The sequence below is a fragment of the Rhizobium sp. L51/94 genome (genome assembly GCF_019355555.1).
In the GTDB taxonomy this organism is placed as follows: domain Bacteria; phylum Pseudomonadota; class Alphaproteobacteria; order Rhizobiales; family Rhizobiaceae; genus Rhizobium; species Rhizobium rhododendri.
In genome coordinates, this window is sequence record NZ_CP072141.1 from 1 (window position 1) to 56,732 (window position 56,732).

Genomic DNA, 56,732 nt, shown 5'->3' on the forward strand with positions numbered 1-56,732 from the left:
GACACACTTACCGTTACGGTCGGTGACTGGGATCGACAGGTTGGCGGGGTTCAATCGAACCGGGAAACGGTGTTCCCGTGCAGGCATTTGTCAGCGACATCCCGGCTTCCCAACACTTACGCCCCCTATACCCGCAGCGCGCCGGGGGTCAGGCCATCTTCCCGGCGCATGATGGCCGTGAGATGGCTTTGGCTGGAGAAGCCGCAGTTGAGCGCGATCTCGGCCAGCGGCAGCCGTCCATTGACGATCAGTGCGCGGGCCTGATCGAGGCGTAGGCGGGTGAAATACTGGTGCGGGCTCGTCCCCGTCCGGCGCCGGAAAGAGCGCAGCATCTGGCTTGACGAGAGCTCGACCAGCGCGGCCAGCGCGTCGAGCCGGACACCGTCTGTAAGATGCGCCTGCATATGGTCGCGCACCTGTCGGAACTGCCGGTCCGACAGGCCGCCCAGATCCTTCTGAGGCCGAGCCACGCCATATTGCCGGATAAGGTGGATGCCGAGCAGGTTGAGGAGCGAATCAAGCTCGAGGCTCGCCATTGTCCCGTGCGTGCCCGAACGCAGCTCGTCGCGCAGCATGCCGCCGAGCAGCCCGACACGGCGGTCGACGACCGGCAATGCGTCCGCGACGACGGTGGCAGCCGGCAGATCGAGGTCGGACTGGGCGAGGTCATCGAGCCACTTCTGCGACAGCGAGAACGCCGCCACCTCCTTGGGCTCATGCCAGCGCGCCCAGTAGTCCGCCCCTGCCGGCACGATCTCGCAGCACCCGCTAGCAGCCGAAGCGGTGCGGATCCGCGTGCCGCCGAGGCGCGACTCGCGGTTGCTGAAGGGCTTGAAGGACAAAAGCACGAGATGATGGGGGATCGACTGGCTGATCTCGCCGGCGTTCCGCCGGTTCCACGCCGCCGTCCCGAAATCCGACCGGACAAGCCTGCCCCAGTTCGGCACCGGTGTGTCGGTAGTGGCAACATGGGGGGCTTCGGGTGGAATGGCATCTGACATGTCTATTCCCCGTCCGGCGTGCGGATTTACTAACAACGATGCGCGTATCCTGAAAGCCGCACCCCTCCATGTCGCCTATTCCTTGCTCATCAACAAGGAGAAAGACAATGACAACGAACGACATGAGCAAAAACATCGATGGCAAGGTAGCGGTTGTGATGGGTGCAACGCGCAATCAGGGCCGGGCCTACGCCGTCATGCTGGCGCGCAACGGCTGCCGCGGGGTGGCCGTCCACTATCACGGCGAGGCATCAAGGGGCGAAGCGGAAGAGACCGCCGCCGAGATCAAGCATTACGGTGCCGAGGCGCTTCTGTTCAGCGCCGACCTGACAAAGGTCGCCGACGTGGTGAAATTGTTTGACGCGGTCGACGAGACGTTCGGCCAACTCGACATCGTGGTGAACACAGTCGGCAAGGTGGTCAAGAAGCCGTTCGTAGAGATCACCGAAGCCGAGTTCGACCAGAGCTTTGCAATCAACAGCAAGGCGGCGTTCTTCTGCATGCAGGAGGCAGCCAAACGGATCGCCGACAACGGCCGGATCATCAACATCGGCACGACGCTGCAAGCGGCAACGACCGGGCTCTACGCAATCTACGCCGGGTCAAAGGCGCCGCTCGAACACTTCACACGCGCCCTTGCCAAGGAAATCGGCCACCGGGGCGTCACGGTCAACACCGTGGCACCTGGCCCACTCAACACCTCGTTCTTCTACCCAGTGGAGACGGACGATTCGAAAGCGTTTCTCTCCGGCATGAGCCCCCAGAACCGCCTCGGCGAGATCGACGAAATCACGCCACTGATCGAGTTCCTTGTCGGCCCGGGCGGCGGCTGGGTGACAGCCCAGACCCTCTTCATCAACGGCGGCTTCATCGCCCGCTAAACCCATGACCAACCGGCGTCCGTCGCAAGCGGGCGCCGATCCCACATCGAAAAGCGCCGATGAACCATTCGAGCGGGCCATCGGCTGCCTCGATTTCGGGCGGCACCGGACAGAGGCACCGCCTCGGCCTTGTCGCTCTTCGGCAACCACGAACCGGCCGCGCTCAGCGGCTCCGACCAGTTCGTCCGGGCGCCCATGTGGCCCCTCATCCTATGACCATATGCGTCCCGCCGATAGAAAGCGGCTTTCGCATCCGTCGTACGAGCTCAGTTGCCTTGACCAGGCCCTGTCCCGGCGCCGAAGCATACGACATAAAGCGGGCATGTCCGTCCCGAGTTATGACGTCCGGCACCTCTCCTTTTTCCCGGCCTCCCCCATCCCCTCATCTAGACTTCCACCCCCCAATCTGCTATCGCCCACGGCCAATTGCCCTGTCTCAGGCTGGGCTAGCCACACAATTTTGCCTTCAGGGTCGGTGACTGGGACCGGCTGGTTGGCGGGGTGCAATCGAACCGGGGAACGGTGTTCTCGTGCAGGTACTTGTCCGCGACAACAAGGTCGACCAGGCGCTCCGCGCGCTCAAGAAGAAGATGCAGCGCGAAGGAAAGATCGGATAGTCGTTATTTCGACGTTTTCGAATGTATCTGTGGCGGGGCGAATCATTCGCCGCCGCCATCTTAGTTTATGAACAAATCTCTCGGCACAGCCCGATCTGACCGCATGGAAAGCGAAATCCGGAATGGCATTTATGACGCATGAACAGTCCCGAACCCCGATCCGGTCCGCTTCTGTTTGCAGGGCCGGCAAGTCAGCATTGCCGCTTCTGGCGCTCGTCGCCGCGATTGGCCTTGCCGGATGCCAGACGAACTCCACGGACGCGGTCATCCGCATCGACAAGGCGCAGGGTTCGCAGGAAAACATTTCCTCGCTTAGCTCCGTCATCGCCGCCAATCCGTCGGATCCGGAAGGCTACAACGTGCGTGGATCGGCCTATGGCCGCGCCGGCGAATTCTCCAAGTCGCTGGCCGACTTCAACCAGGCGATCCAGCTCAATCCGAAATTCTACCAGGCCTATGCCAACCGCGCGCTTGTCTACCGCAACATGGGCAAGCAGGCGGAAGCCGCCGCCGATTACTCCTCGGCGCTGCAGATCAACCCGAACTACGATGTCGCCTATATCGGTCGCGGCAATATCTATCGCCTCGCCGGACAAGACGACCAGGCCTTCAACGACTTCTCCAAGGCGATCCAGCTCGGCACGACGGACGGACGCGCCTATCACGGCCGCGGCTTGATCTTCCAGAAGCGCGGCCAGCAGGAAAAGGCGATCGACGATTTCTCCAAGGCGATCTCGCTGTCGCCGAATTCGCCGGAGCCCTACAACGGCCGCGGCATCTCCTATATCGCCAACAAGGATCTCGACAACGCCTTTGCCGACTTCAACCACGCCATCGACCTCGACAACAAGGTGGCGGAATCATGGTCGAACCAGGCGCTGGTCTATGAACAGCGCGGCGACAAGGCGAAGGCACAGAAGTCCTACCAGCACGCGCTCAATCTCGACCCGCGCTTCCAGCCGGCCAAGGACGGCCTCGCCCGTCTTCGCGGCTGATAGAACGATACCCCGGCGCAACCAGCGCCGGGCATCCCCAGGCATTGCGGAAGGCGTCGTTTCGCAATGCCTCATTGCAAGACCTGCCTGAGTGACACAGTCTTCCCGAAGGCGCCGCAGACTTCCTCAGGACGCCACTGACATGCGAGGCACCGCTTGGCCCAGCTTACATCCGCGTCCCCTAAAATCATCGTCATCGGCGCCGGCATCGTCGGCGCCTCCATCGCTTGGCATCTGGCGATGCGCGGCGCATCCGTAACAGTTGTCGCTACGAAGACCGGCGGCGACGCGACGCCGAATTCCTTTGCATGGATCAATGCCAGCTGGGGCAACCCGGAATTCTATTTTCGGCTGCGGCTGCGCGCCATGCAGGAATGGAAGCGAATGGCCGAAGACCTGCCAACGCTGCCGCTGCAGTGGACCGGCGCCCTGTGCTTCGACTTGTCCGTTGGTCAGCTTGAAGCCTATGCCGTCGAGCATGGTGGCTGGGGCTACGATCTGCGCTCCGTCGCCCGCGACGAGAGCCGCGCTATCGAGCCGCATCTGGCAGACCCGCCGGAATTTGCGCTGTTTGCGGCCGAGGAAGGCTCCGTCGAGCCCGAAATCGCTGCCCGCTGCATGCTCGGCGATGCCTTTCGCCTTGGCACGACATTCCTGCCCAATCTCGTCGTCGAAGCGCTCATCGAGAAAAACGGTCGCATCGTCGGCATCAGGACGGCCGATGGCCCGGTCATGGCCGATCATGTTGTGCTGGCTGCCGGCACGGGGTCGGCCGCCATCGCTGCTTCCGTCGGCATCCATCTGCCGATCACATCGCCGCCTGGCCTCATCGTACATTCGAAGCCGTATCCAAAGCGCCTGAACGGCCTCGTCATCGCCCCGCATCTGCATATGCGCCAGACGACCGAGGGCCGCATCATTGCCGGCGGTGATTTCGGCGGCAGCGATCCCGGCAGCGATGCGCAGGGCGTTGCCGACCGCCTGTTTGCCGAGGTGCGGACGATGCTGGACAATGCTGCGGATCTGGAACTCGAAACATACACCGTTGGATACCGCCCGACGCCCGTCGATGGCTTCCCCATCATCGGCGACACCGGGCAAGCGCCGGGCCTATACCTTGCCATGATGCATTCCGGCGTCACGCTGGCGCCACTGGTCGGACTGCTGGCTGCCAACGAAATCATCGGTGGCACGCCTGACGCCTCCCTGGCGCCGCTGCGTTTCAGCCGGTTCACGTCCGGCACACCTCTGATCAAGCACGGACGCTGATGCGCACCGGCGAAATCGGCGCTCAGCGGGTCATGATATAGCCGACGAAGGCGACAATCACGAAGATAAGCACGCCACCTACCAGTCCCGCATGTCCGAAAAACCCGCCGGCCATGGCAATCAGCAGTGCCGCCACGAACACGCTCAGCAGCTTGGCGCCGTTCAGGAACAGGGAATAGGTCTTCTCGTGCTCGTTATAGTCCATCGGAGCGCCGGTTTCGGATGGACCGGTCGGATGTTCTGCCATGATGATTTCCTCCTCTTGCGCGCCTATCGACCAATGCCCTTGCAACAAGGCGCGGTCGATGGCCCTCCCGCGCAGATGCTCTCATAAAGCGAGACAAGAGGCAATGCGTGACGCCTGGGCAGCAGGAGATCAGGTCAGGCCTGCCGCAGAGTTCCGGCTCGGTTGGCAGCAGCAAAGCGGGCCGTCGGCAGAATGGTCAGCGGCGTCGAGCCCATGGCTTCCGAACGCTGGAACATCATGCGACGCTCGTAGGGCTCGGAGATGAAAAACGGGAAGCGTTCGTAGAGAGCGGTTCGCACTTCCCGCGTGCGCGTCGCCATCAGCGTCAGCGGTATATTGTATTTTCCGACGCCCATTTGCGCCGGAACGACCGTATCGGCGGAAAATACCCGTTTGTAGAACGGCGCATGTTGCGGACTGACGAGTTGCAGCACCCTGTCGGCATCGAAGTAATCGGCTGCCATTGAGGCGATCCGCAGGGTGAGATACGGCAAGGCCGGCATTTCACCGATGATCTCGGGGTCGGCGGCGAAACGGACGGGATCGATCAGCGTCATGCCGCTGTCGAGAAAAGCATCGATTTCCTTCGGGTACATATCGCGGGTGATGCTGATGCGGTGGTCCGGCGTGACGTGGTGAATACGCACCGTACTGATCAGCCGTTCGTCGAAATAGACGCCGAAGACATAGGCATGATCGTCGAAATCGACGGCATCTATAAGCTTGGCGCCATCGAGTGTCAGGATGTTGGCGAGCTTGTAGGCGCGGTATCGCATCCTTGCGACCTCTTCCATGTCTTCCTGTGTCTCGACGCGGCGGTATTCGATGTGATCCAGAACTTCGAGAAGCTTGTTTGAAAAACTGCTTTGAACAACTTCGTTACGCATGACGCCAACGCCCTGAATTCCTAATAGGAGATTAATGCGTGAGCGCGATCCATCTCGCAATGAGCGATTAAAAATTAATTAAGATACATTTTATTAGGGTTAACGTCTTCTAATAACGCGAATAAAATCAATGACATAGAAACTTCAGTGTATGAAAATGTGATTTTTTAGCGAAATTCGATATCTTTTTACGCGACATATTCCACGACCGTGGTGGCACGTTTTGCATCGAGAACGGCCACCATCGACAGCAGCGTGGCGTTCGAAACTGGCTTCGAAAACACGTAGCCCTGCACAAAATCTGCACAGTAATACTGGTTGATGAGGTGGAGCTGGTCCTGCGTTTCGACGCCCTCGACAACGATCTGAAGGCCCAGTTCGCGGCAGAGATTGACAGTACCGCGCAGCAGCTTGAGCCGCCTTTCGTCCTCGGTGATATTGCGCACGAACGAGCGGTCGATCTTGACGACATCGATCGGCAGCGAATCGAGGTAGGACAGGCTGGAAAAACCGGTGCCAAAGTCATCGATGGCAATGGTTATACCCATGCTGCGCAGCTCGGTCAGGATGGCCCCCACCGTCGCAAGCTCATCCATAAGGCAGCTTTCCGTCACCTCGAGATGCAGGCGCGCTGGCGGCAGGCCCGATGCCGCCAGCGCCTTGCGCACCACGGAGACGATAGCATTGCTGCGCAGGTCCTGGACGGAAAGGTTGACGGACACAGAAATCGTTTCGGGCCAGGCCATGCAATCGTGGCAGGCGAGGTTGAGGATGTGGTGGGTTATGCCGGAAACGATACCCATGTCTTCGGCAATCTGCACGAATGTGTCAGGCGGCACCATACCCCGTTCGGGATGGTTCCAGCGGGACAATGCTTCGCAACAATCGATGCGGCTGCCGTCGGGCAGGAACATAGGCTGGTAGACGACCTGCAATTGGCCCTGCTCTATCGCCTCGCGCAGCTCCTCCTTGAGCTTCTGGCGCTCTATGTAGCGCTCGTCCATCTCCTCCTCGAACTCCGAGCAGCTTCCCTTGGCGCGGGATTTCGCCTCGAATAGCGCAAGGTCGGCCTTGATCTGCCATTCTTCCGGGCGGAACTCCTGGCTGCCGATGATCACGTAGCCCGCACTGACAGAGATCCGGAAGGTGGTGTCGTCGACCTCGTAGTTGCCGCCGATGGCCGCATGCAGTGTCCGTATGCGCTGGCCGAGATCTGCGACATCGTCCTCGTTCGGAAAGAAAACCACGAATTGGTCGCCCATCAGCCGCGCCACGAGCGCGACATCTTTCGCCTCCCGTTTTAAACGAGCTGCGATCTCGGCCAGCAGGTGGTCGCCGACGATATGTCCCTTGATATCGTTGACATGCTTGAACTCGTCGATGTCGAGAACGGCAAACCCGATCGTTCCAGGTTTCGCACGCGCGACAAGACTTTCCTTGACGCGATCAATAAAATATTCGCGGTTGGGCAGGCCTGTCAGTGCGTCGTAGCGCACCATATGCAGGATCTTGCGCTCAGCGCGGATGCGGGAGGTCACATCCTCGAAGATCAGGATGACGACGCCATCGCCACGACGGCTGGCAGAAAATTCGAGGAACAGGTTTTCGCTGAACTGGATCAGCGTCCGCGACAGCGAACCGTCGACAAGCTGCGCCAGCTGCCGCTGGATCAAGCTAGGTAGCGAGCCGTCGATGAAGGAATTGCGCACGCCGTAGCGCAGCACGACGTCGAGTTCGCAATCCTTGAGCTGCTCCTGGTTTGTTAGATGCAGCAGTTCGCAGGCTTTGCGGTTGACGACCAGAATGCGATTGTTCGCATCCAGCATGAAGAGGCCGTGCGTCATGTTGTTGAGCGCCGTGTCGAAGCGATCGTTGATCAGCGAGATTTCGCGCGCCGCGATCACGTTCTTGTAGAGAAACTCCCGCACCCCTGTGGCCATCGACCGCGTCGTCAGCACGAAGGGGATGAGGGTCACCGACAACAGCTGCATATAGGGATCGCGCAAAAGCAGGAAGCCGAGGCTGATCGGCAGCGATGCGGAGATCGTCTGAAGGTTGACCGCCTTCGAAGATCCGTAATTGCGTCCGACAACCGCCACCATCGAGGCAAGCGTGACCGCAACGCAGGCGATCTCGGCGAACATGTCCTGCAGGACAAACACGGCAAAGCCGCTGCCGATACCAAGGAGCGTGGTGGTGGAGACGCCCCCGTACAGATAGCGGCGCTCCCACAGCGCAATATCCTCACGGCTCATCGCCGACTTGTCGGCGGTATCGAAGCGATGAAACCAATAGATGCGATAGGCGCAGACGGCGATGAAAACAGCTGTGAGGTAGAGATAGAAGTGCGACCCGGATTTTGAAAAGACGGCAGCATAGGTCATGATCTGCACGATCATGCCCGTGAAAAGCGTGCTGCGATTTCCAAACAGTGAACTTACGAATGACAGGTAGACATCTGTCGGAACGCCGTTCGGGTCTTGAGGCTTCATCCACAGTCCCCCTGATACGCGGCGGACAATAGGTCAAACCCCTTAAAAAATAATTGCCCATTCGCCTGACATTGGACAGGCATTAACGATTGCAACGTCTATCGAACACCGGCGACAGTATTAAAACTTCGCTTTTACCGCGACTTTTTAATGTGCGATCTCGACCTGCCTATAGGCCAGCAACATGGCTCAAAGCTTGCCCGCACGTTGCTGGATCATCATGAACGTGTCGAATGTGTACTCGGAAAGCTGCATCCAGAGATAGGCATCCTTTTTAAAAGCAACCTGATCGTCATAGATCTTCTTGAAATATGGATTTGCCTTTGAAAGATCGGCGTAGATGGCCGCGGCTGCCTGAAAGCAGGCTTCCATGATTTCTTGGCTGAACGGCCGCAGCGTTACGCCTTGGCTGACGACCGCCTTCAGAGCCTGAGGGTTTTTCACATCGTATTTTGCCAGCATGTTGGAGTTGGCAAAGGCGCAGGCGTCGGCAAGGACGGTCTGGTATGACTTCGGAAGCGCATTCCATTTTTCGAGGTTGAAGAGCGCGTGGATGACCGCGCCACCCTCCCACCAGCCTGGATAATAGTAGAACTTTGCAACCTTCTGGAATCCAAGCTTCAGGTCGTCATAGGGACCGACCCACTCGCACGCGTCAATCGTGCCCTTTTCCAGCGCCGAATAGATATCGCCGACAGCAAGCTCCTGCTGCGGGACGACGCCCACTTTCGAAATCACCTTGCCGGCCAGCCCCGAGATGCGCATCTTGAGCCCGCGCAGGTCGTCGAGCGTATTGATCTCCTTGCGGAACCAGCCGCCCATCTGCACGCCGGTATTGCCGGCCGGAAGACCGTAGAGCCCCTGCGTCGCATAAAACTCGTTCATCAGCGCATTGCCGTTTCCCTGGTAGTACCAGGCGTTCGTCAGTCGCGCATTGAGACCGAACGGCAGCGTCGTACCGATGGCGTAAGTCGGATCCTTGTTCCAGAAATAATAGGAGCAGGTGTGGGCGGCGTCGACAGTTCCCGCGCTGACCGCATCGGCAGCCTGCAGGCCCGGAACGATCTCGCCGGCTTCGAACGTCTGGATGGTGAAATTGCCGTCAGTGGCATCCGAAACCCGGCTGGCAATGTCATCGATGCCGCCATAGATCGTGTCGAGGCTTTTCGGAAAGGACGAGGTCATACGCCAGGTGACCTTCGGCGTCTGCTGTGCAAGCGCTGGCGCGGCCAGCGCCGTCGAAGCGGTGGCGGCAGCCCCCATCAAACCCGCTTTCCTGATGAAGGAACGACGATCCATCACAATTCTCCCCCGTGGACAAACCGGCAGGGCGTCCACCCGTGCCGGTCTCGGTACGGCCGGTTCGAACTAAACATTTCAACCCCCGCGTTTCAACCCTCAGTATCCCCGCAGACAGCGCGGAATCTTGACTTCGCTAGCATTCTACGTTCCTAACGATCTTATAAATCGGGCATTTTTACCGGAGCCTTGCATGTCCAAGCCAATCATCGCCATTCCTGCCGACTTCCGGACGATGGAGGGCGGCGGATGGCACGCGGTCCAGCACCAGTATATCCGCGCCGCTCTCAATGCCGCAGGCCTGATGGCGCTGATAGTGCCCGCCATGGAAGAGGGCTACGACACCGACGCCATACTCGACCGCGTCGACGGCGTGCTGGTGTCCGGCGCCGCGAGCAATGTCCACCCGTCGCTCTATGGCACGGAGCCGACCGAGGAACACGGGCCCTTCGACCCGGCCCGTGACGCGACCTCGCTGCCTCTGATCCGCCATGCCATAGATCGCGGCATGCCGCTGCTCGCCATCTGTCGCGGCATCCAGGAACTGAACGTCGCACTCGGGGGCACGCTTGACAGCGAAATCCAGGAGAAGCCCGGCCGCGACGATCATCGTAAACCGCCGGTACCCGAGCGCGACGCCATGTATGCCATCCGCCAGACAGTGCGGATCAGGGAAGGCTCCTGCATCGCCCGCTATCTCGGCAGTGACGATATTCTCGTCAATTCGCTGCATCGCCAGGCCATCGCCACCCCGGCTCCCCGCCTGCAGGTCGAGGCGACGGCGCCGGACGGAACGGTAGAGGCCGTCTCTGTGATCGATGCCAAGGGCTTCGCTGTCGGTGTCCAGTGGCATCCAGAATATTGGGCCGAGACCGATACGCCGTCGCGGCAGTTATTCGAAGCCTATGGGGACGCGGTACGCGCCTACGTGGCAGTCCGCACTCCCCGATAGAACAAGCGTCCGCATCAACGCTTGAGCGGTGTTTCCGGGACGGGCGTGACCGCATGACCGTTTTCCAGCCATGAGATGATATTGCCGGCCACCAGGTCCGCCATCGCATCGCGGGTCTGCACCGTCGCAGAACCGAGATGCGGCAGCAAGGTCGCATTCGGAAGGGCTAGCAGCGCTTCGGGAACATGAGGCTCATTGTAAAAGACATCCAGGCCGGCTGCACCGAGCATACCGTTGCCAAGTGCGGCAGCCAGCGCATCCTCATCCACGGACCAGCCTCGGCCGACATTGATCAGCACGCCATTCGGCCCAAGCGCCGACATGATCTCGGCATCGATAACCTTGTGGGTCGCGGCAGTCTTCGGGACGATGGCAATCAGCGTGTCGACCGCCTCGGCCATCTCCCTGAGCGTCGGATAATAATCGTATTCGACGTCAGGATAGCGGGTGCGCGTATGGTAGCTGATCTTCACCTTGAATGGCGCCAGCCGATGGGCGATCTCCTTACCGATGCGGCCAAGCCCGAAAATACCGACATGACGTCCTGTCAGCGAGAACGGGGCCAGCGGATAGGCGCCGTTTTTCCAGTTCCCCTGGCGAAGCCACTGTTCGGCCGTGGGGAATTGCCGAAGCGTGTTCAGCAGCAGGCCGATCGTGGTATCGGCAACCTCGTCGTTCAGCACATCCGGCGTATTGGTGACGACGACGCGCCGCGCCACGGCATGCGCAACGTCGACGCCGTCATAACCGACCCCGAAACTCGCAATCAGTTGCAGGTTTGGCAGCTGGTCCATCCAGGCGGACTCGAACGTGCCTGACGAGGCGACGGTGTGGATCCGCTCGGCAACCGCCGGCTCGATCGCCAGTCGCTGGCTGCGCCCGACGACCAGGACATCGAAACGCTCCTTGAGTTTTTCGGCAACACGAGGATGAACGTCGGAAAGAACGAGGACGGTGGGACGCGTATCTGGCATGGACTTCTCTCGGTGATGGTTCAGGAGCGCGGGCGATAGGGCTCCGTGGATTGGCGGATGCGCATCTCGGGCTTTATGAGATGGATACCGTCCGGTTCGTGGCTGCCCGCCAGCCTATCCAAAAGCGCGCGCGCTGCAAGCCTGCCGACCTCTGCCTGGCCGTTCCAGACCGTCGTCAGAGCAGGCGTGGCGATGGCCGCTTCCTCCAGATCGTCGTATCCGGTGACGGAAATATCCTTGCCGGGGACCAGTCCGGCACGGGCGATACCGTTCATCAACCCGATTGCCACCAGATCGTTCCAGCATACGGCGGCGGTCGGCTTTTGCGGCAGGGAGAGAAAGTGGACGGCGGCCTCGAAGCCGCCCTGCTTGGAGCGGGGCCCCGGAATGCGCAGGTCCGGATCGACCTCGATGCCGGCCTTTCGCAGCGCGTTGACATAGCCATGATAGCGGTCGCGGCCGGTCGAGGTCTGGTCGGTGCCGCCGATCATGGCGATGGAGCGGTGGCCGAGGCTGATCAGGTGATTGGTCGCCAGCGAAATACCGTAGCTGTCGTCGCCCCGGAACGTCGGCAGACCGAGCGCCTCCATCGAACGAGCCACGAGGATGGCCGGCATGCCGTTTTCCTCGGCGAGCGCCAGATCTTCCGGCGGCGTGCCGATGGCCGGCGACATGATGACGCCGTCGCCGCCGAGCTGCAGCAGCGTCTCGATGAAGGTCCGCTGCTTCTCGACCGAATCGTAGTGGTTGGACAGGATGAAAGTATGGCGGCTGCGGTCGAGTTCGGTCTCGATAGCCTTCAGGATCTCGCCGTAGAATGGGTTCATGATGTCGTGCACGACGACGCCGATGATGCCGGAGCGCGAGGTCCGCAGGCTCGCGGCACGGCGATTGTAGATATAACCGAGAGCCCTCGCCTGGTCCTTGATGCGCTCCCGCGTGGTAGCCGCGACAAGCGGGCTGTCGCGCAATGCCAGAGATACGGTCGCCGTCGAAATTCCCAGCGTTCCGGCAATCGTCGATAGTTTTATTTTTTGTACCACATCATCTCCCCGGCACGCCGTCATTCGCGTCACCGGGATTTAAAATATTTAGTTCGCGATTAAAATCAACGTTATTTTGACGATATATTTGAAATCAGTCCTCGGCTTCGATCTGCTCCTCGCCCTCCCCGGCCAGCAGATTATTGTCTATGGCTTTCAGCAGGCGCACCGCGGTCCTTATTTCCTTTTCGGAAAACCCGCGCGTTGCCAGCGCGTCGCAGGCTTGCGCCGAGGCATTGATCTGCGCCACGGTGTTGCGACCGCTGTCGGTGAGATAGACCTTCGTCAACCGCGCATCGTCAGCATCGGCGCGGCGTTCGACGAAACCCTGCGCCTCCATCCGGCCGATGGTCCGGGTGATCGTCGGCGCCTTGACCCCGAGCTTGTGGGCGAGGCTGCCCGCCGGCAGGCCGTCTTCCTCGGCAAGCGCCAGGATGACACCGTCCTGCCCGGCATAGAGACCGCTATCGCCGAGATTGCGGGTGATGGCCGTGCGCATCGACCGGGCCGCCTGGGTCAGCGCCGGCGACAGATCGGCCAGCGTGTACTCAGCCTGATCCTTTTTCTTGGCCGACTTGGTTTTCTTGCTGTCCTTGTTCTTCTTCGCCATTGTGTGTCCGCCGTCTTTCCGCTCGTGCATCACCGGGATATGACATCGCAAACGACGTTGACATAAACAAGGGGCACATTCGCACATGACGCGACCGTCATTTCGCTTCGCAGACAATAATACCGACCTGCAGCCGCGGGAACGCGCCGGCTGGATCGCCATCCTGCCACTCGGCGCCCACGAACAACACGGCCCGCACCTGCCGCTCGAGACCGATACGCTGATCGCCGCAGGCATCGTCGATCGCCTCGAGCAACGCCTGCCTAGTGACCTGCCCGTCACGGTGCTGCCGGTCGAACCGGTCGGCTACTCCCCGGAGCATCTGCATGTCGCCGGTACCCGGTCCCTCGCCTATCAGGATGCCATCGAACGCTGGCTCGGCATCGCCGCCGACCTCCATCGCCTGGGCATCCGCAAACTCGTCCTGCTCAACGCCCACGGCGGCAACGCGCCGCTGATGACCATCGTCGCCACCGAGGCTCGCATCCGCTTCGACATGCTGGTCGTCGCCACAAGCTGGACGCGCTTCGGCGTGCCCGATGGCGTGATCTCTCCGGAGAACAAGGCGATTGATATCCACGCCGGCGATGTCGAGACGTCGGTCATGCTGGCGCTTCATCCAGACGCCGTAGACATGACCCAGACCGCGGATTTCCCCTCCCGCCAGTCGGGTTTTGCAGGGCGCTTCCGCCACCTTCGCGCCTACGGCCCGCACGCATTCGGCTGGAAGATGTCCGACCTCAACGAACAAGGAGCCGCCGGCAACGCGGCGGCAGCCACAGCGGAAAAAGGCGAGGCGCTGATCGCGCATGCAATTGGCGGACTGATAGAACTGCTGCAGGATGTGGATGCTTTCGAGGTCGCTGAGCTGCGCTAGCCAAAACTTGCGCTACTGCGGTAGATCGCCCATATTGCCTTAGGCTGTATCGCCGAACAGGAGGCGGATATGCGCATTTCCATCGCCGAGGCAGAAGGGCAACTCACCGAGCTGGTGCGTCTTGCGGCACAGGGCGAAGAGGTCGTCCTGACCCAGGCCGGAGGCCCTGCCGTGAAGCTTGAATTGGTGCCGGAGGTGAGGGCATCGATGACGCTCGAGGAAAAATCAGAATTGGTTGCCCGTCTTCAGGCAGAAGTTCGCCGCAAAAATCTTCCGCCGGGACCGGATGCGGCCCGCAGCCAAGACTTTCTCTATGATGAATTCGGTCTGCCGATATGATCGTTATCGACACTTCGGCTCTTGTCGCAATGCTGCTGCTTGAGCCGAAGGCATCGGTATGCAGTGAGGTCTTCAATCGCGAAACCGAGATCTTGATATCTGCAGGAACAGTAGTAGAGGCATTGATTGTCGCCAGACGTCGCAACATCTCTGAACAGATGACAGAATTATTAGCATCGCCTTTCATCACGATCGTGGATGTCGATAGGGATCGCGCGCGACTGGCCGGCGAAGCATTTGACCGCTGGGGGAAGAGCATCAACGCCGCCGCCCTCAACTTCGGCGATTGCTTCTCCTACGCCACGGCCCGGGAATTCGGCTGCCCCCTGCTCTTCATCGGCGATGATTTTGCCCGCACCGATATCGTCCCCGCCATCGCGCCGTGACGGGAATGTGATTCTATTACAATAAAAGCCTTTGAACTGCCGGAACCGTATCCTTATATGGTGACCGACCCCATTTCCGCCCTTGCGGCCCCCTCCAGTTTTCGAGGCTCCCATGACCGAACCTGTTGCTCTCAAGCCAATCCCCGTCACCGTGTTGACCGGCTATCTCGGCGCCGGCAAGACGACGTTGCTGAACCGCATCCTGTCGGAGAGCCATGGCAAGAAATACGCCGTCATCGTCAATGAGTTCGGTGAAATCGGCATCGACAACGATCTGATCGTCGAATCCGACGAAGAAATCTATGAAATGAACAACGGCTGCGTCTGCTGCACGGTGCGCGGCGACCTCATCCGCGTCGTCGAGGGCCTGATGCGGCGCCCCGGCCGCTTCGATGGCATCATCGTCGAGACCACCGGCCTTGCAGACCCCGTCCCGGTTGCCCAGACCTTCTTCATGGACGACGACGTCCGCACCAAGACTGAACTCGATGCCGTCGTCACGTTGGTCGATGCCAAGCACCTGCCGCTGCGCCTCAAGGACAGCCGTGAGGCAGAGGACCAGATCGCCTTCGCCGATGTCGTCATCATCAACAAAACCGATCTCGTCTCGCCGGCCGAGCTTGCCCAGATCGAGGATGTGGTGCGCGCAATCAACCCGGCCGCCCGCGTCTACAAGACCAGCCGCTCCGGAGTCGATCTCGCCCACGTGCTCAACCAAGGTGCCTTCAACCTGGAACGGGCGCTGGAAAACGACCCGCATTTCCTGACTGCCGGTGACGAGCACGTCTGCGGCCCGGATTGCGACCACGACCACAGTCACGATCATCACGATCACGACCACCATGATCACGGGCATCATGACCATGGGCACGACCACCATGGACATGATCATCACGGCCACGACCATCATAACCACGGCCCCTCGCCGATCCACGACGTCACTGTCCAGTCTGTGTCCCTGCGCGGCGGCGAGATGATCGCAGACCGCTTCTTCCCGTGGATCCAGAAGATTACCCAGACCGAAGGCCCGAACATCCTGCGCCTGAAGGGCATCATCGCTTTCAAGGGCGATGCCGAGCGCTATGTCATCCAGGGTGTCCACATGATCATCGAGGGCGACCACCAGCGCCCGTGGAAGGACGGCGAAATCCACGAAAGCCGCCTCGTCTTCATCGGTCGCGAACTTGACCGCGAGAAGCTGGAAGCCAGCTTCAAGGCCTGCCAGGCGGCCGCCTGATGCCGACAGTTGCGCCGATTGATATCGACGGCCATGTCCTGGCCGTCGAGTTCCTGAACGATGTTCCCTATTTCATTGGAGCCGACGGCACAGTTCGCAGGTTCGAGGGCGGCGAGAAGGTGACGGAAGCCCATCAGGGCCTGCTCACCTGCGTCCGCGACACCCATAGCGAAAGCCTGATCGTCGGTGGCGAAAGCGGCAAGGTCCAGCGTATCACCTCCGACGACGACATCACGCAGATTGCCGAAGCCCCGCGAAAGTGGATCACCCAGGTGGCATCAGGTCCCCAGGGCGCCATCGCCTACGCCCACGGCAAGACGACCTATGTCGTGCTGGCCGATGGCAGCACCAAGGAATTCACCGAAGAGCGCACGGTCGAAGGCATCGCGTTTGCACCGAAAGGCCTGAGGATCGCCGTGGCGCGCTACAACGGCGTGACGTTGCACTGGGTCGGCACGTCAGGTGCGTCTGTCAATCTCGATTGGAAAGGCGCCCATAACGGCGTTACCTTCTCGCCGGACGGCCAGTTTGTCGTCACGACAATGCAGGAAAATGCACTGCATGGCTGGAAGCTAGATCCAAAGGCAGGCTCAGACGCCCGCCATATGCGCATGACCGGCTATCCCGCCAAGGTAAAGTCGCTGTCCTGGTCCGCGAAGGGCAAGTGGCTCGCGTCCTCGGGCGCTCCCGCCGCCATCGTATGGCCGTTCCAGGGAAAGGACGGGCCGATGGGCAAGGCGCCTCTGGAGCTCGGCACCCGCGCCAACATCATGGCGACCTGCGTGCGCTTTCATCCCGCCGAAGACATCGTCGCCATCGGCTTTATCGACGGCATGATTCTGGCCGTCCGGATAGCCGACGGCAAGGAGGCGCTTTTGCGCCGCCCGGGCAACGGCGCGATCACCTCGATGAGCTGGAGCAAATCCGGCAAGACGATGGCTTTCGCATCGGCTGCCGGCGATTGCGGTGTCGTCGACATAGCGGCATAGCTGCCAAACGTATCAGTCGGACGCTCCGTCGAGCGTCCAGACTATGGCACGGAAGCCTTATGGTCTTCCTTCGGCAATTCGAAGGTCGTCCCCTTCTTCTCGTAGCCGAAGCCGGCGAGTAGAGCCACGGCGGCAGCCACGATGACGGCCACAAGCAGCAGCGCATAGGCGTAATTGCCGTTCCAGTGGCTGGCCAGGCCCGCCTGCAGCGTGGCGTTGCCGGAGGCGAGCAGGTTGCCGAGCTGATAGGCGAAGCCCGGAAAGGTGCCGCGTACCTCTGACGGCGATAGCTCGTTCAGGTGCGCCGGTACGACACCCCATGCGCCCTGGACGAAAAACTGCATGAGGAAGGCGCCCGCCGCCAGCATCACCGGTGTCTGCGCCAGCGTCCATAGCGGAGCGATCGGAATGGCAATCAATGCAGCGATGACGATGGCCTTGCGACGGCCGATCCGCTGCGAAAGGCTGCCGAAGAACAACCCGCCAAGGATCGCGCCTATATTGTAGACGATGGCGATTGCGCCGACTGTGTGGGTGGAATACCCGCGCTGGGTTTCGAGGAAAGTCGGGTAGAGATCCTGCGTCCCGTGACTGAAGAAATTGAACGCGGTCATCAGCACGACCGACCATATGAACAGGGGAATGTTTTCGCGCAGGACAGTGAGGAAAGGCCGCCGTGCCCGATCCTTGTTCTTAAGGAATGACGGCGATTCCTCGACATTCCGGCGGATATAGAGAACCAGCAGCGCCGGAAATGCGCCGATGATGAACATCCCACGCCAACCGATCACCGGGAACAGGAAGAAGAACACAAGCGACGCAATGAGATAGCCGCATGGGTAACCCGCCTGCAGCACGCCCGAGACGACGCCGCGCGCCTTCTCCGGGATCGTTTCCATGACGAGCGATGCACCGACGCCCCACTCGCCACCCATGGCGATGCCGTAGAAGACGCGAAAGACGATGAGCATCGTGAGGCTGGTCGAAAAGCCCGACGCCAGCTCGAACACGGAATAAAGCAGCACGTCGACCATGAGCGTCGCCCGCCGGCCGAACTTGTCGGCAGCAAAGCCAAAAATCAGTGCGCCGACCGGCCGCATTGCCAAAGTCAGAAAGAGGGCGACGGAGACCGCCGAAATATCCGTCTTGAACTCCTCGGCAATTGATTTCAGGACGAAAACGAGAATGAAGAAATCGAATGCATCGAGCGTCCAGCCGAGAAAGCTGGCGATGACGGTGTTGCGCTGTTGTGGGGTAAGCGAGCGGATATCATCTATGGCGGACATGGGGCCTCCGGTCCGAAGATGGCGGCAAGGCGGGCATTGTCCGGAAGCCGTCTGGTGAATGAACGGGCCCGTATGATATCGGCTGTCGGCGGCTTTTTGGCGCGATCTTTGCTGGGCCAACAGCACGTCGATATCAAACGCGCTACCGGACCTCAAACATCAGGGATAGAAAAAAGGTTCCGCCGAATGCGAGGTTGACGCGATTGTGATACCCCGAGCGAGGCAGGTAGTACACGCAATCACATGCGGGGGAAGCGACGACGCTGTCCATGCAGCGTCGTCACGTCATCTATCCGAAATCAGGCCGCGCGGCGCGATTTGGCCTGCGTGAGCCTGCGGCCGTTGGCGACCAGCATGCCTGCAGCACCTTCCAGCCATGCGTCCTTCAGTTCCAGCGCCAGGAAACGATGACGCTCGAATGGGCCGGGCATGACGAGATGGCACGCTTTTTCGGCAAAGAAGCCAAAGCGTTCGTAATAGGCGGGATCGCCGACCAGCAAGATGGCACCATGGCCGCGCTGCTTCGCCTCGAGAATGGCAGCCCGCATCAGGGCCGCACCAATGCCCTTGCCCTCGTGGTCCGAATCAACAGCGAGAGGCCCGAGCAACAGGGCATCGACGGCCTGTGTTTCGCGGTTCACACCGGCCTCGATGTTCCAGAGACGCACGGTCCCGATGACATGGCCGCTGCGGTCGCGGGCAACAAGTGCCAGGCCTTCGGCCGGAATGCAGCCGCGACGCAGCTTTTCGGAGGATTTCCGTGTGCGACCGGCACCCATGGCGCGGTTCAGCAGGTTCTCGCGGGCAACGACGTCGCCTGCGTTTTCGTGGTCGATTGCGAAAGTGGACGGCGCAAAGAGTGCGCGTACAGAATCAAGAACAGCGGCCATATCGGCCTCCCGTACCCAATACCGTTATGAGCGGCGGTGAATGAAAATTGTGAAGGTGCCGCCCCGGTCTTTCCCGGGGCCGGCGAAGTCGACCTAGATGACGTAGGACTTCAGCGGGTCGAACCCGTTGAAAGCCACAGCCGAATAGGTCGTCGTATAGGCGCCGGTGCCTTCGATGAACACCTCGTCGCCGATCGTCAGAGACAATGGCAGCGGATAGAGGTTCTTCTCATAGAGCACGTCGGCCGAATCGCAGGTCGGGCCGGCAATGATGCAAGGCTCCATTTCGTCGCCGTCGCGCTCGGTGCGGATCGGATAGCGAATGGCTTCGTCCATCGTCTCGGCGAGACCGCCGAACTTGCCGATGTCGAGGAAAACCCAGCGGGCTTCGTCATTGTCCGACTTCTTCGAGATCAGCACGACTTCCGCCTTGATGACGCCGGCGTTGCCGACCATGCCGCGACCTGGCTCGATGATCGTCTTCGGGATCTGGTTGCCGAAGTGATCGCGCAGGCTCTGGTTGATGGCCTTGCCATAGGCTTCGGCAGCAGGAACGTCGCGCAGGTACTTGGTCGGAAATCCACCGCCCATGTTGACCATCTGCAGGTGGATGCCCTGCTTGCCCAGCGAAACGAACACGCGCTTGGCATCGGCAAGAGCCGAGTCCCAGGCATCGACCTTGGTCATCTGCGAGCCGACGTGGAACGACACGCCATAGGATTCAAGGCCGAGCTGATGTGCATAGACGAGGACGTCGACTGCCATCTGCGGAACGCAGCCGAACTTGCGCGACAGAGGCCATTCGGCACCTTCGCCATCCGTCAGCACACGGCAGAATACGCGGGCGCCAGGAGCGGCTCGGGCCATCTTCTCGACTTCTTCATGGCTGTCCACGGCAAAAAGGCTGACACCGAGTGCATGCGCACGGGCGATGTCGCGTTCCTTCTTGATCGTGTTGCCGAAAGAGATGCGAGCAGGCGTTGCGCCAGCGTCGAGCGCCATTTCGACTTCGGCGACAGACGCGCAATCGAAGTTGGAGCCCATGCCGGCCAGAAGCTTCAACACTTCAGGAGCCGGGTTTGCCTTGACGGCATAATAGATCGAGCTGTCCGGCATGGCGTGGCGGAAAGCATGAAAATTGTCGCGGACCACGTCGAGATCCAGCACTAGGCAAGGGCCGTCGGGACGTCGGGTTGCGAGAAAGTCGCGGATGCGCTGAGTGGTCATGGTTAGTCCCTTCAATACAGGCTCCGGCGGTCAGACCGGAGGACAAAGGGCATACGCGAATCCACGCTAGGACCCAGCCGGTGGAGACCCCGGATCCTTGGCGAACGCACGATGCTCGATCAGTGAACCAACGCCACAGGATGGCATAGGTTCGGCTTTGTCTGCCTTGGATTGGAGGTTTCCCTACCGCACTTCCGGCAATGATGGTGTGCCTCTTCAGTAACCCCGGCTGATGGAAAGCCGGAAGAGAACAAAAAGGCCCGCACCGTCGTTGCTTCAGATGTCCTCGCATTTCTCGGAAGGCCGAGATAGCGACTGGAGGGGTTAATTCCAGGTACCTTACCGTATCCTCACCAATTAGAGGACCAGCGGACACCCATGGGCACGTGCGACTTTGGGCTGACCGGGAGATAAGAACATTCGTTGTAACAATCAAGAATTTTCTTGGCTAAAGGCAAAAAAAATGCGCGGCGTCAACTGGATGCCGGAAATCCTTGCTGACGAGGGCGAAAAGCCCTCCGAATGATGGAGCAAAGTGCTGGCTCCAAGACCGCCACGCTTGGCTGAGGGCATATGGTAAAACTTGACACCAACCCGGGATTCGTCATGGGTCTATCCGGTTGAAGAACAGGATTACCACGAAAAATGGACACCCTCACCCGCATACGCGCCTTCATCGATGTCGTCGAAGCCGAGGGTTTTTCGGCCGCCGCCCGCAAGACCGGGCGCTCGAAGGCGTTGCTGTCGAAATATGTGCGGGAACTCGAAGACGAACTCGGCGCGCTGCTGCTGAACCGAACCACCCGGCAATTCTCGATGACGGAAGCTGGCCACACCTATTTTCGCACCGCCTCCGATATCCTGAAAGAGATCGACAATCTCGCCGACCTCGTCCGTGAAAACAACGTCCAGCTCAAAGGGCGGCTGAAGGTCTCGGTGCCGCGCACCTTCATGGATGCGGATGTCGGCCAGTCGCTGATCGACTTTGCCAAGGAAAACCCGGATCTTTCGCTGGAGATCGCTGCAGAGGACCGCTTCGTCGACCTGATCGAGGAGGGCTTCGATGTCGCCGTCCGTGTTACGAAACTCGAGGATTCCGGCATGATCGCCCGGAAAATCTCGGATTTTCGCGTGCATATCTGCGCCACGCAGGAGTTTCTCGACCGCCATCAACCCCTCGATCATCCGAGCGACCTTTCCCGCATCCCCTTCATCATCGACACCAACAACCGTGCGCAGGGCAGCATCCGATTTTGCAACCCCGACAGCACCTGGTTCAATGTCCCCATCACCGGCCCGATGGAGGTCAACAGCCCGCATGCAACATTGCGCGCCGCGCTGGCCGGCATCGGTTTTGCCATCGTACCAGACTTTATCGCCCGCAAGAGCATCGAGAGCGGCGCACTGGTGACATTGTTCAACGACTACATACCGACAGATCGCGGCATCTACGCCGTCTACCCGCATCGGCGCTACCTGCCGGCAAAGGTACGCATCTTCGTCGACTACCTGCACAACTGGTTTCGCAAGAACGGCTAGGCTCCCTGCCACACTTGGACCGGTCCCAATTCCGTCTCATTTTTTCACGAAGTTGCACCATGAACGATGACCTGCGATGCGCCGAGGGCTCATGAATAAAACAACCCTCCTGCTCGCCGCAATGCTGTTGCTGGCGCCCGCCGCAGCATTTGCCCACCCGCATATTTTCGTGCAGGCGCGGCTTGAGGTGGTGGCCGGCGATGACGGCAACGTCAAGGAGCTTCAGAATGTCTGGCGGTTCGACGAGGTATTCTCGTCTTCGGTGCTGATGGATTTCGACAAGAACGCCAACCTGAAGCTCGACCCGGACGAACTGACTGCAGTCGGCGCCACCGTGCGCGATTCGCTTGCCGACTACGATTACTACGTGAACATGTCGTTGAACGGAAAGGCGATTAAGGTGAACAAGCCTGATGTCATTCACGTCGACTACAAGGACGGACAGTTGTTGATGTTCTTCAAGGTCTCGCCGGCAGAGCCGATGCCGATGAAGGGTAACCGACTTTCCTTCGGCATCTACGACCCGACGCTCTACACCTCGATCGACTTCCCGACAGACGGCGACCTCGTGACCATCGGAAGCACCTTCAAATCCTGCACCACGAAGGTCGTGCGCCCCGACCCGGACGAGGTTATCGCCGAGAACAAGTCATCGCTGACCGACGCCTTCTTCAACGACCCCACCGGGACGACCATGTCGAAACTGTTTGCAACACGGATCGATGCCCAATGCTGAACCGCCGCCTTGCCTTTGCGTCGCTTGCAGTTGCGCTCCTCCTCGCCGCAACCGGCCTCGCGCACGCCACCGGGTCGCCTCTCGGCATCGGCACCGCTGAACCGAGCTTCCAACCAATCGGCGGCCCTCTTGCGCCAATCTTCCTTTACGTCAACGACCAGCAACAGGCGTTTTACCGCGCCCTGACCCAATCGATCGGCGCCATGCGCAAGGATCCTTGGCAGCTCTCGACATTGATCGGATTATCCTTCGCCTACGGAATTTTCCACGCGGCCGGTCCCGGCCACGGCAAGGCGGTGATCTCGTCCTACATGGTTGCGAACGAGATCCAGTTGAAACGCGGCATCGCGATTTCCTTCGTGTCCGCCTTCGTCCAGGGCGTGGTTGCCATTGCCGTCGTTGGTGCCGCCTATTTCGTGCTGCGTGGCAGCGGCATCACCATGACCGAGGCGACCAACGCCATGGAGATCTCCTCCTTCGTGATGGTCATATTGTTCGGCTGCTGGCTGCTGTTTCGCAAATTGCGCTCAATGATGCGCGCCATGCCCGAGCGCCGCATGGAAATGGCGACCCCTGCCGGCCCTGTCAGCGTCGCGCTGTTCGACAGCGGTGCCTTCGCCCGCAACGACGCAACCGTGGCGTCTGCCGGCCAGTTTAACTGCGATGCCCCGACCCTTGGAACGGCCGGGGTGGTCTGCGAGGATTGCGGACGTGCGCACCTGCCCGATCCCTTGCTTCTGAAAGCGGAGCATTTCAGCGCGCGTGAAGCCTGGTCGGCCATTGTCGCCGTCGGCCTTCGCCCCTGCTCCGGCGCCCTGCTGGTCATGACCTTCGCAATGCTCAACGGGCTCCTGCTCGGCGGCGTGCTGTCGGTGTTCGCCATGTCGCTCGGCACGGCCATCACCGTGTCGATGCTGGCGATCATGGCAGTCACTGCCAAGGGGCTCGCGATGCGCCTTGCCGGGCCGGGATCGGCAAAGTCCACCTGGGTGGGCAACGGCATAGAGCTTCTCGGCGCCGTCTTCGTGATTGTAACGGGTATCGTCCTGCTGGGCGCGTCGCTGCAGACCTAGAGATCAGGACCGGTTGCGTCGCTGATATCTAGCCCGCAGCCAGAAGATCAGAAAAAAGCAGAGAATGACGGCGGCGCCGAAACCCGTCGCCAGCCAGGGTGAAAATTGACCGATCCACAACACGGCATCCGGCATCAGGTACAGCACCGTACCAGCGCCGAGCAGGATGATCGCTGCAGCGATTGCTGACGATTGGTCTTCCGACTTTTTATCGGTCAAGCAGCTTACCCCTTGAAGCGCCGATGGCGCGACTGCGCGTCGGGAGCCGATCGATGGCGAACTGCCGGTCCGACACGTGCCGGCAGTCTCGAACGTGTATCAGCCGCGCAGTGCCGCAGCTTCCGCCGCAAGCTTGGTGATGCCCGCCCAGTCGCCCGAAGCGATCAGTTCCTTTGGCGCCACCCAGGACCCGCCGACGCAGATGACGTTCGGCAACGACAGATAATCGCGGGCATTCTTCAGAGATACGCCGCCCGTCGGGCAGAACATCGTCCCGGCCAGCGGCGACGAAAGCGCCTTGAGATAGCCAGCACCGCCTGCCTGCTCGGCGGGGAAGAACTTCAACACCTGATAGCCCTCTTCGCGTAGCGCCATGACTTCGCTCGCGGTCGCCGCACCCGGCAGCAAGGGAACGCTCGACTGTCTCGCGACATCGAGCAACTCCTGCGTCGTGCCCGGGCTGACGATGAATTTCGAACCGGCTTCGACGGCCGCTTCCCAATGGGCGACGTTGAGGATGGTACCGGCACCAACCTCGGCGCCTTCGACTTCGTCGGCCACGGCGCGCACCGCATCCAGAGCTGCCGCCGTGCGCATGGTGATCTCGATCGCCTTCAGTCCACCGGCGACCAGGGCCCGGGCAAGCAAGACTGCCGACTTCACGTCGTCGACGATCAGCACCGGCACGACCGGTGCATATTGCAGGATGGCTAGCAGCTTTTCGGTTTTTTCACCCATCGCCGACACTCCAGAAAACGATTGAATTTCAGACTTCGATAACCCTCCTGAACATCCTTGTCGAGACAAAAGCGGGCAACCGCCCGCCCGGGTAGGAAATGCCGCAGACATCGGTTAGCCTGCCTGAAACAGGACGAGGCCGGGGGAGGCTGACACCATTGGCAAAAGAGATTGAACGCAAATTCCTGGTCCGGCACGACGGATGGCGGGATCTGGTGGCCGAAACGATCGGACTGCAACAGGCCTACATCGCCTCGATGGAGGATCGATCCGTCCGTATCAGGCTTGCCAACGGCACGCAGGCGACGCTGACAGTCAAGATCGGCAAGCGCATGACCCGCGACGAATTCGAGTATTCCATTCCCTTGGCCGATGCGGAGGAGTTGATGACGAAAGCCGTTGGCGTGCCGATTATCAAGACCCGCCACAAGGTGCCGTACAAAGGGTTTACCTGGGAAATCGACGTGTTCGACGGTGTGCATGCGGGCTTGCAGATCGCCGAGGTCGAGATGGGGCACGAGGATGACAATCCCGAGCTGCCGGATTGGCTTGGCGAAGAAGTCACCGGCCAGCACCGCTATTCCAACCAGGCACTGGCGATGCGCTCCGAAGTCTAGGATGCCCGCCCTCGACCACTGTAGAGCCAGCTTTGCCACAGGGGTCGTAAATCGACATTGCGTCAAAGGGCTCAAGGCTGTATTTCGACCACATGACCGACATCACCTCGTCCACGCCCTCAGGCGTCAGCTCCTTTCTGGTGGCAGCGCTCTATCATTTCGCCGATTTCTCGCGGTTTGCCTCCATGCGCGACCCGCTGCAGAGGCTTTGCGAGGAACAGGGCGTCAAGGGCACGCTGCTGCTCGCCCATGAAGGGATCAACGGAACCATCGCCGGCACGGACGCTGGTGTATCCACGGTTCTTGCTTTCCTGCGCGCCCTGCCGGAATTTTCCGCGCTGGAGCACAAGGAGAGCCGCGCGTCGAAGATGCCATTCGTGCGCATGAAGGTGAAGCTCAAGAAGGAAATCGTCACCATGGGCGTCGAGGACATCGACCCCAACAGCATCGTCGGCACCTACGTCGCGCCTAAAGACTGGAACAGCCTGATTTCCGACCCCGATACCATCCTGATCGACACCCGCAACGACTACGAGACGGCCATAGGCGTCTTCAAGGGCGCAATCGATCCGAAGACCAAGACCTTTCGCGAGTTTCCGGAGTGGGTTCGGCAGAACACCGGGCTGCACAACAAGCCCAAAATCGCCATGTACTGCACCGGCGGCATCCGTTGCGAAAAGGCGACGGCCTTCATGAAGCAGCAAGGCTTTAACGAGGTCTATCACCTCAAAGGCGGCATTCTCAAATATCTCGAGGAAGTGCCCGAAGAGCAGAGTCTCTGGGAGGGCGCCTGCTTCGTCTTCGACGAGCGCGTCTCTGTCGAACACGGGCTGAAGGAAGGCGAGCACAAGCTTTGCCATGCCTGCCGCACGCCGATCACTGCCGAAGAGATCACCTCGCCCTACTACGAGGCCGGCGTCTCCTGCAGCCAGTGCTACGATGTCAGAAGCGAGAGCGACCGGGAACGGTTCCGAGAACGCCAGCGCCAGATCGAGCTTGCCCGCAAGACCGGCCGCGCCCACCGCGGCTAGAGTTTCCAGCAAAAGTGCGCAAATGCGCCAGGCCGGATATCAGCCCGAAATAGCGACCCGTTGCCCGTTTTCCTCGGCATCGCGAAGCTCGGCCTGATAGCGCTTTGTAATGTCGGCGGCCGTCATTGGCTTGCCGTGGAAATATCCCTGCAACTCGTCACAGCCGAACAGCCGCACCGCGATCCCCTGCTCCTCGGTCTCGATCCCCTCGGCGGTCACCGGGATATCCAGCGAGCGGGCAAGAGCCACCGTTGCCTGCAGCATGTCGCGGGCGCTCTTGCCTTCCAGCACGCCCATGGTCAGCGATTTGTCGATCTTGATGCGGTCGAAGCCGAACTGGCGGAGATAGCCGATCGATGAGAAGCCCGATCCGAAATCGTCGAGCGCCACCTTGACGCCGAGCGCCTTCAGACGCTCGATTGCGACGCGTATTCGCTTCGGGTTCTGGATGATGTAGCCTTCGGTGATCTCCAGCGTCACGCGCTCGGGATCGATCTCCGTCTGCTTGAGCACATAGCGCACATAGTCGGCGAAGGCCGGGTTGCGGAACTGGCTCGGCGAAACATTAACGGCGATACGCATGCCTGGCCAAGCGACGGCCGCCTCACAGGCCCGCCGGAGAACCAGCAGCCCCAGCCCCTCGATAAGACCGCTGGTTTCGGCCACCGGGATAAAAACTTCAGGAGATATCGGCCCGTAGCCGGGGCGATCCCAGCGCACCAGCGCTTCGACTCCGATCATCGCATGCGTCGCCGCGTCGACCAGCGGCTGGTAGACCACACCAAGGGTTTCCCCTTCGATCGCAGCACGCAGATCGAGCTCCATGGCATTGCGACCTTCGCGATCGGTGTCCATGTCGCTGTCGTAGCACATCATGCGGGAGCGGCCTGCTTCCTTGGCCTTGTACATCGCGAGATCGGCGCGGCGCACCATTTCCTCACGACCGACGCGGCCTTCGGGAGACATGGCGATGCCGATGCTGGCGCCGACCACGATGACGCGGCGGCCGATTTCGAGCGGTTCCGAGAGGAAATCGAGCACCTGTTCGGCAAGGCCGAGGGCTGGGCCGTCATTCAGGTCTTCGCCGGGGAAGGCAACGGCAAATTCATCGCCGCCCAGCCGCGCAAGAATGGCGTTTCCCGGCACCAGGACCTTAAGCCCGGCAGCGATGGCGCGGATAAGCTGGTCGCCGGTACCATGGCCGTAGGAATCGTTGATCTCCTTGAAGCCGTCGAGATCGAGATAAAGAAGCAGCACGTTGCTGCGATCAAGCGATGCCTGCTCGATCATCTGGTCGACATGAACCCGCATGCCTTCCCTGTTTAAAAGCCCGGACAGCCGGTCCTGCAGGGCCGCCTCGCGCGCTGCTGCTTCCTCTGCCCGCAAACGCTTGTTGGCAAGCGATCCAAGCATCAGCAGCACCACGAAGAACATGCCGACCAACCCGAGGGCGCCGGCCACCAGCGGCCGCGCCTGCTGGTAGCTCATGTCGCCGGGAATGCTCGACTGCCAGACCATCTTTCCGAGCGTCCGGCCGAGCGGATCGACGACCGGGACCGCATTTGCCGACGCCGTGTCCGCTGAAACCAGATGCAGGCCGTTGATGACATAGTTATCTGCCATCGCCTTGATTTGATCGGCGTCAAGGTGGCGAATGAAAACGAGGTAACGCCGCTGGCCTACGGGCACCGGGACAGTCCCCGATTTCTGCCGGACCAGCGCCACGCCGGCAACCGCCACGCCGTTGCTGGTGTCGATAAAGCCGGCCGCTTCCGGCATTGCTCCTGCGGGCGCTGAACGGGCCGTGTCGAGCAAAGACCAGATCGCAGGGTCGAGCATGCTCTTCATAGGTTCGGTGCTGGGCTTGCCGTTCTGGTACGCGAGGACAGGCTTTCCGCTCTCATCGACAACGATCACACCGTCGAAAAGCGGGTTGTTCGCAGACATCCCCCCGAAGTTGCTTGCCACCCAATCCATGCCATCGGGCGCATAGACGAATTTCGCCGCATCGTCCCACGCCGCATAGTCGTTGAGCGTTGCTTTCAGCTGGGTCTGGAATGTCTTCAGCGCGCCAGTCGTTGTCTGGAAGGAGCGCTTCTCATCGAGCCTGTTGGAGTAATCTGCCACTCGGGCAACGGCCGTCAGAACCATCAGGGTCACGACAGCGACCACGAGCGCAAACGAAAACAGCACGGCCATCACGATCGAATGACGGTCGCGTCCAATATCCCGCTGAAACAACTTCGAAAACGCGCCCATACGGCACTCCTTAAGCGCGGAATATGCAGAACAGGTCTTCAAGAACCGTTAAGGAAATTGAGAACGCGCGTAAAGACACAGGAACAATACAACCTTTTGCTGCATTTCCCCGCACCTCTACCCTGGGACCAAGGGGTTAGCATCCCTTGGCGTCGGTGATCAGGTCGCGGTATGGTTGCCTTTTGGAAACAGCGCCGCCAGTTCGGAATACCATTTTCCGCTGCTCTTGACGGTGCGCACCTGCGTCTCGTAATCGACATGGACCAGGCCGAAGCGCATGCGATAGCCCTCCGCCCATTCGAAGTTATCCATCAGGCTCCAGGCGAAGTAGCCACGCATCGGATATCCGTCCTTGATGAGATCAGCGACGATATTGAGATGGTCGATGTAATAGTCGAGCCGCGGCTGATCGTCGACCACACCGTCCACGACGCCCATGTTATAGGCGGCCCCGTTCTCGGTGATGTAGCATTCCGGCATCTCGTAGCGCCGATAGAGGTCCTCGATCAGCAGCTTCAGGCCGGGTGCGTAGACTTCCCAGCCGATATCCGTCTTGACGTCGCTGACCGGCGGCGCCTCTTTCGTCCAGGGAAAGTCGCCCGATTTCTCCGCATCGTCGAAGACACGATCCGGCTTGTAGTAGTTGATGCCGACCCAATCGAGCTTTTGATTGATCAGCGCCATGTCGCCATCGGCAATCTCGGGCATGCGATCGCCCAGCGCTGCCAGGAAGGCCTCCGGATACTGGCCCTTGAAGACCGGATCGAAGAAGGCCCCATTGTGGAACTCGTGCGCCCGCTCTACAGCCGCATGATCGGCCGCACCGTCCGAGCCTGAGATGATCGACGCGGCGTTGAGCACCAGCCCGACCGGCACCTTCGGCGCCTCGGAGCGGATCGCCTCCACGCCGAGCCCGTGGGCGAGATTGATATGGTGCATGGCCGCAAGCGCCGCTTCCATGTTTCGTTCGCCCGGCGCATGGATGCCCCAGAGATGGCTGAGCCAGACGATGCACCAGGGCTCGTTGAATGTAGCGACCGAATCCAGCCGGTCTCCGAGTCGTGCCATAACCGTCTTGGCATAGCGCTGGTATGCATAGGCCGTCGAGCGCGCCGTCCAGCCGCCGTCACCCATCAGCGAAAGCGGCAGATCCCAGTGATAAAGCGTCGCGAAGGTCTTGATGCCGCGTGCCTTGCAGCCGTCGACCAGCCGGTCGTAGAAATCCAGCCCCTTCTCGTTGATCGGCCCGGTGCCTTCCGGCACGATGCGCGGCCAGGCGATCGAGAAGCGATAGGCCTCAACGCCCATCTCCTTGATAAGATCGAGATCCTCGTCCAGCCGGTTGTAGTGATCGCAAGCGACATCGCCGTTGTCGCGCTGGAAAACTCTGCCCGGCATGTTGCAGAACGCGTCCCAGATCGACGCCTTGCGTCCATCGGTCCTGGTGGCACCCTCGATCTGGAAAGCGGCCGTCGCCACGCCGAAGGTAAAGTCACCGGGAAACCGCGCGGCCATCGTTTTTGGATCGATCATGGAATGTCTCGTTTTCTTGAACTGATGGTGGACGATTTAGACCGGCAACTACCCGGTTGTACAGATGATGAATGTCAAAACTGCAACGTTGCAGACAAGCCCCGCGCGTCCACCTGAAATCCGGCCTTCCATGACCGCATCGGTTGCCCATCGGTATCGCACCCCTCAATTGATGTCGGTCAATCCGCGCGCCCCAACGGTGGGTTACCTTGACGCCTCTTGCGCTAACCGGGCCTGGAGGGATCGAGGCCTCAAACTGCGGTTCTGAGCCTCCAATGGGAACGAGAGATGTCCATGACCGCTGAGAGAACAGACCGTTTGAAGACCACGCTGCTCCTCGTGGCGATGTTCACACTCGCACTCGGGCTGCTTCTTTACGTCCTAGATCACCCGGATGCTGCAAGGCTTGCATGGCAGGTCGGCGTCGTCCCGGTTCTGGCGGCATTGATCTTCGAAATCGCGCGCAGCGTCTGGCGTGGCGAAGTGGGCCTCGACATCGTGGCCGCATTGTCCATGACCGCAGCGCTTCTCTTCGGTGAGACGCTCGCCGCAGCGGTGGTCGCCGTCATGTATTCCGGCGGCACATTTCTGGAAAGCTTCGCGGAAGGCCGCGCCCGGCGTGAGATGAGCGCGCTGCTCGCCCGTGTCCCCAGAACCGCGACGCGTTATGCCAACGGTGGTCTGGCAGACGTTGCGCTGGAGATCATCGAACCCGGCGACCTGCTTTTGATCCACCAGGGCGGGATCGTGCCTGCAGATGGCGACATCGAAAGCCCGCAGGCGATCCTCGATAAGTCGGCCCTGACAGGCGAGTCGATGCCGGTGCGGCTGGACAAGGGCCAGGAGGCGATGAGCGGATCGACCAATGCCGGGGAAGCATTCGACCTGCGCGTGCGGCATCGCGCCGCCGACAGCACCTATGCAGGCATCGTGCGCCTGGTCGAGGCCGCGCAGGCATCCAAGGCCCCGATGGCGAGGCTGGCCGACCGCTATTCGCTGTGGTTCCTGCTGGTGACGATCGCGCTGTCTGCAGCCGCATGGTGGTTCACCGGCGATCCCATTCGCGCAGTGGCTGTCCTTGTCGTGGCGACCCCCTGCCCGCTGATCCTTGCCGTCCCGGTGGCTTTGGTGGCCGGTCTTTCCCGTGCAGCCCATTTCGGCGTTCTCATCAAGGGCGCAAAGCCGCTGGAAGCCCTGGCGCGGATCAGCACCTTGATTCTCGACAAGACCGGAACCCTGACGGACGGGCGCCCGCAAATCGTTTCGATCGAGGCGCACAACGGAATGTCGGACGGTGAGATCCTGTATTTCGCGGCCGCACTCGAGCAGGCCTCGAAACACCCCATGGCACAGGCCATCGTTGCAGCGGCGCGTCGCCAGAGCGTGGTGCTGCCATTGCCGGAAAACGTCGTCGAGCGCCCCGGTGAAGGCGTCATCGGAACGATCTCCGGCCGCCAGGTATCGGTGGGAGGCATCGCATTCGTCAGCAAACAGGCCGGCGTGGTGTCCGCAGCCAGTCCGATCATGGACGTCGGGACGGTCGTTGTCGCTCTCTCCGTCGACAACAGGATCGCAGGCTACATCACCATGGCGGATGCATTGCGCACGGGAACCGTCGAACTCATTGCCAACCTGCGCCTGCTTGGCATCAAGCGGATTTTGCTGGCCACCGGAGATCGGCGTGCGGTGGCGGAAACGGTGACCAAGAACCTTGGCCTCGACGCCGTCAGATCAGACCTGACGCCCGACCAGAAAGTCCTTCTGGTGCTGACCGAGCGCAAGAACGGGTCGGTGATGATGGTGGGTGATGGGGTCAACGATGCCCCGGCATTGGCCGCCGCCGACATCGGCGTTGCCATGGGCGCCCGCGGAGCCGCCGCCTCGGCTGAAGCCGCCGATATCGTGCTTCTTGTCGATCACGTGGATCGCCTGCTGCCCGGCATCGAAATTGCCAAAAGCTCCCGGCGTATCGCCATGGAAAGCGTCATCGCGGGCATCGCCATGTCGGTTATCGGAATGATCGCCGCAGCACTGGGTTACTTGACACCTGTGCAGGGAGCCGTGCTCCAGGAACTCATCGATGTCGCGGTGATCCTGAATTCGCTCAGAGCCCTGCGGATCACCCCCAGGATCGCGCCCGTCACGGCAGAGGATTGATTACAGGCTGCGCCGCCGGACTATCCTTTTCGGGCACGGACGGACTGCCTGCGAGCTTCTCATGCTTGTCAAACCTGACCTACTTACCCAATCCGAGGATCGGGTAAAGCGAGGCTACGAGCAAGAGAGCCATGACTATGTTGAATGCCCTTAGGCGCGCGGAGTTCGACAACCATTGCCGGATCACCGTTCCGAGCCATGCCCATACCGATATCGCCGGAAAGCAGACGAGGGCGAAGGCGATTGCCACGACAAAAACCGAAACCAGGGAGCATTCCGGAGCATACAGCGTGATCGCCGAGAGCCCCATGGCCCATGCCTTCGGGTTTACCCACTGAAAGCCAGCGGCTTGAAGGAATGTCATCGGGCGGCCCTTGGAAGCACGCTGTTCGACGGATGCAGAGGTCGCTATCTTGTATGCCAGCCACAACAAATAGGCAATCGACACCACTTTGAGCGCGCCGTACATCATCGGTAAGATGTCGAAAAGCGCCATCAGGCCAACGCCCAGCAGAAGCGTCATGATCGAGACGCCTGCCACAATTCCGAGCATGTGAGGCAGCGTTCGGCGAAATCCAAAATTTGCCCCCGACGCCATCAGCATGAGGTTGTTTGGGCCCGGCGTTACCGTTGTGACGAAGGCAAAGCCCAGCAAGGCGACGATCACCGTGAAATTCATCCAATTGCCTCCTCTAATTTTCCTTCGCAATAATAAGGGGAGACGGCTGCAATTAATCGTCTAATATGCGTTGAACACCAACTTCAACGCAATGAATGATGACGATGGATCAGATAGACGACAGTATATTGCGAGAGCTGCGACGGGATGGACGCATCACAAACGTCCAGCTTGCGGAACGGGTTAACCTTTCCCCTTCGGCCTGCCTGCGTCGCGTCCAAGAGCTTGAGCGGACGGGCGTCATCCGGGGCTACCGCGCGGTCACGGATCCTGTGCGTCTGGGTCGCGGCTTCACGGTCTATGTCATGGTAGGCTTGTCATCGCACACCAAGGCGGCACTTGAGGGCTTTGAGCGCGCCATGTCGATCGCACCCGAGGTCGTTGAGTGCCACAATATAGCTGGCGCATTCGAATATCTGCTGCGCGTGGAAACCGGCGATCTTGCCGACTTCAAACGATTTCACACGGATGTCCTGGGGACGAGATCGTACCTCAGCTCCATCACTTCCCTGATTGTCATGGACTCACCGAAGGACGAGCGCGCAGTCTGACATCATGACGCCTGACTGAGCCTTCGGATCGCCGGCGGAACGCTCCTTCGGTTTTCGCTCCGGAGGAACAGCTGCCGCAAGTCCGGCACTAGGGGAAAGCTACCCGTCTAAACGGCCTGCGCCAGAACGGTTTTGGAGAGGGCACGCTGCAGGGCTTCGATGCAAATCGGATCGTGCGATTGCCCTGCGCCTTCCCAGAGGATCGACATCGCCTTTGTAACGGACATCGCGGGCCTGTATGGCCGATCTGCGGTCAGCGCGTCGAACACGTCAGCCGTCGAGACGATCCGCACTTCCATCGGGATATCCTCTGCGTGCAAGCCACGGGGATAGCCCTTGCCGTCCAGTCTTTCATGATGCGCGCCACCGACGACCGCCGCTGCTGAAAAGGCACCGATGTTCGAGAGAATTTTCTCGGACAGCTCGGCGTGGCGCTTCATCTGCGTCCATTCCTTTTCATCCAGCTTGCCGGGCTTGTCGAGGACGCTGTTGCTGACGCCGAGCTTGCCGATATCGTGAAGCAAGGCGGCGCGTTTCAGCAACCGGCGCCCGACGAGATCGAGGCCCATCTCTTCGGCAATCAGATCTGTAAACAACGCGACGCGATCGCTATGGCCCGAGGTGAAAGGGCTCTTGGCGTCGATCACCCTGGCAAAGCCGGCTGCGATATCATCCAGATAGTCCTCGTCTGCCATGATCAGCTGCTGGCCGGGTTCCAACGCCAGAACGAATTCCTCGACGTCGTCGGCGTTCAGGGCCTCCCAGAAGCCTTCTGTCTGGGCGACGCGGGAGAACGCGTCGATCAACGACGGATCGAACCAGCGGCCTTTGCGCAGGCGAATTTCCTTCAACGCATTCTGTGGCCCACCGCTGCGCTGGAAGACATCGATCACTTGGGCCAGCAAGGCTATGCGAGAGAAGAGCGGGATGTCCTCGCCGGCCAGGCCCTCCGGTTTGCCGCCACCGTTCCAGTGCTCGTCGAGCCCCATGATGCCGTGTGCCACGCTCTCCGAGAAGCGCATCTGCCGGGCAATTTCGGCCCCACGCTGACAGCGGGTCTGGATGAGTTCGGTGGAAAAGTCCCCGCCGTTCTGAAGGACATGGACAATGCTGCGAAAGCGTTCCGCGAGGCCTGCCTGCATGCCGGTGTGACCGATGACGAAACGCAGCATCTGGCCGAGACTGCTGTCCACCAGTTTGAAGTCGCGCTTGAAGCTCAGGTCATCGGCGAGATAAAGCTCGCATATCCGGGCCGCATTGCTGCTGCAGCCGAGATCTTTCAGGAGCAGCGTATAGTAGAGGTCCTGGAGCTCGCTGTCGCCCAGACCGATTTCGCGGCCTATCAGAGTACCTATGTAGCAGCAGCGGATGCAGTGCCCCGGAGGCTGTCCTTCCGTCATATCGAGCGCCTGGCTGAGAGCCTCTATAATTTCTGCCAAACGAATGTTGATGCCGGCCATCGGATCAGTCTCCTCCGGGCCGCAGATTAGCAAAGGAAAATTGACAAAAATTGAACCCGGCGCCAGCGCCATGTGTTGCGGCACTCTCCCGCTCCCACCTGGACGTCATGGGGCAAGGGTGATCGTCGCTTCGTTCGCTGGTTTCAGTTTGTGATCCGCGTCGGGTTGCAGCATGTCGGTAATACGGTCGGCCGCCAATGCTCCGCTGACGAAGAACCCCTGGCCGCTATCGCAGTGGATCGACCGCAGGAATTCCAGCTGATCTTCTGTTTCGATGCCCTCTGCCACCACTTTCATTCCGAGAGTGTGTCCAAGCTCGACGATGGCGTTGACGATTGCGGTATTCTGCAGCTTCTTGCCGAGCCCAGCGACAAACGACTGGTCGATTTTCAAAGTGTCGATGGGAAAATCGCGGAGATGGGTCAGCGAGGCATAACCAGTGCCGAAGTCATCAAGCGACACGTGCACTCCGGCTTCGCGCAACTCGGTCAGCAGGCGCCCTACCAGCTTCGGGTCGTCCCCCCAGAAGACCGTCTCCGTCACCTCCACCTCGAAGCTTGACCGGGGAATTTTCATTCCGTCGATTTTTCTGATCAGGGAGCTCGCAAAATCGGGATCCTGAAAACTGTATTCACAGGCGTTGAAGCTGATCGTGCCGGGATCGATCCCCATGGCCCGCCATCGGACGATGTCGCTGACGATGCCATCCAGTATGTGTCTGGTTATCGTCTTGGAACTGGTCGGATCCGCAAAGGCCGGCCAGAAATCCGAGGGCCCGCTGATCGTTCCGTCCTCATTCTCGATGCGAGCCAGCGCTTCGAAGCCATAGACGGACAGATCGTCGAGCCGGAATTTTGGCTGGTAGTAGGGTACAATGCGGTTTGCAGCAGCCGCGCTGCGCACCTTCTCCAGTGCCATGCGACGTGTGTCGAAGATCGTCGCGATTTCCGGGCCGAAGAAGCCGATGCTGCCACGGCCGGAGCGCTTGATCTTGTAGAGCGCCATATCCGCACATCTCAGCAATTGGTCCGGTGTGTTAGCGTCGTCCGGAAAGCAGGCAATACCGATCGACGCGGAGACGTGGATCGCTTCGCTCTGAAACCGGATCGGCGATTTCACCTGGGACATGACCTCTTCTGCAAGCGTACGCAGGTCGTCCGTCGCGATCGGTCGTTCCAGGACCAGCGCGAATTCGTCACCGCCGAGCCGGGCAACGAAAGAGCTCTCGCCAGCCACCAACTGCAGCCGCTTTGCGATCCTGGCAATGACCTCGTCTCCGGCCTGGTGACCGAGCGTGTCGTTGACTTCCTTGAAGCTGTCGAGATCGATCAGCAGAAGCCCGACTTTCTGGCTTTCATGCCGGGCCTTCGTCAGCCGCTCCGCCAGGTCTTTTTGAAACCAGTGCCGGTTTGCAAGACCGCTCAGGTGATCGACGTGGGCACTATGCCAGAGCGTGCGCTCTGCATCGTGCCGTTCGGTGATGTCCTGGAAGATGCCGATGATATGGGCGGGCACCCCGTTTTCCATCTCGACATCGCCGCTGCAGCGAATGCGGCGCTTGCGACCGCGTGCCGTTATGAAATTTGCCTCGACCGCAAAGGCACTGCCCAGCTTTACCGCCTCTTCGACTGCGTGCCTGACACGTGTGCGGTCCGGCTCGGGATAAAACTTGAGCCCGTCTTCGAGCGTCACCGTCTCGCCGTCCTCGAGTTCATGGAGAATACGGATCTGATCGGACCAGATGACGGCGTTCGTCGCTATATCGATGCGCCATGCGCCGATGGCAGCCATTCTCTCGACCTGCGTCAGCAGCGCTTCGCGGCGACTTGCCTCCCTGGATTGACGATGGGCTTCGGCGGTCGCCGCCTGGGACGTAACAAGATGACGGTGCGCCAGTAAGAGGCCTTCGACAGCACGCCCCAGACGGACAAGCTGCTGGATTTGCTGTTCGCTCGGCTCCCTGGGGTCCTTGTCGATAACGCAGAGCGCCCCGAGACAAAGTTCGCCATCGAGCGAGAGAGGCACACCGGCGTAGAACCGGATATGATTGTCGCCCGTGACCAGCGGGTTGTCTTTGAAGCGAAGGTCCTTCGACGCGTCGTGAACGACAAGCGGCGCATTCTCTTTGATCGTGTAGTCGCAGAACGCGATGCTGCGGGACGTGCCATCGAAATCGATGCCACATTTAGCCTTGAACCACTGGCGGTCCTCCGCCATCAGCGATATCACCGAAGTCGCACAGCCGAAGATAGTCGCTGCGACTTCGACAATCGCGTCGAAAGCAGCGGTTGGTGCCGTCCCGATGATCTGCAGATCCTGAAGGGCCGCTATGCGCCTCGTTTCTTCCACTATGCTTCGCTGAACCATCGCGACGCTCCTCATTCGATAGTCCTTCGGATCAATATTGGGGGTCTGGATGTATTTGCAGGCGCAGTAACGGCATCCCTGCCATCATATGCAGTATCTCTAAAAAATTCATTTCGAAGGCCCCTAAGTCAAAATAGGCATTTTCGATGTATTTTGACAGGGATTTTGAAGACGAACGCGACCTTCGTCCCTACAGATATTTCCTGTGTGGCTAATGACCGGTTTCTTTTGGAGCTTAGTTGATGATTGTCGCGAGACTGAGTTGGCAGGGGCACTCTAGAAACTGTCTTTGGAAAATCCAAAATTTAATAATTAAAACAACATTCGTTTGCTTGAAATTGAGTTCCACATCGGGGTCGGAAATTCATTTGAATTTGCACTGCTAACGCGGCACGAAAATAAAATACCGCAGTCTGGCAACCCAAAAATCTCCAACGTATTTCCCGCAGACTTGCATGAGAAGAATTTAACCTTCTTTCGCGGCGGGTCAAAAACCTGGCATCCGGCTTTACTGGCGAACCAACACTGTTTCTGTCCAAAAGATCACAAGCCCAGGCCCTGCCGGCGTGGGCCGACACACCGATCACGCCTGATCCGATTGCCATTTCCCGGCGTACCGCAACCCAAGAAATTGAGTAAGGAAATCTGTCTTGGCCGCCGCTGAAGCATCGATCAATGAGCTGTCGTTTCCGCTGACGCGCACTGCCGCGTTGCAGCGCCTGCGCGAATTTGTACCCGATGCCGGCGCAAGCTATGCCCGCCTGAGAAATTTCGACCACGGGCCAGGTGGCCACGTGAATGTCTCACGCCTGTCAGCCGCGCTTCGGCGACGCCTGATCGGCGAGGACGAGGTCGTCCGCGCCGTCTTGGCAATGCATGGACCCACAACATCAGAAAAGTTTATCAGCGAGGTCTTCTGGCGAACCTACTGGAAAGGATGGCTGGAACAGCGGCCGACCGTCTGGACCGGTTACCTGCAATCGCTGGACCGGGCGCGCGAGCACCTCGATGCCGATACGGCTCGGGCGCGGCGCTTCGCAGATGCCTGCGCTGGCCACACTGGAATAGACTGTTTCGACGCCTGGGCAGCAGAGCTGGATGCCACCGGCTATCTCCACAACTGGGCGCGGATGCAGTTCGCATCGATCTGGGTCTTTACCCTCGGCCTGCCATGGGAACTCGGAGCAGCCTTCATGCTGGACCGCCTGATTGATGCAGATCCGGCATCGAATACCCTGTCGTGGCGTTGGGTGGCGGGACTTCATACCGCAGGAAAAGCCTATCTGGCCGATGCCGAAAGGATCCGCACAATGACCAGCGGCCGGTTCGCGCCCCGCAGGCTCGCCCAACACGCCAGCATAACTGCCGACACCGTCTCGGTTCCGCCCGCCTCGCAGCCCAGAATTTCGCAAACGCCCGACAACACCTCACCTACCCTGCTGCTGGTCACCATCGAGGATCTGTCGCTCGAAACCTTGCCGGCCTTCGACACCCTCAACGTCAAAGCCATCGCCTTTCTGTCGGAGGACGACGCTGCCGATCGCACGTCGCTGGAAGATGCCTTCGCGCGCCTTGGGTTGCGCTGGCCCGACGCGGTCGTGCTGGGAGCACTCGGTCCCACTGCGTTTCACGACGCGAAAGCATCGGGATGCCGCCAGGTTGCGACCGGGTTTGCGCCCGTCGGCCCGACAGCGGATCGGTTGCAACGTCTTCAGAGGCAAGCCCTCGACGAAGGGCTTTCGTTTGCCGAAAATCTCCGCCCCTGGGATCGTCGCGCCTGGCCGCATTGTCGCAAGGGCTTCTTCGGGTTGAAAGAAAGGATCCCCGAACTCCTCAAAGCCGCAGGCCACCAAGCATGACGCGGCAGCGTAGCGTCACAGTGCTCAGTTTACGGAGACATTTCCGATGAAAGACCGTTTTCGCCCCGTGCCCCAGAGCCGTCTTGGCCGTCTGGCGGCCCTTGGCCAGATCGCCGGCGGCGTTGCCACGGGGATGCTGGGCGAAGGCTTGCGCCGTCTGGCAGACGGCGAGCGACCGCATCTGAGCGACCTGCTTTTAACCCCCTCAAACGCCTTGAAGGTTACCGAGCAGCTGTCGCGCATGCGCGGTGCAGCGATGAAGCTCGTCCAGATGTTGTCGCTCGATGCGGGAGACATGCTGCCCCCGGAATTGACCGCAATCCTCGCCCAGCTGCGCAACGACGCCCACTTCATGCCCACATACCAATTGGAACGCGCACTCTCGGCGGCATGGGGACCGGGCTGGCGACGACACTTCGCGGAGTTCGACACGCGGCCTATCGCAGCCGCCTCCATCGGCCAGGTCCACCGCGCCCGCCTCGTCTCCGGACGCGAACTGGCGATCAAGGTCCAGTATCCCGGCATCGCAAAAAGCATCGACGGCGACATCGACAATGTCGCCACCCTCTTGCGGATCTCGGGCCTCGTGCCCGCCGGTCTCGACATCGCGCCTCTGCTTGCCGAAGCCAGGCGCCAATTGCACGAGGAGGCAGATTACCTGCGCGAAGCGGCACAGATGCGCCGCTATGGCGAACATCTCAAGGGGGACGGTAGATTTGCGCTGCCCGAGCCTTTCGAGGAGCTTCTGAGACCCAACGTCCTGCCAATGGATTTCGTGGCCGGGGTCCCGATAGAAAGCCTGGCAAATGCCTCCCAGATGCAGCGAAACGCCGGCAGCGAAGCGCTGTTTGACCTCCTGCTGCAGGAACTGTTCTCGTTCGGGCTCATGCAGACCGACCCGAACTTCGCCAACTATCGCTGGCAGCCCGATAGCGATCGGATTGTCCTCCTCGATTTCGGCGCCACGCGCGTCGTCGAGCCGGAAACCGCCGAGGGCTACCGCGATCTGCTGCGCGCAGGCATCGCTGGCGACGCGGACCGTGTCCGCAATGCGCTGGTGGCGATGGGGTTCGTGTCGGAGGCGCAGATAGCCCGTCACCGCGTGGCGATCGATGCGATGATCGGCATCGGCTTGGAGCACGCGCATACGAGCAAGGATGGCCTTTTCGATTTCGCCGATCGGCAGTTTGTCACCGCCATAAGGGAGCTGGCCGCACCGGTGGTTGCCGATCGAGCCAGCTGGCGCCTGCCGCCGCCCGACAAGCTCTTCCTGCAGCGCAAGATCAGCGGGATGGTTCTGCTGTTCACCCGGCTGCAGGCGCGCCTGCCGCTCTTGGAAAAACTCGCTGCCTATACCTGATCGAAAGCTTCGCTCACGCGCTACCGCGCACCTATCCGCGCTCCATCCCCTTGCTTCATCAATCAATATACATTATACTTAAATGTATATTGATTGATGAAGGATGCCACTATGGCAATGACAAGGGTTACCGACAAGCTTTCAGTGATGCCGCAACCTGACTTGGGGGACTTCAAGCTCTTCGCGGATCAGGGATTTACGACGCTGGTCAATGCCCGGCCGGATGGGGAGGAACCATCGCAACCGGGAACGGACGCCGAAGAAGATGCCGCGCAGCGTGCGCATCTGAAATACGCATTCGTGCCCGTTACCGTCGCGACGATCACGGAAGCCGATGTTCGGGCATTTCAGCGGGTCATGGATCAATCGCCTGGCCCTGTCGTCGCCCATTGCAAATCGGGCACCCGCGCATTGCTGCTGTACGTCATCGGTGAGGCCCTGGACGGGCGGATGGCAGTTGCAGATGTCACCGCGTTCGGACAGACGCATGGCATCGACACGTCGGCGGCAGCCATATGGCTGACCACGCATATGGCGCGGCGTCCCGTGGTCAACGGCTTCTTCGACGAGCGCACCTCCAGCATACAGTATGTGCTGTCGGACCCTGAGACGGGCAAGTGCGCCATTATCGATCCGGTGCGCGATTTCGACGAAAAGGCCGGTTCGACGGGAACGGCAAATGCCGACATCATTCTCGATTATGTCAGGCAGAACCGACTTGAGGTGGAGTGGATCCTCGACACCCATCCCCACGCCGATCACTTTTCCGCAGCTCAATACCTAAAGGAACAGACCGGCGCTCCGACCGCCATCGGCGAAAAGGTCGTCGACGTTCAAAAGCTCTGGAAATCGATCTACAACTGGCCGGCTCTGGCGACCGACGGCTCCCAGTGGGACAGGCTTTTCGCGCACGGAGAAACATTCCGCGTCGGCTCGATTGACGCAAGGGTCATGCTCTCTCCCGGCCATACCCTTGCATCGGTTACGTACGTGATCGGCGACGCTGCCTTCGTGCACGACACATTGTTCATGCCCGACAGCGGCACGGCACGGACCGACTTTCCGGGCGGCGACCCGCATATGCTGTGGCGCTCGATCGGCGAAATTCTGGCGCTTCCCGACGAGACCCGGATTTTCACAGGCCACGACTACCAGCCGAACGGCCGCGCGCCCCGCTGGGAAAGCACTGTAGGTGAGCAGAAGCGAGCCAATTTCCACATTGCCGGCGTATCGGAGGAGGCGTTCGTCAAACTGCGCAGGGAACGCGATGCGACACTTCCCATGCCCAAGCTGATCCTGCACGCCCTGCAGGTCAACATTGTCGGCGGAAGGTTGCCGGAGCCGGAGGCGAACGGCAGGCGCTACCTCAAATTTCCGCTGGACGCTCTCGAAAGGACGATAGCCTGATGACCGTGGATCCAGGCAAATCAGCAGCACCGGCAATGACGCCGCAGGATATGGCAGCCCGCGCAGCCACAGTCGCAGGCCTTATGAAGGCGCTCGCGCACCCCGCAAGGCTGATGATCGTCTGCACCCTGGTGGAAGGCGAGCGCTCGGTCGGCGAACTCGAGGTGATGCTCGATCTCCATCAGCCGCATCTCTCCCAGCAGCTGACTGTGCTGCGTGAGGCCGAAATCGTGGCGACCCGCCGCGAGGGGAAGCAGGTTTTCTACAGCCTGACAGAGGAAAAGGCCGCCCAGCTCGTGGGCGCTCTCTACGAGATATTCTGCAAGCCGGAGGCCGGGCAATGACAGTCTACCTTCCGTCGCTTATCGGAGGCATGCTCATAGGCCTGTCCTCCGTCACGCTGCTGCTGCTCAATGGCCGCATCGCCGGCATCAGCGGAATTGTCGGTCGCCTTGTCCAAGGAACGGGCATCGCCACGAACATCGCTTTCGTAGTCGGCCTTTTCCTCGGCCCTGTCGTCTACCTCACTCTCGCCGACAGGTGGCCGGCTGTCGAGATTTCAGCCGGATGGCCGCTTCTGATCGTCGCCGGCCTCCTCGTTGGTTTCGGATCGCGGATGGGGTCCGGCTGCACCAGTGGCCATGGCGTTCTCGGTCTCGCGCGTCTCTCGCCCCGCTCGATGGTTGCCGTCGCCACATTCCTGGTGGCCGGTGTCATCGCGACGACGGTGCTTCGAGGGTTCGGACAATGAACAGCCCCCTCCTCCGTATCCTCGCGTCTCTGGCGTCAGGCATCGTTTTCGGTTCCGGCCTCGCCCTTTCAGGCATGCTGAACCCGGCGCGCGTGCAGGGGTTCCTCGATGTCTTCGGCGCCTGGGACCCCAGCCTTGCCTTCGTTCTCGGCGGCGCCGTCCTCGTCGCGTTTATCGGCGTGCGCATCATGAAGCGCATGAAACGCCCCGTGCTCGACGACAGCTTCCACCTGCCATCCAGCACAGCGATCGACGCGCCGCTGATTGCCGGTTCTGCGCTGTTCGGCATCGGCTGGGGGATCGGCGGCTTTTGTCCCGGCCCGGCGCTTGCCTCGCTGACGGTCGGCTTCTCCGGGTCTTTTGTCTTTGTGATCGCCATGCTCGTCGGCATGGCGTTGCACGACCGGGTGTGGAGCAAACCGGCGTGACCTATTCGATCGTTTCCGCGGTCGGTTCGGGCAGCCTCGTCGGCTTCATGCTCGGGCTGCTTGGCGGAGGCGGGTCGATCCTCGCCACGCCGCTGCTTCTTTATGTCGTTGGCGTTGCCGAGCCGCATGTCGCCATCGGGACCGGAGCGCTGGCTGTTTCGGTCAATGCCTTCGCAAACTTCGGTATACACGCTGCCAGGCGCCATGTCTGGTGGCGCTGCGCCATCGTCTTCTCAGCTCTGGGCATGGTGGGCGCCCTCGCCGGATCGACGCTCGGCAAGTCCATGGACGGGGACAGACTGATGCTGCTTTTTGGCGGCGTCATGGTGGTGATCGGTGCACTGATGCTCCGGCCCAGGAAGCTGAACACGGAGACGCCGCGACCTGTCGATGCCAGGATGTGCCTGATGACGGCAGGCGTGGCCTTGGTCTCGGGACTGGCGTCCGGCTTCTTCGGGATCGGCGGTGGTTTCCTGATCGTTCCCGGGCTTATGCTCGCCACAGGCATGCCGATGATCAATGCGGTCGGATCATCGCTTCTGTCGGTAGGCGCCTTCGGACTGGCGACAGCCATCAACTACGCGGCATCCGGCTTGGTCGACTGGAGGCTTGCATCCGAATTTGTCGGCGGCGGAATAATCGGCGGCGTCTTCGGCATGCTGCTATCGACGCGGCTAAGCGTTTACAAAAGCCTGCTCAACCGTATGTTCGCTCTGCTGATCTTCGTCGTCGCCGGGTACGTGCTGTATCGGAGCATGCCGGGGCTGACGAGCCGATAGCACCGGCGGGCGCCGATATGGTACCCGATACACTGATCCCTACGTCCAGCGACGCACCACAAGACGAGCACTTGCATCAGCCACCATTCCGCAGGAAAACGGTTTGCATGAGCGTTCCGACAACTTACCCCTTCGACTTCGACCCCACCTACGGCATGCGGCTCGACGACTTGCTGGCGATCAGGCCACCGCCATCGCCGCCCGGTTTCGACGCGTTCTGGAAAGCCCGCTATCGCCGCGCCATCGCTGCCGATCCAAAGCCGATATTGCTGCGGAGCAAGGCGGCGCATCCGGACTGGCATGTCCTCGATATCACCTACACCTCGACAGGCGGCTTTCCGATCGGCGGCTGGCTGCTATTGCCTCGGACCGGACCGGTTCGCCGTGGCCTTGTCGTCGGCCATGGCTATGGCGGGCGCGACCAGCCGGACTACGACCTGCCGGTCGAGGAGACCGCCCTGTTGTTTCCCTGCTTTCGCGGCCTTTCTCGGAGTTCACGGGCTCCCATTCCGGCCGATGCTGCGGGCCATGTGCTCTACAATATCGACAGCCCCGATCACTACATCATCGGCGGCTGCGTCGACGATCTGTGGCTGGGGGTCTCGACCCTGCTGGCCCTCTACCCGTGGCTTTCGGGCCATATCGGCTATAGCGGCATCAGCCTTGGCGGCGGCGTCGGCGCGCTCGCGATCCCTTTCGACACGCGCATCGCCCGTGGTCATCTGGTGGTGCCGACATTCGGCGACAGGCGGGCATGGCTGACACTTCCGACCGTCGGCAGCGCCCATTCTGTGCAGGCTTACGCAACCAGCCATCCGCATGTGCTGGAAACGCTGACCGTCTTCGATGCAGCCGTGGCAGCCTCCAGGATCACCGTGCCGATGCTGACAGCCGTCGCGCTTTTCGACCCGGCGGTGGCTCCGCCCTGCCAGTTTGCAATCGCCAATGCGCTGCCAAAATATAATGAAACTTTCATCCTCGATGCTGGCCATTTCGACTATGATGGCAGCGAGGCTCAGGAAGCCGTCCTGCGCGATAAGGTGAGACAGTTCTTCAAGGACCTATGAACCGCGAATATTTGCGCTGGTATAGCCCGCGCCTGCATCGAGACATGGAGTTGCTGGTGTTCGGGCACGCCGGCGCCAAGGTCCTGATGTTTCCAACGCGCGACGGACGGTTCTGGGAATACGAAGCGCTTGGGCTCGTTGCCAGCCTTGCGGACAAGCTTGAGGCCGGCCAGTTGCAGCTTTACTGCATCGAGGGGCTCGCGAGCGAAAGCTTCTACAACGCCCACCGACGGCCAGCCGAGCGCATCGGCCGCCACGCCGCCTTCGAAGACTATATCCTGCATGAAGTGCTGCCACTGATGGCCGCGAAAAATCAGGATGGCTGCACGATCGTCCACGGCTGCAGCCTCGGCGCCTTCCAGGCAGCCAACCTCGTCTTCCGCCACCCGCACCTGTTCCGCAAGCTGGTCGCATTCTCGGGCCGCTACGATCTCACCATGAAAGTCGATTCTTTCGGCGATCTGCTGGACGGCTATTACGACGACCGGGTCTACTTCAACACGCCGCTGCATTTTCTTCCGGGGATGACCAACGACTGGCGCCTGGACAAGCTACGTCAGGTCGAGATCGTGCTGACCATCGGCAAGGATGATCCGTTTCTCGACAATAACCGTCTGCTCAGCCATGTCCTGGCAGACAAGCAGGTCGGCCACCAGCTTCACCTCTGGGATGGCCGCGCCCACCGGGGAAGCGCCTGGCGAAAGATGGCGGCGCTCTATATTTGAGCGACAGTCGGCGCCGCTGCAGCAGTCAAGCCACGTGAGGAAGCGCATTTCTGCGCCACCGCACCGGCAACGACATCGCCGACCTGTTCAACCTCTGGGCTATCCTCAGAGCTTGATCCAGGCGCCGTTTCGCTTCGACGAGGCAACGCAGGCATCGACGAAGGCCACGCCTTTCACGCCGTCGTCAACAGTCGGATAGACGACATTCTCGTCGACAGCCTTGCCGGCCTTGGCGGCATTGATGGCGTGGGCCGCCTCGGTGTAGATCGTCGCAAAGGCCTCGAGATAGCCCTCGGGATGGCCGGCCGGAATGCGCGAGACACGGGCGGCGGCCGGACCGGAGCCGGCACCGTTGCGGGTGATCAGCCGCTTGGGCTCGCCGAACGGCGTGAACCAGAGATAGTTCGGGTCCGCCTGCACCCATTCCAGCCCGCCCTTGGTGCCGTAGACCCGGATCTTCAGCCCATTCTCATGGCCCGGCGCCACCTGGCTGCACCACAGCATGCCCTTGGCCGGCTTTTCCGTGCCCCTGGCCTTGAAGCGCAGCATGACATGGGCGTTGTCGTCGAGCGGACGGCCGTCGACGAAGCTGTCGAGATCGGCAGCCAGGCTGTCGAGTTCCAGCCCCGAGACGAAGCAGGCGAGATTATAGGCGTGGGTGCCGATATCGCCGGTCGAGCCGCCGGCGCCGGACTGTGTCGGATCGGTGCGCCAGACGGCCTGCTTGGCTCCGGTCTGCTCGACCGCCTCGGTCAGCCAGTCCTGCGGATATTCGGCTTGCACGACGCGAATGTCGCCAAGCTCGCCATTGGCCACCATTTCCCGCGCCTGGCGGACCATCGGATAGCCGGTGTAGTTGTGGGTGAGCACGAACAGCGCACCGCTCTCATCGGCGATCTTCTTCAGTTTCCTGGCATCGGCAAGATTGGATGTCAGCGGCTTGTCGCAGATGACATGGATGCCGCGCCGCAGGAATTCCTTGGCGGCGTCGTAATGGACATGGTTCGGCGTGACGATCGACACCGCCTCGATGCCGTTCTTCAGCTTCGCCTCGCGGATCGCCATCTCGCGGTAGCTGCCATAGGTCCGGGATGGCTCGAGGCCGAGATCGAGCCCCGATGCCATCGCCTTTTCCGGTGTCGACGACAGGGCGCCGGCCACCAGTTCGAACTGGTCATCGATGCGCGCAGCGATCCGGTGAACCGCGCCGATAAACGCCCCCGCCCCGCCGCCGACCATGCCGAGCCGGATGCGCGGTGCACGGGCCTGTTGCTTTGAACCTTCGATTGCCATGGGTTTCTCCTGGAAAATATCTGTTTTCTCTTCTCCCCAGCGGGGAGAAGATGTCCGAAGGACAGATGAGGGGGTGGGCGACGCGAACGCCTCGTGCCCTCATCCGGCCCTGCGGGCCACCTTCTCCCCGCTGGGGAGAAGGGGAAATGGACTAAAGCCCCAGCATCCGCCGGTTTGCCGCATCGTCCGTGCCCCCGGCGGCAAAATCGTCAAAGGCGTGCTCGGTGACACGAATGATATGCGCCTTGACGAACTCGGCACCTTCGCGCGCGCCGTCTTCGGGGTGCTTCAGCGCGCATTCCCATTCGACGACAGCCCAGCCGTCGAAATCATTGGCGGTCATCTTGGAAAACACCGCGCCGAAATCCACCTGCCCGTCGCCCGGCGAGCGGAAGCGGCCGGCCCGGTCCACCCAGCTCTGGTAGCCGCCATAGACGCCCTGGCGGCCAGTCGGGTTGAACTCCGCATCCTTGACGTGGAACATCTTGATGCGGTCTTTGTAGATGTCGATGTTGTCGAGATAATCGAGGCACTGCAGGATATAGTGCGAGGGATCGTATAGCATGTTGGCGCGCGGATGGTTCTTCACCCGCTCCAGGAACATCTCGAAGGTGACGCCGTCATGCAGGTCTTCGCCCGGATGGATCTCGTAGCAGACATCGACGCCGTTTTCCTCGGCATGGTCTAGGATCGGCGTCCAGCGCTTGGCCAGCTCCTCGAATGCCGTCTCGACAAGACCCGCCGGCCGCTGCGGCCATGGATAAATATAGGGCCAGGCGAGCGCCCCGGAAAAGGTCGCATGCGCCGAGATGCCGAGGTGTTTCGACGCCGTCAGCGCCATCTTCACCTGCTCGACCGCCCATTCCTGCCGCGCCTTCGGATTGCCGCGCACTTCCGGCGCCGCGAATCCGTCGAAAGCCTCGTCATAGGCCGGATGCACCGCCACCAGCTGGCCCTGCAGATGCGTCGACAGCTCCGTTACCTCGACGCCATTCTGGCGCGCCACGCCGGCAAATTCGTCGCAGTAATCCTTCGAGCTGGCAGCCTTCCTGAGGTCGATCAGTTGTCCGGCCCAGGTCGGCACCTGCACACCGACATAGCCCACATCGGCCGCCCACTTGGTAATCGAATCCCACGAATTGAAAGGTGCAGCGTCGCCTGCGAACTGGCCGAGAAAGAGGCCAGGCCCCTTGATGGTCTTCATGTCAGATTCCTCCCTGAACAGATACCGTAAACGTTTCCAATGCGGTCCTGCTGCGCCCGGGGGCACGCAGAGGGCTCCTCAACCCACCGCAGAGACTCCAGCCTGATGGCCAGAAGTCAACGTGCAGCGAACTAATCACGGGCGTCCGACATGCGCAAGAGGTACGTACCGCATTTATGGATGCACGACTGTGGGTACGTGGGAATTTTGACCGTGCCGCTTACAACGTCGATCACTCTCGGGCTTCTGGCTAACCACTCAAGAACAGGAGGCAATCACGAAATCGCAAAAGCTGCATTAAATAATTTTAAAGCCTATAGATGTAATTCAGAAAACGTGTTTATATGCCTTGTCGCAACCTGAGGTAATAATCATGCAACTCAACACAACATCCGTTAACTTAATGTCTGCTTCAAAGACCCCCGAAGATGCCGCGAAATTTTTTCTTGGCGCGGTTAGTCAGGGCCTCGCCGCCGTCGTGGCGGACGCGCTTTCCAAAGCAGTGTCGAATACGGTATCGATTTCCACAAAAAACGCATCAATTGTCGGCTGGGAAAGCATGATTGGCGGGCTCGTAATGGAATTGGCTTGGGCTACGCCACTTGTTGTCGATGCGAAACCCATGGCGAGAGTGACAGGCTATGCACCATGCGTGCCCGCAGGAACCGTGTCGTCGCTCGGCATCAGCGTCGGCATTGGGGTTAGCATCTCAGCAACATTCTAAACACAATGGTAGTGACGATACCTGTCGCCACTACCATCCTCCCAATCGCCCGCTGGGTCCCCGTTGTTCACCAGACCCATCGAGCATCGTCAGCACCTACAGGTCATCAACGCGGCTTTTCCACCAAACCTGATGGAACATGCCCGCAAAAACGGGAGCGTTGTTCACATCTGTGCCGCGTCTCATCCTCTCGCAATAGCGCCCTCCAGGCTTGGCTTCCGTCGATCTAGGTTGCTCGCGGCTATGGCTGTACGCGACTGGCCAAGGCAATTTGCACGACACTTGACAAGTCCCCTGTGCTCCTTAGGGCTACGGTCTGAATTTCGCTTTCAGGAGACCACGGAAATGGCGCACGAACTCAATATCCCGCACGGTACACCGACCATCCTGCGGAACGCGTCGCTGGACACGCCGGAAATCTGGGAGGCTCGCGTCGATCTCGCTGCTTGCCTCAGGAGCGCTGCGCGGCTGGGCCTCGAAGAGGGCATCTGCAACCATTTCTCGGCGCTCGTTCCCGGCCATTCGGACCTGTTTCTTGTCAACCGGCTGGGCTGGGCTTTCCAGGAAGCAACGGCGTCGTCGCTTCTGATCTGCGATTTCGACGGCCATGTGGTCGCAGGAGACGGTGTACCGGAGGCAACGGCTTTCTTCATTCACGCCCGCCTGCACAAGATGCTGCCGCGCGTCGGCGCTGCCTTCCACACCCATATGCCGAATGCCACTGCGCTCAGCATGGTCGAAGGCGAACCGCTGGTCTGGGCCGGCCAGACCTCGTTGAAATTCTATGGCCGAACCGGCGTCGACGAGCACTATAACGGCCTGGCCCTCGACGAGCGTGAGGGCGACCGGATCGCGGCGGCGCTCGGCGCCAACGACATCCTGTTCATGAAGAACCATGGCGTCATGGTCTGCGGCCCGAACATCGCCGAAGCCTGGGACGATCTCTATTATCTGGAGCGTGCCGCCGAAGTGCAGCTCAAAGCCATGAGCACCGGCCGCCGTCTGGTCGCCGTTCCCGCCGAAGTCGCCTCTGCCGCCGCCCGCCAGATGCGCGAGGGCGACCCCGAAAGCGCCCGGATGCATCTCGAGAGCCTGCGGCGGGTGCTGGACAGGCAGGAGCCGGAATATCGGAGTTAATAACCGCGCTGCTAGGGTGCGGCCCCCTCATCCGGCCCTTCGGGCCACCTTCTCCCCGAGGGGAGAAGGGGAGGTCTCCGCATGTTGCGTCCATTGCGGTCAACCGCCGGCTGATTAAGTAGCAACCCGGTTCCGAGAAAGAGATTGCCCTTCCCCTTCTCCCCCTCGGGGAGAAGGTGCCCGGAGGGCGGATGAGGGGGGCACCCCCCCTCAACACTCACTTGTGGACAATGACCTCAGAAAGGCGAGTCCGGGAAATAGAAGTCCTTGGCATTATCCTTGGTGACCAGCGTCGCATCGACCAGATAGGTGCCCCGCACCGGAACCTGCCCGTAGAAATTGGCGACCGTCAACTCAAGCGCCGTTCCGACCATGGCCGGCGGATAGAGCACGTCGACGGGGATCATCTTGTCGCCGTCCATGACCTTCTTGATCATGTCCTTCGAGCCGGCACCGGCGATCACGTATTTGATATCCGTGCGCTTGGCCTGATCGATGGCCTGCAGCACGCCAACGGCCATGTCGTCGTCCTGGCACCAAACGACGTCGATCTTCTTGTACTTGGTGAGGAAGTCCTGCATCACCTTGAAGGCGTCGTCGCGGTTCCAGTTGCCGTACTGGCGATCGAGCACCTTGACCTTGGAGCCGGCAATGCCCTTGTCGAAGCCATCCTGACGCTGCTGGTCGATGGGGATCGGCAGGCCCCTGATGACGACCACCTCAGCATCCGGAGTGTTGGCCTTGATATATTCGCCGGCGGTCTGGCCGAGCGCCGGATTGTTGCCGGCAACATAGAGGTCGCGGATCGTATGGTCGTTGACGCTCGGCGCGCGATCGACGATAGCGACGAACTTGCCCTTGTCCTTGACCTCCTGCATGGCGTTGACCAGCGGATCCGGATCGGATGGCAGGATGACGAGGGCGTCGATGCCCTGCGTCGACAGGTCCTGCACGGCATTGGCCTGGCTTGCCGGATCAGCCGAGGTCTTGACGATGATGTTAAGGCCCGGATGTTGGGCCATCAGCAGCTTGGCGACACGGTTGGCATGGAATACCACGCCGGACGTCCAGCCATGGTCGGCGGCCGGGATAGACACGCCGATGGTGACTTTCTTGTCTTCCGCATGGGCAGCGCCCACCAGCGCGGCAAGGGCGACAGTCGTCGCCAACAGGATTTTACGCATATCTGTTCTCCTCCCAGAGAGTATCGGGGTCGATATCGCAGAAGACCGGGCGACCCCACCACCCGGTCCTTTTTCACGACTTGCGTATCAGCGACCGCTGAACGAGCATCGCAATGATGATGATCGCGCCTTGGATGGCGCCGATCAGGTATTCGCTGACGAAATTCGACAACAGCATGATGTTGCCGACGATTTCGAGAATGAAGGCGCCGCAGACCGTGCCCCAGATGCGCCCGACCCCTCCCCGGAGCGCTGTACCGCCGACGACGACGGCCGTGATCGCCTGGAGTTCCCAGAGGATACCGGTGGTCGCCGATGTCGACCCCAGCCGAGGGACATAGAGCAGTACGGCAACGGCAACGCAGATGCCCTGAATGACATAGGCGGCGGTGCGTACCCGGTTGACCGAGATGCCGGAATAGCGCGCCACATCCTCGTTCGAACCAACGGCGGCAACATGCCGGCCATAGCGGGTGCGATAGAGGATGAAGGCGCCGATGGCAGCCATCGCAAAGATGACGATCACAGGCACGGGCACGCCGAGCAGCTGGCCGAAATAGGCCGGCCGGTACATCTTGACGATCTCCGGGCTGCGCACGGTGATGGCACCACCTTGCGACAGCCAGGTGGTCAGTCCACGAAAGATGCCCATCGTGCCAAGCGTCGCGATGAACGGCTCGATGCGGCCGACTGTCGTGATGAGGCCATTGGCCAGCCCGCAGGCACCGCCAAGAGCGATGGCGAGCAGCATGGCGACAATGAGCATGCTGGCGGGATCGGCGATAGCGCCGCTGTTGATGAACAGGATCATCAGGCTGGCAACAAACGCCACCATCGAGCCAACAGACAGATCGATCCCGCCTGCCGAAATGACGAAGGTCGCGCCGATGGCAATGATGGCGATGAATGCACTGCGTGTGATGACGTTCAGCAGATTGTCGATGCTGATGAAATTCGGATTGGCGAAGGCGCCTAGCACCAGCAACAAGGCCAGCGCCACGAACGGAGCCACGGCGCGTAGATCGATATCCTTCCACGAGCGTTTCATCTTGACGGATTCGGTTGTTGTCACATTGCTCATGGTTGCTCCGCTCAGGCGGCCTCTCCGGCACTGGCACCTGTGGCCAGCACGACGATTTCGTTTTCGGTCATCATTTCGCCCGCCACCTCGCCGACGATCCGGCCGCCGCGCATCACCAGTATCCGGTCGCAGATGCCGATGAGTTCGGGCATTTCAGACGAGACGACGATGATCGAGCGGCCCTGTTCGGCAAGGGCTGCGATGAATTTGTAGATCTGTTCCTTGGTGCCGATGTCGATGCCGCGCGTCGGCTCGTCGATGATGACGATATCGGGATCGAGCAGCATCATCTTGGCGAGCAACAGCTTCTGCTGGTTACCGCCCGATAACTGGCCGGCCAGCATGTCCTTATCTCCAACCCGGATATCGAACTCCTTGATGGCGGCGTCGAGCGCGGCACGCTCCTTCGCCCGATCCACCTGGAATCGGCGGGCAAACTGGCCGAGCGCGGCAAGCGTCAGGTTGACGCGGAGGTCCTTGGTGAGCAGCAACCCCTTGCCCTTGCGATCTTCGCTGAGATAGACGATCCCGGCCTTGAGGCTGGCATGCACGTCGGCGAAGTGCACCGACTTGCCGTTGAGCTTTACCGCTCCCTGCCCCGTGCGAAGCCCGACCACGCCCTCCATCAGCTCTGTCCGGCCGGCGCCGATCAGCCCGGCAAAACCGAGGATCTCGCCACGATGAAGGGTGAAGGACGCGCGCTCGGCATAGCCCGGAACTGAAAAATTCTCGACGTTCAGCACAGTTTCACGAACCGCCGCCGCGTGCCGGTCGGGATAGAGCTTGGCCACATCGCGACCGACCATCAACCGCGCCATATCGGCAGGCTCGAGATCGGCAGCCGGATGGGTAGCGACCAGCCGCCCGTCGCGAAGGATAGTCACCCGGTTGGCGATTTCCTTCACCTCTTGCAGCCGGTGCGAAATATAGAGGACCGCCACCCCCTTGGCGCTGATATCCCGGATGACCTTGAGAAGCGCCCTGGTCTCGGTTGGCGTCAGGGAGGCGGTCGGCTCGTCGAAGATCACCAGCCGGTGCGGCACAAGCAGCACGCGCGCGATCTGCACCAGTTGCCGTTGGGCAATCGACAGCCGCCCGACCACAACAGTGGGTTCGATATCGGCACCGAGATCGCGGATGGCGCGGCGCGCCCCGTCGTTCATGGCGCGGTCGTCGACAATGAAGCCGCGGCGCAGTTCACGGCCGAGATAGAGGTTTTGCGCCACCGTCAGATCGGGAGCGAGCAGGATTTCCTGGTGGACGAGCACGATGCCGCGCGTCTCCGCATCCACAGGTCCGGACAAGTGAGCGGGCTCGCCATCGACCCGTACCTCGCCGCGCGTTGGCTGCAGATGCCCGGAAAGGAGCCGCATCAGCGTCGACTTGCCGGCACCGTTCTCGCCGATGATCGCATGGACTTCGCCAGCCATCACGGAAAGGTCGATGTCGCGCAGGACCTCGACAGGCCCGAATGATTTCGAGAGGCCAACGGCTTGCAGAAGCGGCATGGAGACATCGATGCGCGGGTTCATTGCAGCGCGTCCTCTGCCGCCACTGCCACCCCTGCGGCGCATAAACCTTCGGCCCCGCAAAGGGCGACAAGGCTCACGCCATCGTCCTCAAGAACTCTCTCCACCCCGGCACTCCTCCAAGCAAGAGGCTAGCGTATATGATGAGGTACGTAAAGCAGTGGGCGAATGTTTTTTATGGATTACAAACAGGACGTGCATGATGAGACGGGCGATGCCGGCTTGATGACTTCTCGCGCCAACTGCTTTATACTTATCCTATGAGCGAAGGCACTCGGACAAATTTCGTACCAGATCGCAGCGATATGGCTCTCGATGCACTGGTGCTTGGGACCGTCAACGCTCCTTATCGACGCTCTGTGTCCTCCACCGAATTGGTTTCAGTTCTTGCCACCGGCAAAATAGACAGCTGGCTCGTGCACATCTCGACGTTTTTCACCGACGTTCGCCCGGATCTGGTGATCGACTTCGCTGATGCCCACGGCATCGGGCATTCCCAACTGCAATTGATGTACGCCCTCGTTAAAGGTGCGACTGGGGAAGCGAGCAAGGAGATGGAGGAAGCCCTTGTCGAACTGGCACAGCCTGCTTGATCGTGCCATCCGTGGACTTGAATCCCTACCGCAAATAACGGTTACTCAGGAGGATTGGACGCTCGGCGGAGGCACCGCCCTGATGCTTCAACTACAACACCGGCTGTCCAAAGACATCGACATCTTCTTCCACGATGCCCAGTATCTGACATTCCTTTCACCCCGCGTCGGAGGCGAAGAAATTTGGGGAGCCGATGCCTATGACGAAGCGGCGCACTATGTGAAATTGATCTACGCGGAAGGCGAGATCGACTTCATCATATCCTCAAATATTACCAACATTTTACCGCACAGGATGAGCGTGGAGGGCGACATAAACGCCGGAATTGCGGCCTACGTTATTCCCATCGAGCATCCCGTAGAGATCGCCCTCAAGAAGCTGTGGCATAGGGGACCGGAACTTAAAATCAGGGACGTTTTCGATATCGCTGTCGTCGCAGAACATCATGAGGCGCTCCTGGTTGCCAATCTTCACCATGTCAAATCGAAAAAGAATGCGATTGTCAGCCGCTTGAGCAATATCGACGGCAATTTCTTTCGCGCATCCATGGAAGAGTTGGACATTCTGCCTGCCTACGCCAGCACTGCGAAATCAGCATTGGCAACAGTGCGCACGATTTTGGATCGTATTTAACGAGCGTCTCCCCGCAACCAGCGGAGAGACGCCCCCAACCATCAAACGTAACGGTTGACGATGTTTTCCAGCAGTTCCTGCTTGCCTGAACGAGGCTGCGGGTTGATATCGTTCCCTTCCACCCATTTGGCGATGTCGTCGAGCGCGTATTCGCCGCGCAGCAGCTTCTGGGGCTCGGCGGCATTCCAGCCGGCGTAGCGGTCGTCGAGCGGCTTGGACAAAGCCTTGTCCTCGATCATCTTGGCTGCCGCCTTCAGGCCGCGCGCGCAGCAATCCATGCCGCCGATATGGCCGATCAGCAGGTCTTCCGCATCCAGCGACTGGCGACGCAGCTTGGAATCGAAGTTCGTGCCGCCCGTGGTGAAACCGCCGCCGGACAGGACCTGATAATAGGCCAGCGTCATTTCCGGCACGTTGTTCGGGAACTGGTCGGTGTCCCAGCCGGACTGGTAGTCGTTGCGGTTCATGTCGATGGAGCCGAAAACGCCGAGTGCGTTCGCAAGCGCCAGTTCGTGCTCGAAGGAATGACCGGCGAGGATGGCGTGGCCCTGCTCGATGTTGAGCTTCACCTCGTTCTCGAGGCCGTATCTCTTGAGGAAGCCATAGACCGTCGCGACGTCGTAGTCGTACTGGTGCTTGGTCGGCTCCTGCGGCTTAGGCTCGATGAGGATGGTGCCCTTGTAACCGATCTTGTGCTTGTACTCGACGACGAGGTTCAGGAAGCGGCCCATCTGATCGAGTTCGCGCTTGAGGTCGGTGTTGAGCAGCGTCTCGTAGCCCTCGCGACCGCCCCACAGGACGTAGTTCTCGCCGCCGAGCTTCTGCGTCGCGTCGAGGCAGGTCTTCACCGTGGCCGCAGCAAAAGCGAAGACGTCCGGATCGGGATTGGTTGCAGCGCCGCTCATGTAACGGCGGTGGGAGAACATGTTGGCCGTGCCCCAGAGAAGCTTGACGCCCGTATCGGCCTGCTTCTGCGCAAAGTGGTCGACGATCTCGTTGAGGTTCTTGGTGTTCTCGGCAAAGTTATTGCCTTCCGGCCGGACGTCGGCGTCGTGGAAGCAATAATAGGGAGCGCCGAGCAGGGTGAAGAATTCGAAGGCGACATCGGCCTTCAGCTTGGCAGCTTCCATGGTGTCGCTAAACCACGGGCGCAAAAACGTCTGGCCGCCGAAGGGGTCGCCGCCTGGCCAGGTGAACGTGTGCCAGTAGGCAACGGCAAAGCGGAGATGGTCCTCCATCCGCTTGCCCAGCAGCATCTCGTCCTTGTTGTAGTGCCGGAAGGCCAGCGGATTAGTGCTGTCGGGGCCCTCGTATTTTACCTTCTGGATATCTCCGAAAAATCCTGTGGTCATGGGTATTTCCTCCTTGGTTGGTCTGGTGTTGGTTCTGTGGCTCCCCCTCATCCGGCCCTTCGGGCCACCTTCTCCCCGAGGGGAGAAGGAAAGACGAGGCCTCCGCAGTTTCCCCCTCTCCCCTCGGGGAGAGGGTAGGGTGAGGGGGTTTTGTTGCTAATGCGCCAG

The 56,732-nt window shown here is 60.6% G+C and carries 54 protein-coding genes and 1 pseudogene (1 of these 55 running past the window's edge); 30 read left to right on the forward strand and 25 right to left on the reverse strand.

Translation table 11 applies throughout. From position 1 onward, the window contains the following. Window positions 1-125: 125 nt before the first annotated feature. Window positions 126-1,037, reverse strand: coding sequence for a helix-turn-helix domain-containing protein (locus tag J5274_RS00005; RefSeq protein WP_142830513.1), 912 nt, complete (start codon window positions 1,035-1,037; stop codon window positions 126-128). Window positions 1,038-1,108: 71 nt separating this feature from the next. Between J5274_RS00005 and J5274_RS00010 the strand changes: the two genes are divergently transcribed. The 4 genes and pseudogenes from J5274_RS00010 to J5274_RS00025 all read left to right on the forward strand — a co-directional run bounded on the left by J5274_RS00010 (window position 1,109) and on the right by J5274_RS00025 (window position 4,763). Beyond that, window positions 1,109-1,882 (forward strand): SDR family oxidoreductase, encoded by a 774-nt coding sequence (locus J5274_RS00010; protein ID WP_202617173.1) that lies wholly within the window; start codon window positions 1,109-1,111, stop codon window positions 1,880-1,882. Window positions 1,883-2,361: 479 nt separating this feature from the next. After that, window positions 2,362-2,487 (forward strand): annotated as a pseudogene (locus J5274_RS29325) (30S ribosomal protein S21); the annotation flags it as partial. A gap of 143 nt (window positions 2,488-2,630) precedes the next feature. Then, on the forward strand, window positions 2,631-3,494 hold the full coding sequence (locus tag J5274_RS00020) for a tetratricopeptide repeat protein (protein WP_224127942.1): 864 nt from the start codon (window positions 2,631-2,633) through the stop codon (window positions 3,492-3,494). 156 nt (window positions 3,495-3,650) lie between these two features. Then, window positions 3,651-4,763, forward strand: coding sequence for an FAD-binding oxidoreductase (locus J5274_RS00025; protein ID WP_142830510.1), 1,113 nt, complete (start codon window positions 3,651-3,653; stop codon window positions 4,761-4,763). 22 nt (window positions 4,764-4,785) lie between these two features. Here the strand turns inward: J5274_RS00025 and J5274_RS00030 are convergent, their stop codons facing one another. The 4 genes from J5274_RS00030 to J5274_RS00045 form a co-directional block, all read right to left on the reverse strand. Then, the gene (locus tag J5274_RS00030; protein ID WP_142830508.1) at window positions 4,786-5,010 is read right to left on the reverse strand and encodes an aa3-type cytochrome c oxidase subunit IV; all 225 of its coding nucleotides are present in this window, start codon (window positions 5,008-5,010) and stop codon (window positions 4,786-4,788) included. Window positions 5,011-5,144: 134 nt separating this feature from the next. Next, on the reverse strand, window positions 5,145-5,897 hold the full coding sequence (locus tag J5274_RS00035) for a hypothetical protein (RefSeq protein WP_219274709.1): 753 nt from the start codon (window positions 5,895-5,897) through the stop codon (window positions 5,145-5,147). 188 nt (window positions 5,898-6,085) lie between these two features. Then, window positions 6,086-8,389: a bifunctional diguanylate cyclase/phosphodiesterase gene (locus J5274_RS00040; RefSeq protein ID WP_142830504.1), complete on the reverse strand. Its 2,304-nt coding sequence runs from the start codon at window positions 8,387-8,389 to the stop codon at window positions 6,086-6,088. Window positions 8,390-8,578: 189 nt separating this feature from the next. After that, the gene (locus J5274_RS00045; RefSeq protein WP_142830502.1) at window positions 8,579-9,688 is read right to left on the reverse strand and encodes a TRAP transporter substrate-binding protein; all 1,110 of its coding nucleotides are present in this window, start codon (window positions 9,686-9,688) and stop codon (window positions 8,579-8,581) included. Between the two features lie 193 nt (window positions 9,689-9,881). Here J5274_RS00045 and J5274_RS00050 point away from each other — a divergent pair, with 193 nt between their 5' ends. Next, window positions 9,882-10,640, forward strand: a complete 759-nt coding sequence (locus J5274_RS00050) for a gamma-glutamyl-gamma-aminobutyrate hydrolase family protein (RefSeq protein WP_142830500.1) — start codon at window positions 9,882-9,884, stop codon at window positions 10,638-10,640. Between the two features lie 14 nt (window positions 10,641-10,654). Here J5274_RS00050 and J5274_RS00055 read toward each other — a convergent pair whose 3' ends face one another. The 3 genes from J5274_RS00055 to J5274_RS00065 all read right to left on the reverse strand — a co-directional run bounded on the left by J5274_RS00055 (window position 10,655) and on the right by J5274_RS00065 (window position 13,267). After that, window positions 10,655-11,614, reverse strand: coding sequence for a 2-hydroxyacid dehydrogenase (locus tag J5274_RS00055; RefSeq protein WP_142830498.1), 960 nt, complete (start codon window positions 11,612-11,614; stop codon window positions 10,655-10,657). A gap of 20 nt (window positions 11,615-11,634) precedes the next feature. After that, window positions 11,635-12,657 (reverse strand): LacI family DNA-binding transcriptional regulator, encoded by a 1,023-nt coding sequence (locus J5274_RS00060; protein ID WP_111218794.1) that lies wholly within the window; start codon window positions 12,655-12,657, stop codon window positions 11,635-11,637. A 94-nt stretch (window positions 12,658-12,751) separates the two neighbouring features. Continuing rightward, window positions 12,752-13,267: a MarR family winged helix-turn-helix transcriptional regulator gene (locus J5274_RS00065; protein WP_142830496.1), complete on the reverse strand. Its 516-nt coding sequence runs from the start codon at window positions 13,265-13,267 to the stop codon at window positions 12,752-12,754. A gap of 85 nt (window positions 13,268-13,352) precedes the next feature. On the opposite strand from J5274_RS00065, the gene J5274_RS00070 reads away from it, so the two are divergent. From J5274_RS00070 to J5274_RS00090, 5 genes are all read left to right on the forward strand, one after another. After that, window positions 13,353-14,144, forward strand: a complete 792-nt coding sequence (locus J5274_RS00070) for a creatininase family protein (RefSeq protein WP_142830494.1) — start codon at window positions 13,353-13,355, stop codon at window positions 14,142-14,144. 69 nt (window positions 14,145-14,213) lie between these two features. Continuing rightward, on the forward strand, window positions 14,214-14,483 hold the full coding sequence (locus tag J5274_RS00075) for a type II toxin-antitoxin system Phd/YefM family antitoxin (protein WP_142830492.1): 270 nt from the start codon (window positions 14,214-14,216) through the stop codon (window positions 14,481-14,483). After that, window positions 14,480-14,869, forward strand: a complete 390-nt coding sequence (locus J5274_RS00080) for a type II toxin-antitoxin system VapC family toxin (RefSeq protein WP_111218802.1) — start codon at window positions 14,480-14,482, stop codon at window positions 14,867-14,869. The genes J5274_RS00075 and J5274_RS00080 overlap by 4 nt, the downstream gene beginning before the upstream one ends. Before the next feature lie 112 nt (window positions 14,870-14,981). Continuing rightward, entirely contained in the window at window positions 14,982-16,106 is a 1,125-nt protein-coding gene (locus tag J5274_RS00085) for a GTP-binding protein (RefSeq protein ID WP_142830491.1), read from the forward strand. Further along, a complete protein-coding gene (locus J5274_RS00090) occupies window positions 16,106-17,095 on the forward strand; it encodes a WD40 repeat domain-containing protein (protein WP_219274710.1) in 990 nt (329 codons plus the stop codon). The genes J5274_RS00085 and J5274_RS00090 overlap by 1 nt, the downstream gene beginning before the upstream one ends. Window positions 17,096-17,136: 41 nt before the next feature. Here the strand turns inward: J5274_RS00090 and J5274_RS00095 are convergent, their stop codons facing one another. From J5274_RS00095 to odc2, 3 genes are all read right to left on the reverse strand, one after another. Beyond that, on the reverse strand, window positions 17,137-18,381 hold the full coding sequence (locus J5274_RS00095; RefSeq protein ID WP_142830488.1) for an MFS transporter: 1,245 nt from the start codon (window positions 18,379-18,381) through the stop codon (window positions 17,137-17,139). Between the two features lie 299 nt (window positions 18,382-18,680). Next, complete coding sequence (locus J5274_RS00100; RefSeq protein WP_142830486.1) at window positions 18,681-19,271, reverse strand: GNAT family N-acetyltransferase; 591 nt, start codon at window positions 19,269-19,271, stop codon at window positions 18,681-18,683. Between the two features lie 93 nt (window positions 19,272-19,364). Further along, window positions 19,365-20,498: an ornithine/lysine decarboxylase gene (gene odc2 / locus J5274_RS00105; RefSeq protein ID WP_142830484.1), complete on the reverse strand. Its 1,134-nt coding sequence runs from the start codon at window positions 20,496-20,498 to the stop codon at window positions 19,365-19,367. A gap of 645 nt (window positions 20,499-21,143) precedes the next feature. Here odc2 and J5274_RS00110 point away from each other — a divergent pair. The 3 genes from J5274_RS00110 to J5274_RS00120 all read left to right on the forward strand — a co-directional run bounded on the left by J5274_RS00110 (window position 21,144) and on the right by J5274_RS00120 (window position 23,846). Further along, window positions 21,144-22,037, forward strand: a complete 894-nt coding sequence (locus J5274_RS00110; RefSeq protein WP_142830482.1) for a LysR family transcriptional regulator — start codon at window positions 21,144-21,146, stop codon at window positions 22,035-22,037. A gap of 91 nt (window positions 22,038-22,128) precedes the next feature. Next, complete coding sequence (locus J5274_RS00115) at window positions 22,129-22,773, forward strand: DUF1007 family protein (protein WP_142830480.1); 645 nt, start codon at window positions 22,129-22,131, stop codon at window positions 22,771-22,773. Continuing rightward, the gene (locus J5274_RS00120; protein ID WP_142830478.1) at window positions 22,767-23,846 is read left to right on the forward strand and encodes a nickel/cobalt transporter; all 1,080 of its coding nucleotides are present in this window, start codon (window positions 22,767-22,769) and stop codon (window positions 23,844-23,846) included. The genes J5274_RS00115 and J5274_RS00120 overlap by 7 nt, the downstream gene beginning before the upstream one ends. 3 nt (window positions 23,847-23,849) lie before the next feature. Here the strand turns inward: J5274_RS00120 and J5274_RS00125 are convergent, their stop codons facing one another. Together J5274_RS00125 and J5274_RS00130 are read right to left on the reverse strand one after the other, a co-directional pair. Beyond that, window positions 23,850-24,065, reverse strand: coding sequence for a hypothetical protein (locus J5274_RS00125; RefSeq protein WP_142830476.1), 216 nt, complete (start codon window positions 24,063-24,065; stop codon window positions 23,850-23,852). 99 nt (window positions 24,066-24,164) lie between these two features. Further along, a complete protein-coding gene (locus J5274_RS00130) occupies window positions 24,165-24,803 on the reverse strand; it encodes a 2-dehydro-3-deoxy-phosphogluconate aldolase (RefSeq protein ID WP_111218820.1) in 639 nt (212 codons plus the stop codon). Window positions 24,804-24,961: 158 nt separating this feature from the next. Between J5274_RS00130 and J5274_RS00135 the strand changes: the two genes are divergently transcribed. Both J5274_RS00135 and J5274_RS00140 read left to right on the forward strand, forming a co-directional pair. After that, entirely contained in the window at window positions 24,962-25,420 is a 459-nt protein-coding gene (locus tag J5274_RS00135) for a CYTH domain-containing protein (RefSeq protein WP_142830474.1), read from the forward strand. 92 nt (window positions 25,421-25,512) lie between these two features. Beyond that, window positions 25,513-26,451 (forward strand): rhodanese-related sulfurtransferase, encoded by a 939-nt coding sequence (locus J5274_RS00140; protein WP_142830472.1) that lies wholly within the window; start codon window positions 25,513-25,515, stop codon window positions 26,449-26,451. Between the two features lie 39 nt (window positions 26,452-26,490). Here the strand turns inward: J5274_RS00140 and J5274_RS00145 are convergent, their stop codons facing one another. Continuing rightward, the gene (locus tag J5274_RS00145; RefSeq protein ID WP_142830470.1) at window positions 26,491-28,710 is read right to left on the reverse strand and encodes an EAL domain-containing protein; all 2,220 of its coding nucleotides are present in this window, start codon (window positions 28,708-28,710) and stop codon (window positions 26,491-26,493) included. A gap of 159 nt (window positions 28,711-28,869) precedes the next feature. Continuing rightward, window positions 28,870-30,243 carry a GH1 family beta-glucosidase gene (locus J5274_RS00150; protein ID WP_142830468.1) on the reverse strand — a complete coding sequence of 458 codons (1,374 nt, stop codon included), beginning with the start codon at window positions 30,241-30,243 and terminating at the stop codon, window positions 28,870-28,872. A 294-nt stretch (window positions 30,244-30,537) separates the two neighbouring features. Between J5274_RS00150 and J5274_RS00155 the strand changes: the two genes are divergently transcribed. Further along, entirely contained in the window at window positions 30,538-32,400 is a 1,863-nt protein-coding gene (locus tag J5274_RS00155) for a heavy metal translocating P-type ATPase (protein WP_219274711.1), read from the forward strand. Between the two features lie 79 nt (window positions 32,401-32,479). Here J5274_RS00155 and J5274_RS00160 read toward each other — a convergent pair whose 3' ends face one another. After that, complete coding sequence (locus tag J5274_RS00160; RefSeq protein ID WP_142830464.1) at window positions 32,480-33,079, reverse strand: LysE family translocator; 600 nt, start codon at window positions 33,077-33,079, stop codon at window positions 32,480-32,482. Window positions 33,080-33,183: 104 nt separating this feature from the next. Between J5274_RS00160 and J5274_RS00165 the strand changes: the two genes are divergently transcribed. Then, window positions 33,184-33,630 (forward strand): Lrp/AsnC family transcriptional regulator, encoded by a 447-nt coding sequence (locus J5274_RS00165; protein ID WP_142830462.1) that lies wholly within the window; start codon window positions 33,184-33,186, stop codon window positions 33,628-33,630. Between the two features lie 107 nt (window positions 33,631-33,737). On the opposite strand, the gene J5274_RS00170 is transcribed toward J5274_RS00165, so the two are convergent. Both J5274_RS00170 and J5274_RS00175 read right to left on the reverse strand, forming a co-directional pair. Further along, the gene (locus J5274_RS00170; RefSeq protein WP_142830460.1) at window positions 33,738-35,090 is read right to left on the reverse strand and encodes an HD-GYP domain-containing protein; all 1,353 of its coding nucleotides are present in this window, start codon (window positions 35,088-35,090) and stop codon (window positions 33,738-33,740) included. Window positions 35,091-35,195: 105 nt separating this feature from the next. Then, window positions 35,196-37,457 (reverse strand): EAL domain-containing protein, encoded by a 2,262-nt coding sequence (locus J5274_RS00175; RefSeq protein WP_161990967.1) that lies wholly within the window; start codon window positions 37,455-37,457, stop codon window positions 35,196-35,198. Window positions 37,458-38,107: 650 nt separating this feature from the next. Between J5274_RS00175 and J5274_RS00180 the strand changes: the two genes are divergently transcribed. The 9 genes from J5274_RS00180 (at window position 38,108) to J5274_RS00215 (ending at window position 45,833) form a co-directional block, all read left to right on the forward strand. Beyond that, a complete protein-coding gene (locus J5274_RS00180; protein ID WP_224127940.1) occupies window positions 38,108-39,316 on the forward strand; it encodes an FAD-binding domain-containing protein in 1,209 nt (402 codons plus the stop codon). Window positions 39,317-39,362: 46 nt separating this feature from the next. After that, a complete protein-coding gene (locus tag J5274_RS00185) occupies window positions 39,363-40,676 on the forward strand; it encodes an AarF/ABC1/UbiB kinase family protein (protein ID WP_219274712.1) in 1,314 nt (437 codons plus the stop codon). A 111-nt stretch (window positions 40,677-40,787) separates the two neighbouring features. Then, window positions 40,788-42,083, forward strand: a complete 1,296-nt coding sequence (gene blh / locus J5274_RS00190; protein WP_142830454.1) for a bifunctional sulfur transferase/dioxygenase Blh — start codon at window positions 40,788-40,790, stop codon at window positions 42,081-42,083. After that, window positions 42,083-42,427: a sulfite-sensing transcriptional repressor BigR gene (gene bigR, locus J5274_RS00195; protein WP_219274713.1), complete on the forward strand. Its 345-nt coding sequence runs from the start codon at window positions 42,083-42,085 to the stop codon at window positions 42,425-42,427. The genes blh and bigR overlap by 1 nt, the downstream gene beginning before the upstream one ends. Beyond that, window positions 42,424-42,834, forward strand: a complete 411-nt coding sequence (locus J5274_RS00200) for a YeeE/YedE family protein (RefSeq protein ID WP_142830450.1) — start codon at window positions 42,424-42,426, stop codon at window positions 42,832-42,834. The genes bigR and J5274_RS00200 overlap by 4 nt, the downstream gene beginning before the upstream one ends. After that, complete coding sequence (locus J5274_RS28680; protein WP_142830448.1) at window positions 42,831-43,262, forward strand: DUF6691 family protein; 432 nt, start codon at window positions 42,831-42,833, stop codon at window positions 43,260-43,262. Before J5274_RS00200 ends, J5274_RS28680 begins: the two co-directional genes overlap by 4 nt. Then, window positions 43,244-44,041, forward strand: coding sequence for a sulfite exporter TauE/SafE family protein (locus J5274_RS28685; protein ID WP_142830446.1), 798 nt, complete (start codon window positions 43,244-43,246; stop codon window positions 44,039-44,041). The genes J5274_RS28680 and J5274_RS28685 overlap by 19 nt, the downstream gene beginning before the upstream one ends. Before the next feature lie 107 nt (window positions 44,042-44,148). After that, window positions 44,149-45,108, forward strand: a complete 960-nt coding sequence (locus tag J5274_RS00210) for an acetylxylan esterase (protein ID WP_142830444.1) — start codon at window positions 44,149-44,151, stop codon at window positions 45,106-45,108. After that, window positions 45,105-45,833 carry an esterase family protein gene (locus tag J5274_RS00215; protein WP_142830442.1) on the forward strand — a complete coding sequence of 243 codons (729 nt, stop codon included), beginning with the start codon at window positions 45,105-45,107 and terminating at the stop codon, window positions 45,831-45,833. Before J5274_RS00210 ends, J5274_RS00215 begins: the two co-directional genes overlap by 4 nt. A 105-nt stretch (window positions 45,834-45,938) precedes the next feature. Here J5274_RS00215 and J5274_RS00220 read toward each other — a convergent pair whose 3' ends face one another. Continuing rightward, window positions 45,939-47,126, reverse strand: a complete 1,188-nt coding sequence (locus J5274_RS00220) for a Gfo/Idh/MocA family protein (RefSeq protein WP_143123062.1) — start codon at window positions 47,124-47,126, stop codon at window positions 45,939-45,941. A gap of 151 nt (window positions 47,127-47,277) precedes the next feature. Continuing rightward, entirely contained in the window at window positions 47,278-48,330 is a 1,053-nt protein-coding gene (locus tag J5274_RS00225) for a sugar phosphate isomerase/epimerase (protein ID WP_142830438.1), read from the reverse strand. Window positions 48,331-48,703: 373 nt separating this feature from the next. Here J5274_RS00225 and J5274_RS00230 point away from each other — a divergent pair, with 373 nt between their 5' ends. Then, a complete protein-coding gene (locus J5274_RS00230) occupies window positions 48,704-49,054 on the forward strand; it encodes a hypothetical protein (RefSeq protein ID WP_219274714.1) in 351 nt (116 codons plus the stop codon). Between the two features lie 345 nt (window positions 49,055-49,399). Continuing rightward, complete coding sequence (locus J5274_RS00235; protein WP_142830436.1) at window positions 49,400-50,191, forward strand: aldolase; 792 nt, start codon at window positions 49,400-49,402, stop codon at window positions 50,189-50,191. 236 nt (window positions 50,192-50,427) lie between these two features. Here J5274_RS00235 and J5274_RS00240 read toward each other — a convergent pair whose 3' ends face one another. The 3 genes from J5274_RS00240 to J5274_RS00250 form a co-directional block, all read right to left on the reverse strand. Beyond that, entirely contained in the window at window positions 50,428-51,375 is a 948-nt protein-coding gene (locus J5274_RS00240) for a substrate-binding domain-containing protein (RefSeq protein WP_142830434.1), read from the reverse strand. Between the two features lie 73 nt (window positions 51,376-51,448). Then, window positions 51,449-52,456 carry an ABC transporter permease gene (locus tag J5274_RS00245; RefSeq protein ID WP_142830432.1) on the reverse strand — a complete coding sequence of 336 codons (1,008 nt, stop codon included), beginning with the start codon at window positions 52,454-52,456 and terminating at the stop codon, window positions 51,449-51,451. 11 nt (window positions 52,457-52,467) lie between these two features. After that, complete coding sequence (locus tag J5274_RS00250) at window positions 52,468-53,988, reverse strand: sugar ABC transporter ATP-binding protein (protein ID WP_142830430.1); 1,521 nt, start codon at window positions 53,986-53,988, stop codon at window positions 52,468-52,470. A 302-nt stretch (window positions 53,989-54,290) separates the two neighbouring features. Between J5274_RS00250 and J5274_RS00255 the strand changes: the two genes are divergently transcribed. Continuing rightward, a complete protein-coding gene (locus tag J5274_RS00255) occupies window positions 54,291-54,578 on the forward strand; it encodes a hypothetical protein (protein WP_142830428.1) in 288 nt (95 codons plus the stop codon). Beyond that, the gene (locus J5274_RS00260) at window positions 54,553-55,212 is read left to right on the forward strand and encodes a nucleotidyl transferase AbiEii/AbiGii toxin family protein (protein WP_142830427.1); all 660 of its coding nucleotides are present in this window, start codon (window positions 54,553-54,555) and stop codon (window positions 55,210-55,212) included. The genes J5274_RS00255 and J5274_RS00260 overlap by 26 nt, the downstream gene beginning before the upstream one ends. Window positions 55,213-55,253: 41 nt before the next feature. On the opposite strand, the gene xylA is transcribed toward J5274_RS00260, so the two are convergent. Both xylA and xylB read right to left on the reverse strand, forming a co-directional pair. Further along, window positions 55,254-56,564: a xylose isomerase gene (gene xylA, locus J5274_RS00265; RefSeq protein ID WP_142830425.1), complete on the reverse strand. Its 1,311-nt coding sequence runs from the start codon at window positions 56,562-56,564 to the stop codon at window positions 55,254-55,256. Between the two features lie 156 nt (window positions 56,565-56,720). Beyond that, a protein-coding gene (gene xylB, locus J5274_RS00270) for a xylulokinase (protein WP_142830423.1) crosses the window boundary here: on the reverse strand, window positions 56,721-56,732 show its 3' end. It continues 1,443 nt past the right edge of the window; 12 of the gene's 1,455 nt are visible here — the last part of the coding sequence; the start codon falls outside the window, past its right edge — the gene reads right to left on this strand; the stop codon is at window positions 56,721-56,723.

Excerpts from the sequence above, each read along its gene's own strand:
- J5274_RS00010 (WP_202617173.1), top strand. The coding sequence starts at position 1,109 with ATGACAACGAACGACATGAGCAAAAACATCGATGGCAAGGTAGCGGTT.
- J5274_RS00020 (WP_224127942.1), top strand. The coding sequence starts at position 2,631 with ATGACGCATGAACAGTCCCGAACCCCGATCCGGTCCGCTTCTGTTTGC.
- J5274_RS00030 (WP_142830508.1), bottom strand. The coding sequence starts at position 5,010 with ATGGCAGAACATCCGACCGGTCCATCCGAAACCGGCGCTCCGATGGAC.
- J5274_RS00035 (WP_219274709.1), bottom strand. The coding sequence starts at position 5,897 with ATGCGTAACGAAGTTGTTCAAAGCAGTTTTTCAAACAAGCTTCTCGAA.
- J5274_RS00040 (WP_142830504.1), bottom strand. The coding sequence starts at position 8,389 with ATGAAGCCTCAAGACCCGAACGGCGTTCCGACAGATGTCTACCTGTCA.
- J5274_RS00045 (WP_142830502.1), bottom strand. The coding sequence starts at position 9,688 with ATGGATCGTCGTTCCTTCATCAGGAAAGCGGGTTTGATGGGGGCTGCC.
- J5274_RS00050 (WP_142830500.1), top strand. The coding sequence starts at position 9,882 with ATGTCCAAGCCAATCATCGCCATTCCTGCCGACTTCCGGACGATGGAG.
- J5274_RS00055 (WP_142830498.1), bottom strand. The coding sequence starts at position 11,614 with ATGCCAGATACGCGTCCCACCGTCCTCGTTCTTTCCGACGTTCATCCT.
- J5274_RS00065 (WP_142830496.1), bottom strand. The coding sequence starts at position 13,267 with ATGGCGAAGAAGAACAAGGACAGCAAGAAAACCAAGTCGGCCAAGAAA.
- J5274_RS00070 (WP_142830494.1), top strand. The coding sequence starts at position 13,353 with ATGACGCGACCGTCATTTCGCTTCGCAGACAATAATACCGACCTGCAG.
- J5274_RS00075 (WP_142830492.1), top strand. The coding sequence starts at position 14,214 with ATGCGCATTTCCATCGCCGAGGCAGAAGGGCAACTCACCGAGCTGGTG.
- J5274_RS00080 (WP_111218802.1), top strand. The coding sequence starts at position 14,480 with ATGATCGTTATCGACACTTCGGCTCTTGTCGCAATGCTGCTGCTTGAG.
- J5274_RS00085 (WP_142830491.1), top strand. The coding sequence starts at position 14,982 with ATGACCGAACCTGTTGCTCTCAAGCCAATCCCCGTCACCGTGTTGACC.
- J5274_RS00090 (WP_219274710.1), top strand. The coding sequence starts at position 16,106 with ATGCCGACAGTTGCGCCGATTGATATCGACGGCCATGTCCTGGCCGTC.
- J5274_RS00095 (WP_142830488.1), bottom strand. The coding sequence starts at position 18,381 with ATGTCCGCCATAGATGATATCCGCTCGCTTACCCCACAACAGCGCAAC.
- J5274_RS00100 (WP_142830486.1), bottom strand. The coding sequence starts at position 19,271 with ATGGCCGCTGTTCTTGATTCTGTACGCGCACTCTTTGCGCCGTCCACT.
- odc2 (WP_142830484.1), bottom strand. The coding sequence starts at position 20,498 with ATGACCACTCAGCGCATCCGCGACTTTCTCGCAACCCGACGTCCCGAC.
- J5274_RS00110 (WP_142830482.1), top strand. The coding sequence starts at position 21,144 with ATGGACACCCTCACCCGCATACGCGCCTTCATCGATGTCGTCGAAGCC.
- J5274_RS00115 (WP_142830480.1), top strand. The coding sequence starts at position 22,129 with ATGAATAAAACAACCCTCCTGCTCGCCGCAATGCTGTTGCTGGCGCCC.
- J5274_RS00120 (WP_142830478.1), top strand. The coding sequence starts at position 22,767 with ATGCTGAACCGCCGCCTTGCCTTTGCGTCGCTTGCAGTTGCGCTCCTC.
- J5274_RS00130 (WP_111218820.1), bottom strand. The coding sequence starts at position 24,803 with ATGGGTGAAAAAACCGAAAAGCTGCTAGCCATCCTGCAATATGCACCG.
- J5274_RS00140 (WP_142830472.1), top strand. The coding sequence starts at position 25,513 with ATGACCGACATCACCTCGTCCACGCCCTCAGGCGTCAGCTCCTTTCTG.
- J5274_RS00145 (WP_142830470.1), bottom strand. The coding sequence starts at position 28,710 with ATGGGCGCGTTTTCGAAGTTGTTTCAGCGGGATATTGGACGCGACCGT.
- J5274_RS00150 (WP_142830468.1), bottom strand. The coding sequence starts at position 30,243 with ATGATCGATCCAAAAACGATGGCCGCGCGGTTTCCCGGTGACTTTACC.
- J5274_RS00155 (WP_219274711.1), top strand. The coding sequence starts at position 30,538 with ATGACCGCTGAGAGAACAGACCGTTTGAAGACCACGCTGCTCCTCGTG.
- J5274_RS00160 (WP_142830464.1), bottom strand. The coding sequence starts at position 33,079 with ATGAATTTCACGGTGATCGTCGCCTTGCTGGGCTTTGCCTTCGTCACA.
- J5274_RS00165 (WP_142830462.1), top strand. The coding sequence starts at position 33,184 with ATGGATCAGATAGACGACAGTATATTGCGAGAGCTGCGACGGGATGGA.
- J5274_RS00170 (WP_142830460.1), bottom strand. The coding sequence starts at position 35,090 with ATGGCCGGCATCAACATTCGTTTGGCAGAAATTATAGAGGCTCTCAGC.
- J5274_RS00175 (WP_161990967.1), bottom strand. The coding sequence starts at position 37,457 with ATGGTTCAGCGAAGCATAGTGGAAGAAACGAGGCGCATAGCGGCCCTT.
- J5274_RS00185 (WP_219274712.1), top strand. The coding sequence starts at position 39,363 with ATGAAAGACCGTTTTCGCCCCGTGCCCCAGAGCCGTCTTGGCCGTCTG.
- blh (WP_142830454.1), top strand. The coding sequence starts at position 40,788 with ATGGCAATGACAAGGGTTACCGACAAGCTTTCAGTGATGCCGCAACCT.
- bigR (WP_219274713.1), top strand. The coding sequence starts at position 42,083 with ATGACCGTGGATCCAGGCAAATCAGCAGCACCGGCAATGACGCCGCAG.
- J5274_RS00200 (WP_142830450.1), top strand. The coding sequence starts at position 42,424 with ATGACAGTCTACCTTCCGTCGCTTATCGGAGGCATGCTCATAGGCCTG.
- J5274_RS28680 (WP_142830448.1), top strand. The coding sequence starts at position 42,831 with ATGAACAGCCCCCTCCTCCGTATCCTCGCGTCTCTGGCGTCAGGCATC.
- J5274_RS00210 (WP_142830444.1), top strand. The coding sequence starts at position 44,149 with ATGAGCGTTCCGACAACTTACCCCTTCGACTTCGACCCCACCTACGGC.
- J5274_RS00215 (WP_142830442.1), top strand. The coding sequence starts at position 45,105 with ATGAACCGCGAATATTTGCGCTGGTATAGCCCGCGCCTGCATCGAGAC.
- J5274_RS00220 (WP_143123062.1), bottom strand. The coding sequence starts at position 47,126 with ATGGCAATCGAAGGTTCAAAGCAACAGGCCCGTGCACCGCGCATCCGG.
- J5274_RS00225 (WP_142830438.1), bottom strand. The coding sequence starts at position 48,330 with ATGAAGACCATCAAGGGGCCTGGCCTCTTTCTCGGCCAGTTCGCAGGC.
- J5274_RS00230 (WP_219274714.1), top strand. The coding sequence starts at position 48,704 with ATGCAACTCAACACAACATCCGTTAACTTAATGTCTGCTTCAAAGACC.
- J5274_RS00235 (WP_142830436.1), top strand. The coding sequence starts at position 49,400 with ATGGCGCACGAACTCAATATCCCGCACGGTACACCGACCATCCTGCGG.
- J5274_RS00240 (WP_142830434.1), bottom strand. The coding sequence starts at position 51,375 with ATGCGTAAAATCCTGTTGGCGACGACTGTCGCCCTTGCCGCGCTGGTG.
- J5274_RS00245 (WP_142830432.1), bottom strand. The coding sequence starts at position 52,456 with ATGAGCAATGTGACAACAACCGAATCCGTCAAGATGAAACGCTCGTGG.
- J5274_RS00250 (WP_142830430.1), bottom strand. The coding sequence starts at position 53,988 with ATGAACCCGCGCATCGATGTCTCCATGCCGCTTCTGCAAGCCGTTGGC.
- J5274_RS00255 (WP_142830428.1), top strand. The coding sequence starts at position 54,291 with ATGGCTCTCGATGCACTGGTGCTTGGGACCGTCAACGCTCCTTATCGA.
- xylA (WP_142830425.1), bottom strand. The coding sequence starts at position 56,564 with ATGACCACAGGATTTTTCGGAGATATCCAGAAGGTAAAATACGAGGGC.